The sequence below is a fragment of the Thermococcus kodakarensis KOD1 genome (assembly GCF_000009965.1).
Lineage (GTDB): Archaea > Methanobacteriota_B > Thermococci > Thermococcales > Thermococcaceae > Thermococcus > Thermococcus kodakarensis.
The window spans coordinates 1,547,360-1,605,030 of sequence record NC_006624.1; the positions used below are offsets into that span (position 1 = coordinate 1,547,360).

A 57,671-nucleotide genomic window follows, 5' to 3' on the forward strand; every position below is an offset into this window, starting at 1 on the left:
GCAGGCAGAGGTACTGGGGAATCCCGCTCCCGATATGGGAGAGCGAGGACGGAGAATACTACGTCGTTGGAAGCTTTGAGGAGCTCGTTAAGCTCGCTGTCGCGATAGAGGTCAACGGCGAGAGGATAGATCTCCCGGAGGGCTATGAGGAGAAGCTGAAGATAATAGAGGAGAAGCTCGGCCCAGAAGACCTTCACAGGCCCTACGTTGATGCCTTCATCATAAAGGTGAACGGCAAGGAGATGAAGCGCGTTAAAGACGTCGTTGATGTCTGGTTCGACAGCGGAATAGCGAGCTGGGCTTCCCTGGATTATCCAAGGAACAAGGAGCTATTCGAGAAGCTCTGGCCGGCGGACTTCATAGTTGAGGGCGAAGATCAAGTTACCAAGTGGTTCTACTCCCAGCAGGCGGCTTCAGTCATAGCCTTCGACACCGTCCCGTACAGGGCCGTTGCAATGCACGGCTACGTCCTCGATGAGAAGGGCGACAAGATGAGCAAGAGCCTCGGCAACATCATAAGGCCGGAAGAGGTTGTCCAGAAGGAAGGAAGGGACCCGTTCAGGTTCTATATGCTCTGGGCAACGAACCCGTGGGAGAACCTCCGCTTCAGCTGGAAGGGCCTTGAGCAGGTCAAGAGGATGCTCAACATCCTCTGGAACGTCTACGTGCTTTCAGCCACCTACATGAGCCTAGATAACTTCAACCCAACCAAGGTCAATCCAGAGGAACTTCCCTTCAGGGAGGAGGACAGGTGGATACTCAGCAGGGTCAACAGCCTCATCGGAGAGGTCACCGACGGAATAGAGACCTTCAGGCTGACAAGAGCTACAAGGGGCATCTACAACTTCGTTGTCGAAGACCTGAGCAGGTGGTACATAAGGCTCATCAGGAAGAGAATGTGGGTTGAGGGCGACGACCCGGACAAGCTGGCGGCCTACTACACCGTCTGGAAGGTCTTTGACGTCCTTCTAAGGCTCATGGCGCCGTTCACGCCATACATAGCCGAGGAGATATACCAGAACCTCATAAGGCCCTTCGTCGGTGTGGAGAGCGTCCACATGCTCGACTGGCCGGAGGCGGACGAGAAGGCCATTGACGAGGAGCTTGAAAAAGAGATGGAGTACGCCAGGAAGATAGTCGAGGCAGGCTCAAGCGCCAGACAGAAGGCCAGGATAAAGCTCCGCTACCCTGTCAGAAGGATAATCATCGAGACCGAGGACGAGACAGTTAAGAAGGCCGTCGAGAGGATCAACAGGATACTCAGGGATCAGCTCAACGCCAAAGAAGTCGTCGTTGGAAAGGTCGAGCGCGAGCTTATCATAAAGCCGAACTTCGCGAAGGTTGGGCCCGAGTTCAAGGGCGACGCCAAGAAGGTAATAGCCTGGATAAGCGAGCACGGCAGGGAGCTATACGAGAAGGGCGAGATGGACGTCGAAATAGAGGGCAAGACCTTCCACATCACGAGGGAGCACGTAACCATCGAGGAGAAGCTCCCGGACTTCTTCGTTGCTGAGGAGTTCGATGGAGGAAGGGTCTTCGTGGACAAGACCCTCACCAGGGAGCTCCTGGCTGAGGGACTGGCGAGGGAGTTCGTGAGAAGGATACAGGAGATGCGCAAGAGGCTCGACCTCGACGTGAACGACAGAATAGTTGTAACAATCGAGACGACCGACGAGAACCGCGAGCTCCTCCAGGAGAACCTCGACTACATAATGCGCGAAACGAGGGCTGTGGAGGTTCGCTTCGAGGAGGCCAAGGGCTACGTCGTCGAGTGGCCAGAGGTGCAGGCGAAGATAGGGATTGAGAAGGTTTAACCTCTCCCTATCCTTTTTTAGCAGCAGGATTCGCGTAGGGCGCTACAACGTTCTTCGCTCCAGCTACTACCAGTATTCTGGCCAGTCCAAGGTCATCTATTTTTCCGCATTCAACGTATATGTACTCGCCGTTTTTGGTGTAAAGCTTCGAAAACACCACCTTTATGGGGCCGTTTTGCCATTTCCCCAAATCTTCAACGACGGTAAAGTTAAGCAGTCTTATATTTTCGTTAATTTTCTCAATGATGTCCTCAATGGAACACGAACAACCGGCCTCAATTAAGCGGGGTTCAGTCTCTCCACCAAAAAGGGGTTCTGGCCAGAAGGCCCATCGTCCCTTGACGAGGGGAATGAAATAGTAGGCAATCTTAACCTCTCCACTGGATGAACTGGTACTGCCCATCTCTACCTTCTCAAGTTTGGAGTTCTCACCTGAACAGCTTCCGCGTTCATACTGGAAATAATGCCTCAAACGGGCAGTATCTCCGGGCAGGATCATCTTCACTTCCCCTCCCCATACGGAGCATTGTGGTGTGATACCCAGTTTTCTGGTCCAGCTGCTTTTCTCACCGTTGAGAAACGGTGGGATTATCTCACTGTCCTCGGTTTCATACACGTATCCCTCGGAGAAAAAAACGAATCCCCCTCCAGAAATCCGTACTGCCGTCGTGGGCCAATTGGAAGAGTAAGGGATTGAGGAGAGGCAATCGGTGGAGAAGTTGCTTACCGAGAGCTTACAATCGGGATTCCTTTCTGGAAGAATATGCACAAAAAAGAGCAAAGAGAAAAGAAAAACCGCAGCACCGAAAACAAACCCCCTCTTCAATTTAAATCACCCTCCAGAAGTTACTGCCACGTAGGGGCATATTCCATTCCAGCACATCTTTATGGGTTTTACAGTTGTTATCATTGCGTCCACCCAGTTGCCGACCTTTATCCATCCCGCAGGTAGATCCTTCCATGTTGTGTGTACGTATATTGCTGGGACGCTTGAATCGTACCCAACAAAGGTCATTGAGTGTCCAACAATACTGCCATTTCTAAGTCTCCAGTGAACATTCAAAAGACCCGGATGGTTCTTATCAACTTCTCCTTTAATCGCTAAGAACAGTTGATAGTCCGAAGAGTATTCACGATTCGTGGCATCGTAGCTGTAGGTTGGATGAACACTAAGATGTCCGTCGTTATAGAGTTTCATGACCTCCCAGTAAAAGTCCTCAATTCCCTTCGTTATGCCGTTTGCCTCTGTTCTACCACTACTGTCTGTTCCCATTGTAAAGTGAAGAATATCAATTATTGCTTCCCTCATATAGGCGCTTCTAAATTGGGAGTCATAATATGCAACCACCATTGATGCCGCTATTGGGGAACAGCCATCCCAGTCACCCCACGGATCTGGCGCAGGACCCACGTTGTTAGGGTATCCAATGTTGGCGTTTCCAGTGTCAGTGGATGTCCAAGTTGGCACCCCTTCAATGATCTTTCTTGGGGAACTTTTGAGGGCATCCTTTTCCAACTTGACCCAGAGCACCTCGTTTTTCTTGGATTCTATTGAGAATCTGAATGATGCACTCGGATCGATCCTGTACTCCCTACCGGCCAAATCAACGACCGTGCCATCCTCGGTCTGAATTCCAAACATTGCCGCCCCAAGAACAACGTAGCGATAGTGCTTAATTCCTATTGTTTCCGCAATTTTGTCCAGTTGCTGGCTGACAAGCTTCCTGGCCTCGAACACCTGCATCCATCCGGGAGGCATTGTTTTTAACGCAGGTATGAACATGACGCCAACAACTTTTCCATCCTTGAGGAGGGGAACCTCATAGTAGGCGGGTCTCCCATCGGGGAAGTAAAACAGAACCAGCTTCTTCCCGATTTCTGCCCCTTTGAAGTCCATAAAGGGAAAGCTGTTAAGCTCGTTTTTTGCTAGATACAACGCCACGTTTCTGGAAACCTGCGGTAGAACTTTAGTAGAACTTTTGGCCACTTCAAGGGCAGGGTCACCGAAAACGTAGCTTTCCGTGTTAAGTAATGTCATCCCCAAAATCAAAAACATCAGCAGTATTCCCAGGCTCCTGTTCTTCAACTTCATAGAGCATCATCTAACCGAGTGGTCACTAATAATGATGTATGATGCTATATAAATTTTTCTATTTTTGCAGTTATTAGTTGAACCAACTAACGTTTTTTGTTATAACCAACTTGTAATAATTAAAATTCAAGCCGATCAAACGAAAAAAGCAAAGCAAAAAAGCAACAAAAGAGCACGGAAGTTCATTTTTCCAAAATTTTCACCTTCAGTCCGTACTCCTTAAAGCGCTCGAAGCCCTTATCGCAGGTGAAAAGGACTGAATTGTGGGCTATTGCAGTTGCGGCGATGAGTAAGTCTTTAAATGGCGGCCGCTGACCTTTCTTCGTCAGATCTCTGAAGATTGCACCCGCGATCTTTGCGGCCTCTTCGTTGAATTCGACTTTCGGTATCATTTCAAGCATTAACTCTTCCCTCTCCTTCAAGCTTCCACAGTAGAGTTCAAAGAGGACTATAGCGGGGAGCGCGTAAGTTTCACCTGGGGAAAGACCCTCTATGACTTTTCTGTTTCCCCCGAAGAGCTCTATAACGACGCTGGTGTCCAGGAGTCCATCCATTCTTCGACCTCCTTGAGCTCTTTTTTAAGCTCCTCAACCTCTTCAGGTGTTCTCGTTCCAAAGGCGATCATGAGCACATCCAGGTTTCCCTTCTTTTTTTTGCCGATCAGCTCCCTTAGAAGTTCCGAGAAGCTCTTCTTTCCCTTCATCTTTACCAGCTCGTAGTAGACGTCGTCCGCTATGGTTATCGTCTTTCCCAAGGGCACCACCTATAAGTGCATGCATGCACGAAACATATAAATCTTGTGGACTCCTAGTGGCTTTAATGGAGAGGAAGGAAAATTTTTTAAGACAATGTGTCATAATTAGTATCGTGAGAGCATGGTGGAATTCACACTAAAACTCGACATTGAGATATTCAAGCTAGCCATCGTTACGTTAGCCCTTTTCATACTGTACAAATATCACCGGATTTTTGAGACGGCTCTGCCCCCAAACCTCCTGAGAAGGGGCACATACGTCACGGTGATTTTCTGGCTCGGCTTTCTTGCCGATGTTATGAACGACATGTACCCAACACCCTTCACTAAGATCCTCGACGACATAATAATCTCCTTCGCCCTCGTTCTCGGGAGTTACTACCTGATTGACTACATGCGAAAGGTAAGGGTTAACGTTACCCCGTCAAAGGCTCTAAGCGGAGACTCAAATCTGCCAAATGGGGCACACATTATCACAGACCCAAACATCCCAGCAGTCCCCGAGCTTATAAGGGGCAAGAAGGCCATCGCACTCTCCAGAAATCCAGACCCCTTCAAGAAAATGGGTGTTCCTTACCTCTGGCTCAGCAAGGTGCCCGGTGAAAACACCATAGACCCCCTCCGCCTTCCTGCGATACTCCACAAGCTCGTTGAAAGCGCCGATAGGGACACGGTCGTCATAGTGGATGGGCTCGAATACCTGATTCTGGAAAACGGTTTCAACAGCGTGATAAAGTTTCTGACCACCCTGAAGGACAACCTCCTGCTGAAAGGTGCAACCCTCATCGTGGTTGCAGATCCAAAGGCACTGGAACCATCCCAAATGGCAATATTGAGAAGGGAGTTCAGGGAGATTCCAAAAGAAGGCCAAAAAAGTTAGAAGAGCAGAACAGAGATGGTTAAAGAAGCTCAACCTCAAAGTACTCTCCAGGGTGCTCTATCACTATCCTAAGTACTTCTCCATCGCTTCCGTCAACTATTTTGCCCCCACTGACCTTGACGGATTCAACCCCCTTCAGGGCAATTTCACTGTGGCCTGAAAGATGGTTCCTGAACGTCAGCACATCACCTTCCCACATGACCAAAGTGGCCGTGGCGTAGGCAACCTCCACGTCCCCTTTTCTAACGCCGAACGGCAGGTAGAGGGTGCCCCTCCTCTTCAATTCAATGCCATCGAGGAGGACTGGGACTTCCAGCCCCCTGTAGCTTATCCTGCCCTTTATAGGGTGCCCCCGCGGGTTTGTAACCGCAAGGTAGGCGTAGCCCTTACCCTCCATGGGAAGGACTATCATGTCCGGGTTCGTGACCTCGAAGTCCTCCCTTACCCCCTGGAGCTCCTTGAGCTTCCAGACGAACTTTCTGTGGAGGTCGTGGTGGCTCGTGTAGTACTGGAGCCTGAAGCCGAGGACTACGGCGCTCCCCCCGCCCTTCCTGACGAACGCCCCGACGGGCTTCTCCCCCAGGAAAGCTATGGGTTCTCCGCCCCTCACACCGCGCACCGTGTTCCTGACGAGCATTCTGTCTATTCCCTCCGCTGAAACGCTGAGGAACTGGATGAGGCGCGGGTTCCTCCTGGCTTTCTCCCTCTCAACTTCAACGCCGAGGAAGTCTTTAAGAGAGCTGTAGGGCTCCAGATTCTCGTCGTAGCGCGGGAGCATCGGGAGTATAACGAGGTTTCCACCCCTCGCGACGAACTCGACGAGCTTGTCCTGAACTTCCCTGGACATGAAGTCGAGGCTGTAGACCCAGAGCTGATCGTAGCTCAGGAGCTCGTCGAGAGTGACATCTTCGAGGTCAACGGCATCGAAGGGAGTATTGCTCATGGCCAAAAGCGTGAAAAGGCCCCTCTCTCCAAGGAGGTACTCGTTCAGGTCTGTGCTCTCCTCAAGGCCCTCATAGCCCCAGAGATTCAAAGCTTCGTAGGGCTCGTAGAGACCGACCGCAACTTTTGGCCTAAGCTCGGCATCGGCGAGTCCCTCGGCGGAGGTCATGGTCTCTGAGAGAGCCTTTATGACCCCGAAGTGAGGCCTCTCGGATCCATCAAGGCCAACCGGTGAGTAAACGTCCCAGGTTATCCCGTTGTGTGATTCATATCCCTCTGGATTTTCCCCGCCAACGAAGAGGTAGTAGTTGATGTTCGGTATGCCCAGAGGGGGCAGTATTGAGTACAGGAGCTCGGCCTCAGTCGGGTCTATGGTGTGCGCCAGCGAGCTCTGGGTCTCGATGCTTAGCGGTGGCGTTCCAGCTTTCCTGACGTGGTAGCGGTAGATTCCCGTCTTATAGTAGATGTGGCCGAGCTTGTCCTCCTTAAAGTCGGAGGAGCGGTAGAAGGAGTACCAGAACTCTGTCCAGACATGAATTTTGAGGTTGTGCTCCCTCATGTAGGTGAAGAAGTGCCTCCAGGCGACTTGGAGAAGGTAGGGGTCGAGAATGCTGATGGGGACGTCGAACTCCCTCGCCATCCTCTCGTATATCCAGCGGACGTACTCGTTGATCATCCAGAGCTTGAAGTGGTGCCAGTCAATAAGCTTTGGTAGGGGCTCGGAGAAACTCGTCGGAACCTTTATCTCGGAGTAGTCCTTGAAATCACCCTTGTAGCGCCTCCTGAGGTCTTCAAGGGTGTAGTTCTGCTCAAGCCACTTCTCCCACAGTCCCCCTGGCTTTGTTATTATCTCGTTGTAGTCTGTAAGGAAAGGCTGGAAGATTGTTTCCCAATATGATGGCTCATCATCGATTGAGACGCTTATTATTGGCCCCCCGTTAGTGTATAGGTACTTCCTGATCACTGGAAAGACGGCGTTGTACCACTCCCCCACGGCCTCCAGATAAGTAGGGTGGAGATACGTTATCGGCGGGTAGTAGATGTCCCTAGGAAGCGGCCCGTTCGGCCCCTTGGCCAGTATCTCCGGATGTTCGTCTATCAGCCAGTCTGGAATGCCGCCGTTCCGCCACTCGCCGCAGATATAGGGGCCCGGGCGGATTATAACGTAAAAACCAAGCTCGTCTGCCAGTTCCAGGAACCCGACTAGATTTCTCTGTGGGTGAGTTTCACCCTTGAAATCAAAGCTTCCCTTCTCAGGTTCGTGCCAGTTCCAGGCTACGTAGGTATCAACCGTGTTGAGGCCCGCTTCCCTCATCTTGAGGAGCCTGTCTTTCCACGCATCGGCGGGGACCCTGAAGAACTGGAGTGTGCCCCCAGCTATCGTAACGGGTTCACCGTCGATGACGTACCTTTTGCCGCTAAACTCAACCTTTCCCATTCCCATCACCACTTTACGACCTTACTGAGAAAGCGGGGCTGATCAGGGTTCAGGCCCCTCTTGATGGCTTTATAGTATGAGAGAAGCTGAATAATCGGAAGATGGAGGATTGGAGTGAGCAGTTCATCGACTTTGGGAAGATCGATGAAGTAGTCCGCTCCAGTATCTCCGTTGCCTATCGTCAGAACCCTAGCTCCCTGCCCCTGGAATTCCTTCGTAAGCTTCTCGTGCCAGTCGAAGGGTTCGTTAACCAGAAGGACAACTAGGGTTCCCTCGTCGGCAACCGACTTGAAGCCGTGCCTGACCTCGAAGGTCTGGTAAGCCTCGCTCCAGAAGAGTGCCATCTCCTTCATCTTAAGCATCGCTTCGAGGGCTATTGGGTAAAGGATACCCGATCCGAGGAATATGACGTTCCTGAAGTCAAACTCCCCAGTTATCTCCCGTATATAGCCCTCGTTCTTTAGGGCTTCCCTCGTCAGTTCTGAAGTCATTTCAGCATCGTAGGTTTCCAGGCCGAAGGAGGCGTTGAGAAGCTGGAGGAAGGCGAAGTAGAAGGCCGTAAAAGAGTGGGTCATGACGACGCTCTCCTCGTGGGTGGGGACTATGAGGGCGTAGTCCGCTTTCCTCGACAGCGTGCTCTCGTAGGCTGTCAGGGCAAATTTCGGAACGTCCAAGGATTCAAGGGCCTTTACGGCCTCGGTCGTCTCTCCTGAGCGCGATATTGAAACCAAAAGCTCGGGCTTCCCAACAGGGTAGTACTCCCTCGAATAAAGAAGTTCGGAGCAGGGGAGGGCCACTCCCCTGCCCCCAAGGCGGGTGGTTGCCATGGCCAGCGGCTGCGACAGGAAGTGGGAACTGCCACAACCAGTGTAGACCACTTCTCTCGGTAACAGGAAGTCGCTATTGGTTACGAACTCCTCAAAGGCCCTCTGGGCTGTTTTTATCCCCTCGGGAGTTCTCTTAATTTCTCTAAGCGTTGCGTGCATTCACTCACCCCCGTGAAGGTGGCAGGCAACCCAGTGGTTCTTCTCAACTTCAACGACCTGGGGCCTAACTTTCCAGCACTTCTCGGTTGCAAAAGGGCAGCGGGGAGCGTAGTTACATCCCCCTATCTCGTAAACGCTCCTTTCCTCCGCCTCAGGCCGAATTTCACCCTTGAATTCCCATTTTACGTTGAGGTCGGGAACGCTTTCCAGAAGCATTCTGGTGTACGGGTGAAGCGGATTCTTGAAGACCCTCTCAGTGTCCCCAAACTCCACTAAACGCCCCCTATACATTATCAGGGTCGTATCGCTAATGTAGTAACCGAGGGCCAAATCATGAGTAACGAAAAGAACCGAAGTCCCAAGTCTGTCCCTGACATCCCCCAGGAGGTTCAGAACGTCTATTCTCGTGCTCGCGTCGAGCATTGAAACGGCTTCATCCGCGACCAGAAGGGAAGGCTCGACTAGAAGGGCGCGGGCTATTAAAATGCGTTGGAGCTGACCGCCGCTGAACTGGTGGGGATATTTGCCGAGAACCTCATCGGGGTTGAGACCAACGTCCTCCAGAGCCTTTGCGATCAGCTCCTCCCTCTCCCCGTGACTTAGGTCCGGAAAGAACGAGTCAAAAATCATGTCAAAGGCTCTGTCAACTGGATAGACCGGGTTGAAACTTGCAAAGGGATCTTGGAATACAGCTTGTACCTGCTTGTAGTAGGACTTAAGCTGTTTCTTGTTAAATTTCATGATGTCCTCTCCTTTGAACAGAATCCTTCCAGATGTCGGAGGAAGGAGGCGAAGTATTATTCTTCCGATCGTGGTTTTTCCGCTGCCGCTTTCCCCCACGAGGGATATTATTTCACCCTCCCGGATGTTGAAGCTAACATCGTCAACGGCCTTGATCTGAAAACCACTGATGAATCCCGATGTAAACACCCGAGTTAAGTGTTCAACCCTGACGAGAGGCTCACTCATTTTTCTCACCTCCATAGAGATGGCAGGCCACTATGTGGTCATCACCAACACTGAATACCCCCGGTTCGACCCTTTGGCAGACCTCCATGGCGTAGGGGCACCTTGGATAGAAGCGGCAACCCTTTGGCGGGTTGAGGAGGCTGATTGGCGTACCTGGAATGCCCTTCAGCTTTGCCCGCTTGTAGTGCACGCCTATCTTAGGCAAGGACTCAATGAGAAGGGAGGTGTATGGATGTGCTGGAGAGTCTATTATTTCCTCTGTAGGCCCGATCTCTGCAACCTTACCGGCGTAGAGGACCATCACCCTGTCCGCTATCTTATCCAGCAGTGCCAGGTCGTGGGTGACGAAGATGATGGACTTGACGATGCCCTCCTTCATGAAGTAGTGGAGGAGTTCGAGAACGACCCTCTGAGTTGTAACGTCAAGCGCTGAAGTAATCTCGTCGGCGATGAGCAAGTCGGGATTCATGAGGGTTGAGACTACCATAGTTGCCCTTTGCCTCATTCCACCGGACAGCTCCACTGGGTACATGTCCGCAACCTTATCACTGAGTTTGACCATCCTAAGCCTCTCCCTGAGGAGTTTCTCGACCTCCTCCCTGTCCTCTGCCCCGTGTTCCCTCGCCAAATCCCAGACTATGTCCTTGATCTTCTTAGTTGGATTCAGAGCGTTCATGGCATACTGGGGAATTATCGAGAGCTCAGTGTACTTTATTTTACGTTCTTCTTCCTTGCTCAGCTTCATGAGGTCTCTTCCCTTGAAGATCGCCTCTCCTCCCATATGGATCATGGGGGGTTTTCTGAGGATAAGGGAGTGAACGAGGGTGGATTTGCCGCACCCACTCTCTCCTGCTATTCCGAAAACCTCACCCTTCCTAACGTCAAAGGAAACCCCATCAACGGCCTTGACGAAGCCCATTGGAGTCCTGTAGTAGACTTTAAGGTTCCTAACGTCAAGAATTGCCGTCATTCGCCACCCCTCCTGAGCCTCGGATTGAACACTTCCTCCATACCGAGGTTGATGAAGAACAGCGCCGTTATGATCAAGGTTATGATGAGCCCCGGCGGTATGAACCACCACCACTGCCCGAACTGGAGGGCGTTGTAGGCTATCGCCTTCTGGAGTATCGTTCCGAGGGATACCGTTGTCGTCGGTCCGAGGCCGATGAAGTCGAGGGTCGCACTGGCCAGTATGGCACCGCTGAACTGCAGTATCCCGGCCATGAAGACGTAGGATACCATGTTGGGCATTATCTCGCCGAAGATTATCCTGAGATCACCCTGGGCGCTCAGCTTCGCGAGGCTGACGAACTCCCTCTCCTTGAGCGAGAGGGTCTGCGCCCTAACGGCCCTGGCAACCCACGGCCATCCCGTTATTCCTATTATCAAGGCCTGGACCTCTGGACTTCTGGCGGAGAGGTAGGCGGCGATTAGGACGAGCAGGACTATAGAGGGTATAACGAGCATTATGTTGGTGAACATCATGAGCGTCTCATCGACCCAGCCACCCTTGTATCCCGCTATGAACCCGATGGTTATCCCAAGGATCGTTCCTATTATAGCCGCCAGGAAGGCCACCCAGAGGCTCGTTCTAAGGCCCGTGACCAGCTGGGCGTAAACGTCCTTCCCAAGGGCATCCGTACCTAGGAGGTGAGTGACTTCTACCCTGTTGCCGAGGTAGGTGATCAGCGTCTCGTTGCTCATGGGCGGGAGGACCTTGGTGGAGTACGTTGCCACTTTGATGCTCGTGTTCGGTACCCTTTCGTAGTACAGACCGTCGCCGCTGAAGGGCGTGAACAGACCCCCGATCAGCGAGAAAACGATGAAGAACATCAACACGCTGAAGCCGAACACGAACTTCTTGTTCCTGAACGCTATTTTAACCGTGTCAAGCCTGCCCCTTCTCGCCATTTTCAACCCTCCGTGTAGCTGGCCCTGACGCGCGGATCTATGAAGGCGTAGATTATGTCTATCAGAAAGTTAGCCAGGAGAACCGCTATGACCACCATTAGAAACGCCCCTTGGAGGAGGAAGTAGTCCTGGCTCAGGGCCGCGTTCATTATGAGAACGCCTATCCCAGGGTAGTTGAAGACTATCTCTGTCGCTATAGCTCCAGCAACCATGAGGCCCAGCTGGAGGGCCAGTCCTGTCACCTGGGGGAGTATTGCGTTCCTGTATGCGTGCTTAGTTAGGAGTCTCTCACTGCCGCCGAGGGCCTCAAGATAGCGGACGTAGTCGGCCTCAAGCTCGTAGATTATCATGTTCCTCATTCCTATGGCCCAGCTTCCGATCATGACCGTGAAGAGGCTGAGGAACGGCAGTATCCAGTGCTTCAGAAAGTCGCCAACAAAGCTCAGGGAAATCGAGGGTACGAGGCTTGGATCGTAGGCCCCCTGGTAGGGAAGCCATCCAAGCTCAACCCCCACAACGTACACCAGCAGCATGGCAAACCAGAAGTAGGGCATGCTCGCGAGGAAATAGAAAACGGGCATGGCGTACCTGTCATACATCTTATTTTTACCCGCAAGCGCACCAAGCCAGTTTCCGACCAGCCAGCTCAAAACGATCGCGGGCAGGAGGATTACAATATCATAGGGGAGGGCGTGCTTTATTATATCCGCGACTGGGGCACGGTAGAGTATGCTATAGCCCAGATCCCCGTGGAAGAGGCTCGACCAGAAGTTTAGGAACTGCTTCCAGAGAGGCTGATCGAGCCCGTAAAGCCTCTCATAGAACCGCACCAGAGCATCGTTAACACTGCCCCCTGTGCCCGCCTGGGCCATCATGCCCTCTATCGGGTTGCCGGGCATTAACCTTGGGAGCAACCAGTTAAGCGTGACCGCGAACAGGAAGGTTATCAGGTACACGAAGGTTTTGCGCATGAGGTACTTTCTGAATCCACCAGAGGCCATGCAACTCCCCTCCATCGGTCGAGAGACAATAAAAATGAGGAAAGACTCAGCGGCGTCTCCTCAGCAGCAACGGAATCACGGCCAGTCCCACCACGACCGCTGGGCCGCAGATGCCGCCGCCGTTGCTTGAGGATGTGGTGGAGCCCGAACCGGTGTTGGTCTTTTCGGATGTTGGGGTTTTGCTGGTGGTTGTCTCACTGGTCGTGGTTGTAGTTGTCGAAACCTCCTGAGCATTGGCGGGCTTGACGCCGAGGAGCGCAAGGGCGGTACCCCATGTGCCGTAGTTAGTCCAGAAGATCGGAACGCCGTAGGGGTTCTTCTCGTTCGGCCAGTTGATCCAGTACTCGGTGTTGGCCTCGTAGAAGAGCGTTGCCATGTAAACGGGAACCGCAGGAACGTCCTGGAGCCATATCTGGCAGAGCTGCTTTATGTACTGGGCCTCCTTGTTCTCATCCACGGTCTTTCCGAACTCCGCTAGAATCTGATCGACCTGTGGGTTCTCGTACTTTCCGTAGTTTGCACCGCCGTCCTTTGAGAGGAGCATGTTGAACACGGCGTAGGCGCTCGGCTGGAAGGTGCCTGACCAGTGGAGCGCAAGGTCGAAGTCACCGTTCTGGAGGCTCTTAACGAAGAAGTTAGTCCAGTCTCCCTTCTCTATCTCGACTTCAATCCCCACGGCCTTGAGCTGGTTGGCTATTATCTCACCCGCCTGGAGCCAGTCGTTACAACCTGCACAGGTGACAAATTTGAGCTTGAGCGGCTTGCCGTTGTACTCCCTTATTCCATCGCCGTCGGTGTCCTTGACACCAGCCTCATCGAGGAGCTTTATCGCCCCGGCAACATCACCGTACTTCCATCCGTACTGACTGATGAGACCGTCGATACCAACCTTATCGCCCCATTTCTTGAGGAGACCGGGGCCGAAGGGAACCTCCTTCGGAAGGTCGCTTATCGGACCCTGGTTGACGATCTGATATGGGTTGATGGCCATCGCTATTGCCCTTCTAACCTTCGGGTTGTCGAGCGGAGCGTGCTTGGTGTTGAAGTACAGGAGAACGGGGGCAACGGGCGGGAAGTAGGGGTACTTGTCGAGCCAGCTCACGAGCTTGGGGTTCTTCTGCTTGGCCGAGACTATGTCGATGTAGTATGTACCGACGTCGAGGTCACCCTTGATGAACATGTTCGCTGCCTGGTTGTTGTCGGTGACGTAGAGCTGGACGATGTACTTCGGTCCGGGCTTTCCAAATACCTTAACACCCCACCAGTCGTCGTTCCTCTCGAGGATGGCCTTCTCCTGGCCGACTACCTCCTTGAGCTTGTAGGCACCAGAACCGACGAGGTACTTCATCTCATCGCCGGTGAAGGTCATCTTGGGTATGTCCTCGGGGTTAATGTTCTCGAAAACGTGCTTCGGGACTATGAGTGCACCCTGTCCCCAGCCGAAGAACATCTGAAGCTGCCAGAGCTGGTAGTTAGGGGTTCCGTCGAAGATGAACTGAACCGTCCTGTCATCAACGACCTTTATCTCCTTGAGGCCAAGGTCGCCCCAGTTCCTAAGGCCGATCTTCTCATAGTATTCATAGGAGAACTTGACGTCTTCAGCAGTTAGGGGTTCGCCGTCCTGCCACTTCAGACCCGACCTAAGTTTAACCTCAAAGACGTTGTCGCCAACCCACTTGCCGCTTTCGGCAAGCCACGGCTTGAGCTCGCCCGTCATGAAGTTGAACATGAAAAGTGGCTCGAAGACGAGGCCGTCTATTCCAAGAACCGAACCTCCAGTGAAGGGGTTGGCGTTCGTTGGGGGTGCACTGTTGGCAGTGTAGAGGGTCTCGTTCCTCGGCAGGCTCTCTGCGGCCAGACCGTACCCAGCCTCGAAGAGGCCGAGAATGAAAATCGCCACAAGGGCAACCGCGGTAGCTTTCTTCATGGACACCACCACTTATAAGGTTGGTCAATTTTATATTTTTGGACATCTATATAAACTTATCTATTTTTGGGCATCTTAGCAATTATGTGGACAAAGCGCCAAGAAGTGGAGGGACGCCCACTATGAGCATTGCAATACTGATCCGTCCAGAAATACCAAGAGCTGTCAGATCCTACATATTGCGGTTACGAAAATTATAAAAGATGCCATGATTATAACCATTCAGGTGGAAGTATGAGGGAGTTTGCATGGGGCGTTGTCCAGTCGGCGTTTCAGTTTGAGATGGGAGATCCATTGAGGAGGTTTATAGACACTCGGACGGACTGGTGGCACTGGGTCCGCGATCCGCTCAACATAAAGAACGACCTCGTGAGCGGGCACCTGCCCGAGGACGGCATAAACAACTACGGCCTCTATGAGATAGACCATCAGCTTGCAAAGGATATGGGACTGAACGCCTATCAGATAACGGTTGAGTGGAGCAGAATCTTTCCGTGTCCGACTTATGGAGTTGAAGTGGACTTCGAGAGGGACTCATACGGACTCATAAAAAGAGTGAAGATCACAAAGGAAACCCTCCACGAGCTTGAGGAAATCGCGAACGCAAAGGAAGTCGAGCACTACAGAGAGGTTCTCAAAAACCTAAAGGAACTCGGCTTTTCAACTTTCGTAACCCTAAACCACCAGACGCAGCCGATATGGCTCCACGATCCAATCCATGTGAGGGAAAACTTTGAAAAAGCAAGGGCTAAGGGATGGGTCGACGAGAGGGCCATCCTTGAGTTCGCCAAGTTCGCCGCTTTTGTTGCCTGGAAGCTTGGGGATCTAGTCGACTTCTGGGCAACCTTCGACGAGCCAATGGTTACGGTTGAGCTTGGCTACCTCGCTCCCTACGTCGGATGGCCGCCGGGGATACTTAACCCGAAGGCAGCTAAAGCAGTTATCATCAACCAGCTCGTTGGACACGCAAGGGCCTACGAGGCAGTTAAAACCTTCTCAGACAAGCCCGTCGGAATAATACTCAACATAATCCCCGCTTACCCCCGCGACCCCAACGACCCTAAGGACGTTAAGGCAACGGAGAACTACGATCTCTTCCACAACAGGATATTCCTCGATGGAGTCAACGAAGGGAAGGTTGATCTTGATTTCGATGGGAACTATGTCAAAATCGATCACTTGAAGAGAAACGACTGGATCGGCAACAACTACTACACCAGGGAGGTCATTAGGTACACGGAACCCAAATACGAGGAGCTCCCGATAATAAACTTCGTGGGGACCGAAGGGTACGGTTACTCCTCGGAGCCTAACAGCGTCTCGAAGGACAACAACCCCACGAGCGACTTTGGCTGGGAGTGCTTCCCGCAAGGAATGTACGATTCGATAATGATAGGAAACGAATACAGGAAGCCGATATACATAACGGAGAACGGCATAGCCGATTCGAGAGATCTCCTAAGGCCGAGATATATAAAGGAGCATGTGGAGAAGATGTTCGAAGCAATTCAGGCTGGGGCCGATGTGAGGGGATACTTCCACTGGGCCCTGACCGACAACTACGAGTGGGCAATGGGTTTTAAAATCAAGTTCGGCCTCTATGAGGTTGATCCAATAAGCAAGCAGAGAATACCCCGCCCCAGAAGCGTGGAAACATACAAAAAGATAGTGCGGGAGGGATTACCTTGAAGACCATCGCCGTTGACGAGAACACCTGGAAGAAGATAAAGCTCCTGAAGGACAAGCTCGACGCCAAGTCCTACGACGAGGTTCTCCAAAGGCTCATAGAGACCTGGCATCTAGTTGAGCTCGACAAAAAGGTCGAGAAGATCATAGTTGAAGACGACGAGGCAGATGTACTCCTGAGGGTCATCAAGGAGAGGGATAAGAAATGACCCTGCCCGACAGCATACTCTTCGATGCGACGGCACTGATAAAAATGCATACAGCTAGCAGGAGGCGGCTTTTGGAGGTCACGCTGGCAAAGTTCAACGTCTTCGTTCCGATAATCTCAGTTTACAAGTACTTAGTCTCCAAAGCCTACATAAACCGCAACGTTGAGGACGAGTTCAGAATCCTCAACGAAATATACACAATCCTCCCCCTCACGGAGGAGATAGTACTCCACGGGGCAAAGATCGAGGCAAAGCTCCTCAAAAAGGGCCTAAGGCTGGACGTTGACGACATCCTCACAGGGACGTTTGCCATAAAGCACAGGATGCTGTTAGTGACGGCGGATCCAGAGAGGTACAGGGCGTTGACCGAGTTTGGACTGGACGTTATGGAGCTCGACCACTTCCTAAGAGAGGTGGAGAGGATAGTGGCCTCCAGCCTGTCTTAGGACCGAAGGCCGCCAGAAACATCAGATAACGTGCGCGAACGGACATATGTGCAGGAAGATGCCAGGAACGAACCTTATTCCTTCTGCATACCTGTGTCCACTCATTTTTCCATAGTACAAAGCTATCGTTCTCAAGTAGGGCTCCCAAAGCTCCCACACATCCTCCGGGAACTGGCTCTCGTGTGTCCTAACGGCCCTGAGCTTAACCTCCATGACATCACTTATATCAACGAAGTAGTTGGGTTTGTGGGTGTAGTAGAAGCCAACGGCCTGTATGCTGTGGGGGTCAAGACCCGCGATTAAGTCGGAGCGGTTGAAGTTCGGAAGGCCCGCGAAGCTGACAGCTTCAATTCCGAGAAAACCTGCATGCCTGTGATCAGGGTGGCCCTCGTAGGGAAGCCACGGGTCTGGCATCAAAACGATCCCGGGCCTTTCCTTTCTTATCACGGTAACTATCTCCTTTCTGACCTCCCGCGTGTAGGGAAGCTCCGTGTCGCCAAAGTCAAGGGCATGTATCTTCTTAACTCCAAGGATCTCGGCGCTTCTCTTCTCTTCCTCAAGTCTCCTAAGGGCCAGCTCGTGCCCGGAGACTTCTCCATCGGTTGTTCCCATTGAGCCGTCTGTGAGGAGGAGATAGACGACATCTATTCCCGAATCGGTGAGCTTCTTTATCGTGCCGCCGAGTCCGATGGCACAGTCGTCCGGATGCGGCTCTATGCAGAGGACTTTTTTCACGTCATTAAAGGGCTCGTTGATCTTGAAGTCGAGTTTGCTCAGCAGAGCAGAGAAAGCTTCGTCAAAATTGTTGAACTCCTCAAACACCATAACCGACACCCCACACTCCAGAGCCTCGGGTTTTATATAATTTCATGATTTTATAACCTTTTTGGAGTGTTAAATATGCCGCTGTTTGGCCCCAATTCTGACGCCATAAAGGCTATCTAAGCCGGGATATCGATAATATATAAAATGCCATAAATGTAATTTTGAAAACATTTATAAGCATGGAAGTTCATGTAAAATATGCAACATCTCCCAAAACATTCAAAGCTCAAGGGGTGTTGTGTGTGAAGAAGATTTGGACTTCAATAGTTTTGACCGCAGTGCTCCTGCTGTCCCTGGTCCAGGTGGGCACTTTCCCCTGGGCTTCAGCGGCGGAGAGCGTAAGCCTGAGCGGGAGCGCTATAGCATGGGACGTTGTGAACCTGACTTGGAGCCCGTACAGCAGCGCCAAGGCGTACGAGGTGTACAGGAGCACGGATCCCTCCAACCTGTTCTCACCGAACAACCTGCTGGTGGTCGTTAACTGGAGCAGCTATCCGAAATATGAGCCAGGGAAGACATACAACCAGGGCGATGTCGTTGAGTACAACGGGAAGATATGGCGCGTTAAGTACTGGACCCAGAGCGTTCCAGGAAGCGACGACTCCTGGGAGCTCGTAGGGGATGTTGTCCCAACCACAAGCTACCTCGACCAGTATCACCTGAAGGCAAACACAACCTACTACTACGGGGTCGTCCCGGTTCTCGCCGATGGAAGCAGGGGAAGTCCCTCGAACGTCCTCGCCATAACGACTCCCCTCGAACCTTACAGGGTCATAGTCTACTACATCTCCTGGGGAAGGTACGCGAGGAAGTTCTACGTGAGCGACATCCCCTGGGAGAAGGTTACCCACGTCAACTACGCCTTCCTCGACCTCAAGGAGGATGGAACCGTTGCCTTCTACGATACCTACGCTGATCCTCTCAACCTCGAGGCCATGAAGGAGTACAAAAGGAAGTATCCAGCCGTCAAGGTTCTCATCTCAGTCGGCGGATGGACTCTCAGCAAGTACTTCTCGGTGGTCGCCGCAGACCCGGCCAAGAGACAGCGCTTCGCCGAGACTGCCATAGAGATCCTCAGAAAGTACAACCTCGACGGAATTGATATCGACTGGGAGTACCCGGGCGGCGGAGGTATGGCGGGCAACTACGAGAGTCCCGACGACGGTAAGAACTTCGTTCTTCTCCTCAAGGATTTGAGGGAGGCCCTCGACAAGGCCGCAAAAGAGGACCACAAGGACTACCTCCTAACGGCCGCAACGCCGGCCGATCCGGTTAAGGCTGGCAGGATAGATTGGGTGGAGGCGAGCAAGTACCTCGATTCAATCAACATCATGACCTACGACTACCACGGCGCCTGGGAGACCATAACCGGCCACCTTGCCCCGCTCTACTGCGATCCAAACGCGCCATACACCGATGAGAACGTCAAGTACCACTTCTGCGTCAACTACACCGTCCAGTGGTACATCCAGCACGTTCCCGATAAGACCAAGATAACCGTCGGCCTGCCCTTCTACAGCAGGAGCTTTGCCAACGTCCCGCCCGAGAACAACGGCCTCTACCAGCCCTTCAGCGGCACCCCAGCTGGAACCTGGGGACCGGCCTACGAGACCTACGGAGTTATGGACTACTGGGACGTTGCCGAGAAGAACCAGAGCAGCGAGTACGAGTACCACTGGGATCCGATAGCCCAGGTGGCCTGGCTCTACTCCCCGAGCAAGAGGATATTCATAACCTTCGACGATCCCAGGGCGATCGGGATAAAGGTTGACTACATGCTGAAGAACGGCCTCGGCGGAGTGATGATATGGGAGATCACAGCTGACAGGAAGCCCGGGACCAACGACCACCCGCTTCTCGATACTGTTCTCCAGCACCTCGGCGAGAAGCCGCCGGCGTGGATTCCGGACACCTACTACATCGGCTCGAACATCCCGAGCAACATAACCGTTCCAGAGCCGACGCCACTGCCGCCGAGCAACGAGACAACCCCTGAGGACAATCAGACCAATCCAAACCCATCACAGGGAAATGAAACCAATCCAAACCCGTCACCTGGAAACGAGACCACACCCTCGGACAACCAGACGACTCCATCCACCGGGGATTTTGTCAAGCCGGGTTCTTTGAGCGTCAAGGTAACCGACTGGGGCAACACTGAATACGATGTCACCCTCAACCTCGGTGGAACCTATGACTGGGTCGTCAAGGTCAAACTCAAGGACGGTTCAAGCGTATCGAGCTTCTGGAGCGCGAACAAGGCCGAGGAAGGCGGTTACGTCGTCTTCACGCCGGTGAGCTGGAACAGGGGGCCGACGGCAACGTTCGGATTCATCGCCACTGGAAGCGAGTCCGTTGAAGCGATTTACCTCTACGTAGACGGCCAGCTCTGGGATGCCTGGCCCTCAAACACCCAACAACCGGAGGAAAACCAGACAGTCCCAAGCCCGTCACCTGGCAACGAGACGACTCCCACACCCTCCCCCGGAAACGAGACCGCACCCTCAGAGAACCAGACAACTCCGTCCACGGGAGATCTAGTCAAGCCGGATGCATTCAGCGTTAAAATCCAGGACTGGGGAAGCACGGAGTACGATGTAACCCTGAACCTCGGTGGAACTTACGACTGGGTCGTTAAAGTCAAGCTCAAGGACGGATCAGCCGTCTCAAGCGTCTGGAGCGCTAACAAGGCCGAGGAAGGTGGTTACGTAGTCTTCACTCCCGTAAGCTGGAACAAGGGACCGACGGCAACCTTCGGCTTCATCGCCACTGGCAGCGAGCCCGTTGAGGCCATGTACCTCTACGTAAACGATCAGCTCTGGGACGTCTGGCCAGAAACCGCATCAGCCCCGGGCAACGAGAGTACTCCATCCGACAACCAGACCAATCCGAATCCATCACCGGGCAACGAAACCAATCCAAATCCCAGCCCAGGAAACGAGACGGGCCCGTACGTTCCAGCAGGCCCAGGTCTTCCCGAGCACTTCTTCGCCCCATACATCGACATGAGCCTCGGCATACACAAGCCGCTCGTTGAGTACTACAACCTCACGGGAACACCGTACTTCACACTCGCCTTCGTCCTCTACAGTTCAGTCTACAACGGGCCGGCCTGGGCTGGAAGCATTCCCTTGGATGCCTTCGTTGATGAGGTAAAAGGGCTCAGGGAAGCTGGGGGAGACGTTATTATAGCCTTCGGGGGCGCAGTTGGCCCCTACCTCTGCCAGCAGGCAAAAACTCCAGAACAGCTCGCCCAGTGGTACATTCAGGTCATAGACACCTACAACGCCACATACCTCGATTTTGACATCGAATCTGGTGTAGACGCCGACAAACTTGCGGATGCTCTCCTGATCGTCCAGAGGGAGAGGCCGAACGTCAGGTTCAGCTTCACACTCCCGAGCGACCCGGGAATAGGTCTCGCGGGCGGATACGGAATAATAGAGACCATGGCAAAGAAGGGGGTCATTGTCGACAGGGTCAATCCGATGACGATGGACTACTACTGGACGCCAGCAAACGCCGACAACGCCATAAGCGTGGCCGAACACGTCTTTAACCAGCTCAAGCAGATCTATCCTGACAAGAGCGACGACGAAATATGGGGCATGATCGGCCTGACTCCGATGATAGGAACCAACGACGACAAGAGCGTCTTCTCGCTCCAGGATGCCGAAAAGCTCGTCGACTGGGCAATTCAGCACAAGATACGCTCCCTTGCCTTCTGGAGCGTTGACAGAGATCACCCAGGGCCGACAGGAGAGGTCTCACCAATCCACAGGGGAACCAGCGACCCCGATTGGGCCTTCAGCCACGCCTTCCTGAGGTTCATGAAGGCATTCCAGCCGGTTGCCAGCACGGCTCAGGTGGCAGTTGCAGTTCCAGTTTGACCCCTCTCTTCTCCTCTTTTGTCCATAATGAAATTGGAGAAACAGCTAAGGAAGCGGAATCCTTTCCACCTCAAGTCTGTCCCACGTCGGGTATTCTTCCACGATGAAGAACTTCACATCGCCTTCTACCGCATCGGCAAGCTCAACGGCGACCTCTTCAGGCATCTCTATCCTGCCCTTCTCGCGGTTGATGTGGAGCCACTCACTTGGAACCTCCGCTTCCTCAACGAGGAACTCGTAGAGCTCGTCAAGGTCGTCGTATTCCGCTATGCCGAAGCGGAGCGTTCCCTCTTCCGTTACCTCCATGTAGGGCCTTGCCACGTTCCTCGCCATCCTCCTCAGCCTGTTCTTCAGCTGGACTGCATCCTTCAGCTTCGCCGTGCAGAGGTGGTAGCTCAGGGAGGTGTTCTCCTCACCCCACTCCAGGAATTCAAGGCCAAGCTCGAGCGAGCCCTTTATGGCGGAGCTCTCGTCGCTGACTGGCTGGAAGCCCATGTCAAGGAGCGTTTTAAGCGTCATCTCGCTGAACTCGAGCTCGTTCACGTTCAGGAACTTAGCGCCGTGCTTGTCTAAAAACTCCGCGTACCACTTCATTCTGTCAAGCTGTCCTGGAATCGAGGGAATCTCCCCTCCAACGTCCCAGTCAAAGTCGAAGGCCTTCCGTATGTTCTCTATCTCGACCTTGAAGAGCTTTGAGTTTGGGTTGAATAAATCTGGGTGGAACCTTATTTCGTCCAGTCCGGCATCGTAGAGCTTCGAGAGGGCCTTTTCGGTTGCGAGCGCTCCAGTGGTGTAGAGGTGGATGTGGAAGTCCTTCCCAAAGTTCTCCTTCAGCGTTCTTATGTACTCGACCGTCCTCTCAAGCCTCGCCAGAGGGTCTCCTCCCGTAATTCCAGCACCTTTGGCTTCCTGAATTCTCGCTTCCTCAATGACGTCATCAACATTCTTAACAGGTCTCTCGTTGGCGTAGACAACGTCCCCCCTTCTCCAGGGGCTCAGAGGGCAGTAGAAGCAGTCCCTCGGACAGACACCTGTGGTGAAGAGGACGAGCTTCTCACCCCTAACGCAGAGCTGACAGCCCTTGGGGAGCTCTCTCACAGCGTATGAAAAGTAAGGCGTCTCCCAGACCAACCATCTCACCTCGCAAGCCCAGGTAGGAGGAGGGCTTAAAAAGGTTGGTGGACAAATCCGTGAAGGTGTTGGGATGAGGGAGAAGCCGAAGTACCTGCCGCCGACGCTCAGGGACAAGAACAGATACATAGCGTTCCAGGTTATTGGGGAGAGGCCCTTCAAGAAGGACGAAATAAAGAAAGCGGTCTGGGAGGCCAGCCTCTCCGCCCTGGGGTACCTCGGCTCGGCGAGGGCAAAGCCATGGTTCATCAAGTTCGACGAGAAAAGCCAGACTGGAATAGTTAGGGTTGACAGGAAGCACGTTGAAGAGCTCCGCTTTGCACTGACCATGCTCACAGAGATAAACGGCTCAAAGGTCATCTTCAGAACTTTAGGCGTTTCGGGGACGATAAAAAGATTAAAGAGGAAGTTCTTAGCCGAGTACGGGTGGCGCTAGCGGAGGAAGGGAATAGCCTTGTCCACAGCGTTCTGATATACCCTCAAGTACCTCCTGCAGGCCTTCTCCCACGTGAAGTCCTCTCTTGCCCTCCTCTTCCCGTTCTCCCTGAGCCTCTTCAGGGTTTCCTCATCGAGTTCAGATGCACGGATTATCGTCCTCGCGAGGGCAAATGCATCCCTCGGCGGAACGAGAAGCCCCGTCGCCCTCTCTGGGTCGGCGTCGAGGTCAATGACTGTGTCTTTGATGCCCCCCACTGCACTGCCTATCGGAATTGCACCCAGGCACATCGCCTCGAGCTGGACGAGACCAAAGGGCTCAAAGTAGGACGGGATTACCACGAAGTCAACCGAACCGTAGAGCTCCCTAACAGTCTCCCTCGACAGGAGCTCGGTTATCACTTTCACGTTCTCCGGGAAGCGCCGCTCGGTTTCTCTGGCCCAGCTTTCAAGCCCTGGATCGCCTTTGCCCACTATCAAGAAGCGAAGGCTTTTAAATGCTGGGTCGGTTGATAGAAGCTCGATTGCCCGAAGGAGAGTGTCAACTCCCTTCTGGGCCCTGTCGAAGCGCCCTATGAACATGAACGCCTTTCCATCAGAGAGTCCGAAGCGCTGGAGGATTCTCTTCCTTCTCTCCTCCCTCGGCAAATCCTTGCCCTCAAGGAACTCCTCGTTCCAGTAGGAGCAGTCAATACCGTTGAAGACGTGGGTTACCTTGCCGTCGAAGTTTTTAAAAAAGCTCCACTCCTCCCACAGGTAGCTCCTGCTGACGGTAGTTACCGCATCCGCTATGTAGCCAGCTGTGTGTTCGGGGTCGAGGTCGGGGAACGGCGCCAGCTCGCCGAGGTTGGCCTCGTGGAAGTAGCTTGCGGGGACTTTTGCCCTGTTGAGCCTGTGGACTGTGAAAACCGCCCTAACCCCGAAGTACTTCTTCAGAAGGCCCAGGGCAAAGACGGTGTGCCAGTCGTGGGCATGGACTACATCGGGCTTGAACTCGCCGATGAGGATGTTCATGAGCCCTGCGCTGGCCTTCCCGAAGAGGACGGCCTTCTTGAGCAAATCTTCCCAGCCCGGATAAACATCCAAATCCAGGTAACTCCCACCGAGGGAATAAACGATTACGCCGTTCTGTTCCCGCTTTCTGACTTTCACTTCAACTTCCCTACCCTCAAGGAGAACCCTGAAAGAAGCAAGCTCTTCGCCGAGCTTCCTTCCGTGGTCTGGCGTGAAGACCACGACCTCGTTTCCAAGCCCAGCGAGGCCCTCCCCAATGCTCGTTAGGGCCTCAGCGAGACCACCGACCTTTACTGGAAGATACTCGAAACCGAGCATTAGAATTCTCATTTTTCTTCACCAGCCATAGGTTGAAGTTTAGAAATTAAAAATGATGGGTCACTCAAGGAGGATGAACTTCTCCCCCTCGACGTCCTCAAAGTAGCTGCCTATGCCGCCGACCTTCAGCTGCTTGCCGTTGTACTTGAAGGTAACGTTTGCCGTAAGGGGCGTGTACTCGTAGTCAACGATTTCCCCATCCAGGGTCACGGGCTCCTTGGTGTCTATGAGCTTCCCGACTATCTCGGCTTTTCTCGGGAGGCCTGCAAACTTGAGAACGGTTATCAGGGTTCTGATGTTTACCAGCGAGACCGGCTTCTGGAGCCTCTCGTAGGCGAGGGGCTTTATTACCTCGCTGTTGTCGAAGTATATCGTGTAGAACCAGTGCATATAGTTCTGGATTATCCTCGGGCTTTTTGCCCAGAAGGAGTAGAACTTCTCCCTCCTCCTGTCCTTGGGCAGGGCACCGAAGAAGAGGGCGTAGTCGATGTCGCCGATTATCCAGCTCGCCATGAGCCAGGGTGCTCCGCCGCTTCTGGCGAGGATTATGTTGTCGCCCTTGAGCCAGTTCGGTATCTCGTCTCCGAAGTTGCTTATGATTACGAAGATTACGTCCTTGCGGTTCTTTATCTCGCCCTGGAGGAGCTTCAGAAACTCGAAGGGCGTGTTTATCAGAACCTCGTGCTTTGCAGTCCTTATGACGTGCTCGGCCCTCTCAAGCGTGTTGTCAAAGCCCTGTATCGTCCAAATCTCCGGGAGTTCCTCACCGTGAGCCTCACGGTAGAGGTCGAGGAAAGCCTTTTTGAGGGCCTCAATGTCCTCGATGAGTTCCTCCTTAATCCTTTCAAGCACGACTTCAGGGTTCACTGGCTTATAGAGCCTCGGAGTGCCCTGCATGACATCAACGAAGCCCTTCCTGTGGAGGGAGCTTAGAACGTCATAAACTCTCGTGTGCGGAATCCCGCTCTCCTTCGTTATGTCGGTTGCCTTGCTTGGCCCGAGCTTGAGGAGAGTTATGTAGGCAAGGCTCTCGTACTTGGTGAGGCCGAGCCTCTGGAGCTTTTCAATTATCTCGTCTTCCCTCATGGCTTAACCCCCAAAGACATTTAAGTTCACTGGCATCAGTTTAATCATCACCAGTGATACAAGGTGGTATGAGTGTATAAGGTTTTCGGGTTTGAAGAAAACTTCATCCACGGCAGAGTGGCGAGGGTCGAGTTCTCCCTTCCAGACGCCGGAAGGTGGGACTACGCATACCTTCTGGGTAACTTTAACGCCTTCAACGAGGGCTCCTTCAGGATGAAGCACGAGGATAAGAGGTGGATAATCGAAATCAAGCTCCCGGAGGGCCTCTGGAGGTACGCCTTCTCCGCTGGCGGGGAGTTCCTTCTTGACCCCGAGAATCCAGAGAAGGAGCTCTATCGGAGGCCTTCATACAAGTTCGAGAGGGAAGTGAGCTTGGCTAAAATAGCGGGCAATGATATGGTTTTTCACAGGCCCGCCCTTCTCTATCTCTATTCCTTTGGGGACAGGACTCACGTCCTCTTGAGGAGTAAAAAGGGCAAAGTGGATGCAGCTTATTTGGTGACAGACGATACGCACGTTAAAATGCGGAAGAAGGCAGATGGGGAAGTTTTTGAGTACTACGAGGCGGTTTTACAGGAAACCGAAAAACTGAGATACTCCTTCGAGGTCTTCCTCAAAGAGGGAAAAAGCCTAACCCTCGGCCCATTTGAGGCGGCACCATTCAGGCTTGACGCTCCCTCGTGGATTCTCGATAGAGTCTTTTACCAGATAATGCCCGACAGGTTTGCCAAAGGCAGGGATCATGAACCCCCTTTTCTCAGCTGGGAATACTACGGTGGCGATCTCTGGGGCATCGTTGAAAAGATCGACCACCTTGAGGAACTCGGCGTCAACGCCCTCTATTTAACGCCAATCTTCGAATCCATGACGTACCACGGCTATGACATAACCGACTACCTCAGAGTCGCGGAGAGGCTTGGTGGGGAAGAAGCGTTTCGGGAGCTCGTGAAGGCCCTTAAAAGCAGGGACATCAAGCTTGTACTCGACGGCGTTTTCCACCACACCAGCTTTTTCCACCCCTTCTTCAGGGACGTTGTGGAGAGAGGAGAAGAAAGCGAATACGCCGACTTCTACCGCGTTAAGGGGTTCCCTGTCGTTTCAGAGGAGTTCATAAGAGTTCTCAAATCGGACCTTCCGCCGATGGAAAAGTATCAGACGCTCAAGAAGATGGGCTGGAACTACGAGTCCTTCTTTTCCGTCTGGGTAATGCCGAGGCTCAACCACGACAGCCCGAAAGTCAGGGAGTTCGTTGCAAGGGTTATGAACTACTGGCTTGAGAAGGGGGCGGACGGCTGGAGGCTCGACGTTGCCCACGGCGTTCCACCAGGGTTCTGGAGGGAAGTTCGAGAAGGGCTTCCGGACGATGCATACCTGTTCGGTGAAGTTATGGACGACCCGAGGCTCTACCTCTTCGGTGTCTTCCACGGTGTCATGAACTATCCCCTATACGACCTCCTTCTAAGGTTCTTTGCCTTTGGAGAAATCGGCGCTACCGAGTTCATCAACGGGATTGAGCTACTGAGTGCGCACCTCGGCCCGGCGGAGTACTTCACCTACAACTTCCTCGACAACCACGACACGGAGAGGTTCATAGACCTGGCCGGCAAGGAGAGGTATCTCTGTGCCCTCACGTTTTTGATGACGTACAAGGGCATTCCGGCTATCTTTTACGGCGACGAAATCGGCCTAAGGGGTTCAGGCGAAGGTATGTCGGCAGGGAGGACACCGATGTCCTGGGATGAGGAAAAGTGGGATTTCCAGATACTCCGGCAGACCATGAAGCTGATAGAACTGAGGCGCTCTCTGAAGTCGCTTCAGGTGGGGAGCTTCAGGGTCATCGGGGCTGGAGAGAAATGGTTCGTGTATGAAAGAAAAGCTGGATCTGAGCGGGTTTTGGTCGGAATAAACTGTTCCTGGAACGATGTAGAGACCCCAGTGCCTTCTAACGGGAGCAACGAACAGATAAAAATCCCCGCTTTCTCTTCAATCATCAGAGTGAAAGACAGCATGAATGTACACATCGGTTCAGACCTGCAGGAATGAGCCAGGAAGCGCAAGGTATATATATCACCCACGATGATACTCAAATGCAACGAGATAACTAGGTGATAAACAATGAGAAAAGGCATCTTTGCCCTCCTCCTTGTGGGGGTTCTGTTCCTGGGTGTCGTGGCCAGCGGCTGCATAGGCGGTGGGGAAACGACGACTACCCCAAGCACCAGCCAGAGTCAGACGACCTCGTCTCCAACAGAGACCACTTCCCCGACCGAGACCACTACTACCTCACCCACCGAGACCACCACCGCTCCTACTGTTGAGTGCGGAAGCGGCAAGGTTGTTATCTGGCACAATATGCAGCCGAACGAGCTTGAGGTCTTCCAGAGCATAGCAGAAGAGTACATGGCCGAATGCCCGAACGTTGAAATAACCTTCGAGCAGAAGCCTAACCTCGAAGACGCCCTCAAGGCAGCCATCCCGAGCGGACAAGGCCCAGACCTCTTCATCTGGGCCCATGACTGGATTGGAAAGTTCGCCGACGCAGGCCTTCTCGAGCCAATCGACGATTACATTACCGACGACATCCTGAAGGACTTCGCCCCGATGGCCGTTGACGCTATGCAGTACAAGGGGCACTACTACGCAATGCCCTTCGCGGCTGAGACCGTAGCAATAATCTACAACAAGGCCATGGTCAGCGAGCCGCCAAAGACCTTCGACGAAATGAAAGCCATCATGGAGAAGTACTACGACCCAGACAACGAAAAATACGGAATCGCCTGGCCAATCAACGCCTACTTCATCTCAGGCATCGCCCAAGCCTTCGGAGGATACTACTTCGACGATGCCACAGAGCAGCCTGGCCTTGACAAGCCCGAGACCATAGAGGGTTTCAAGTTCTTCTTCACCCAGATATGGCCGTACATGGCCCCGACTGCCGACTACAACACCCAGCAGAGCATCTTCCTTGAGGGCAGGGCGCCGATGATGGTTAACGGCCCGTGGAGCATTAACGACGTTAAAAAGGCTGGCATTGACTTCGGTGTTGTTCCACTCCCGCCGATCACCAAGGACGGCAAGGAGTACTGGCCGAGGCCCTACGGTGGTGTGAAGGACATCTACTTTGCGGCAGGCCTGAAGAACAAGGACGCCGCCTGGAAGTTCGTCAAGTGGTTCACAACAACTCCAGAGGTCATCAAGGAGCTCTCACTCCAGCTCGGTTACATTCCAGTCCTCAAGCCAGTGCTTGAGGATCCAGACATCAAGGCTGACCCGGTCATTTACGGCTTCGGTCAGGCGGTTCAGCACGCTTACCTGATGCCCAAGAGCCCGAAGATGGGCGCGGTCTGGGGCGGCGTTGACGGTGCAATAACCGAGATACTCCAGGATCCGGCCCACGCCGACTTTGAGGCCATCCTCAAGAAGTACCAGGAGAAAATACTCCAGGACATGGGCTCAAGCTGAGCCGCTTTCTCTTTTTATTACCTTATGGAGGTGCTGAAATGAAGAAGACGACCGCTGCTGCACTGATGCTCATACTGCCCGGAATGGCCGCGTTCCTGTTCTTCAATCTCTGGCCGATAGTCTACTCGATTTATTTAGCGTTCACGAACGCCCAGCTTGGAAACTTCCCCATCTACAACCCCCAGAGCGCAGTTGAACCCATGCATTTCGTAGGCCTAGAAAACTTCAAGTGGGCACTCTCTGACGACAAGTTCATCAACGCCTTCAAGTGGACGTGGATATTCGTATTCACGAGCGTCACACTGAAGGCCCTCGCAGGCCTATTCCTCAGCCTGCTCTACAACAGCAAGTACGTCAAGGGCAAGGCCATCTACAGGTCGCTCCTCATAATCCCCTGGGCGCTGCCGCTCCTCTTCTCGGTAACCGTGTGGAAGTTCATGTTTGATCCCGTTTTTGGCCCGATTAACCTTGTGCTCAAATCAATCGGCATTACCGGGCCCGACTGGGTGAACAACCCAACCTGGGGCTTCGTGGCCCTCAACATAATCGAGGTCTGGCTGGCCTATCCGTTTATGATGACCGTAATAACCGCCGCACTCCAGTCAGTTCCGGACACGTTAATCGAGGCGGCCATCATAGACGGAGCAAACTACTGGCAGAGAATTTGGAACGTCGTCGTCCCAATAGTTGGAAAGCCGATAGCCTTCGCGACCATACTCACGAGCGCCGCGAGCTTCCAGTACTTCATGGTGCCGTACATCTACAACGCGGGCCTCTTCGAGGACAGGTTCCTTCTGCTCTACGGCTTCAGGAAGGCATTCGGCGCCAGTCCGCACTACGGCAGGGCCGCGGCGATAATGGTGATAGCCACGCTCATCCTGGCGGTCTACATGTACGTGAACGTTAGGATAACCAGACTCCAGGAGGGTGCCAGGGGATGATGGGCCGTAAGAGATCCGAGATGCTCAAGAGCTTCGTCCTGACGTTGCTGGCTATCTTCATAATGTTCATAATCCTCTTCCCAGTGTACTACATCTTCACAGTCTCGATAAGCCCAAAATCAACGCTCGCAACGACCGAGCTGGAGCTCATACCAAAGCAGGTCACCCTGGATTCGTACAGAGAAGTCCTCTTTGGATTCTCCGGCGACAGGTTGATGGAGGACTTTGAAGGAAGGATAACCGGAAAGGGAACAATTCAGAACGGCAAGCTCTACGTAACAGACGGCACCTTAATCGGAACTGTAAAATACGGGCCTTTCACGGGCTTGAAGTTTGAGATTCCAGTTTCCAGGGCAACTTTCACCGTCAACGGCGGCTCCGGCAGTGGGGACTTCAGTGGAAATGTTAAAGGCACGATAATCCTGACGAGGATCAACGACGACGGAACTATAGGCTTTGGAATAGTCAGGAACGTCACACTCACAGAGGGGACGATTAACGGAGTAAAGGTCAGCGGACAGATGGACGGGTACATTAGAGCGAGGGACACCGGAAAAGCAGAATTCACTGCCCTGGGCAAGTTCGTGAACTCCAACTTCTTCAAGTACCTGAAGAACAGCCTCATCCTGGCGACCCTTACGGTAGTACTGGCACTGATCTTCGTCGTCCCGGCGGCCTACGCCTTTTCAAGGCTCCAGTTCTTCGGCAGGGAGCACATACTCTACTTCTACCTGATGTTCACGCAGGTCTCGGGCGGTCTCGGGATAGCGGGACTTATAGCCCTCTACGGAATGCTCGTCAAGCTCGGCCTCTACGGCAAGCTTCCGGTGCTGGCCTTCATCTACGCCGCAGGAAGCGTGCCCTTCAATACGTGGCTCCTCAAGGGATACATAGACTCGATAAGCCCCGACTTCGACGAAGCAGCACTCGTTGACGGTGCAAACTACTTCCAGATAATCAGGCACGTGCTCCTTCCAATGGCACTCCCGGGAATAGCGACGGTGGCAGTCTTTGCGTTCATCGGCGGATGGACGGAGTTCATCCTGGCAAGCCTCCTCCTGGGTCAGGAAAGCCAGCCGCTGGCGGTGTGGATATACTCACTCCTGGGTGGAATCGGCAGGGGAATTGACTGGAGCTACTTCGCTGCTGCGGCGCTGCTGTTCGCCCTGCCCGTGTTCGTGATGTTTATCCTCGCCCAGAACTACATAAGGAGCGGCCTCACTGTTGGAGGCCTTAAAGAGTGAGGTGATAAGATGAAGAAGCTGGTTTCCCTTTTCCTTACCATTTTGGTGCTTGGAAGTATAATAGGAGCGAACGCCAAGTTCGCGCTGGCGGAAGAACCAAAGCCGCTGAACGTCATAATAGTCTGGCACCAGCACCAGCCCTACTACTACGACCCGATCCAAGATGTCTACACGAGGCCATGGGTCAGGCTCCACGCTGCCAACAACTACTGGAAGATGGCCCACTACCTAAGCGAATATCCCGATGTGCACGTTGCAATCGACCTTTCGGGTTCACTCATAGCCCAGCTCGCTGATTATATGAACGGGAAGAAAGACACACACCAGATAATCACCGAGAAAATAGCCAACGGGGAGCCCCTGACCGTCGAAGACAAGTGGTTCATGCTCCAGGCTCCTGGAGGGTTCTTCGACCACACTATACCCTGGAACGGTGAACCCGTAACTGACCAGAACGGGAACCCGATAAGGGACTTCTGGGACAGGTACACAGAGCTTAAGAACAAGATGATGAACGCTAAGGCCAAGTACGCCAACCTTCCGCTGGAGGAGCAGAAGGTTGCTGTAACAAACGAGTTCACCGAGCAGGACTACATCGACCTGGCCGTCCTCTTCAACCTCGCCTGGATAGACTACGACTACATAATGAACACCCCCGAGCTCAAGGCCCTCTACGAGAAGGTTGACGAAGGTGGCTACACGAGGGACGACGTTAAGACCGTCCTCAACGCTCAGCTCTGGCTTCTCAACCACACATTCGAGGAGCACGAGAAGATCAACTACCTCCTCGGCAACGGGAACGTTGAGGTCACCGTCGTCCCCTACGCCCACCCGATAGGGCCGATACTCAACGACTTCGGATGGGAGAGCGACTTTGACGCTCACGTCAAGAAGTCCCATGAGCTCTACAAGAAGTACCTCGGAGACGGAAGGGTTACTCCCCAGGGAGGCTGGGCGGCCGAGTCAGCCCTCAACGACAAGACCCTTGAAATCCTAGCGGAGAACGGCTGGCAGTGGGTTATGACCGACCAGCTCGTCCTCGACAGGCTCGGCGTAGAGAAGACGATCGAGAACTACCACAAGCCCTGGGTGGCCGAGTTCAACGGAAAGAAGATCTACCTGTTCCCCCGTGACCACGCCCTCAGCGACCGCGTTGGCTTTACCTACAGTGGAATGAACCAGTACCAGGCGGTTCAGGACTTCGTGAACGAGCTGCTAAAGCTCCAGAAGCAGAACTACGACGGCTCTCTCGTCTACGTTGTCACTCTCGACGGTGAGAACCCCTGGGAGCACTATCCGTACGACGGCAAGCTATTCCTCGAGGAGCTCTACAAGAAGCTCACCGAGCTCCAGAACGCTGGACTGATAAAGACGCTCACCCCAAGCGAGTACATCAAGCTCTACGGCGACAAGGCGAAGGAGCTCACTCCGAAGATGATGGAGCGCCTCGACTTCACTACTGAGGACAAGGTGAATGCACTTCTCAAGGCCAAGAGCCTCGGAGAGCTCTACGACATGGTTGGAGTCCAGGAAGAGATGCAGTGGCCCGAGTCAAGCTGGATTGACGGAACGCTCTCCACCTGGATAGGCGAGCCCCAGGAGAACTACGGCTGGTACTGGCTCTATCAGGCAAGAAAGGCCCTCATGGAAAACAAAGATAAGATGAGCCAGGACGCCTGGAACAAGGCCTACGAGTACCTCCTCAGGGCAGAGGCGAGCGACTGGTTCTGGTGGTACGGCAACGACCAGGACAGCGGCCAGGACTACACCTTCGACCGCTACCTGAAGACCTACCTCTACGAGATCTACAAGCTGGCGGGAGTCGAGCCCCCGAGCTACCTCTACGGAAACTACTTCCCTGACGGCCAGCCATACATTACGAGGGCGCTCGACGGCCTTGGAGAGGGAGATAAGAAGGAGTACTCAAGCGAGTCAGCCCTCGCTAAGGGAGTTGAGGTCTACTTCGAGGGCGACGGCATCCACTTCCTTGTTAAAGGCGATCTGAACGAGTTCGAGGTCAGCCTCTCCAGCCCGGACGAGAGGATCGGCAACACGTTCACAATCCTCCAGAAGAGGCCGACCGAGCTGAGGTACTCGCTCTTCCCACTCTCAAAGGACAGCGTTGGCATGCTGATAACGACCCACGTGGTCTATAAGGACGGGAAGGCCGAAGTTTACAAGGCCAAGGACTACGAGACAAGCGAGAAAGTTGGAGACGTTACGGCCAAAAAGACCGACGCCGGAGTTGAAGTCGTCGTTCCATTCGACTACCTCTCCAATCCGAGCGACTTCTACTTCGCGGTATCAACCGTAAACGAGAACGGTGAGCTGGAGGTAATAAGCTCACCGGTCGAGCTCAAGCTCCCCGTCCAGGTCAAGGGTGCAGTCATTGCTGACATCGCTGACCCTGAAGGAGATGACCACGGGCCTGGAACCTACACCTACCCAACTGACTCGGTCTTCAAGCCAGGTGTCTTCGACCTCCTCCGCTTCAGGATGCTCGAACAGGCCGACAGCTACGTCATGGAGTTCTACTTCAAGGATCTCGGCGGCAACCCGTGGAACGGTCCAAACGGCTTCAGCCTCCAGATAATCGAGGTTTACCTTGACTTCAAGGAGGGAGGAAACAGCAGCGCAATAAAGATGTTCCCGGATGGGCCAGGAAGCAACGTGAATCTCGACCCGTTCCACCCCTGGGATGTAGCCCTCAGGATCGCTGGCTGGGACTACGGCAACTTGATCGTCCTCCCGAACGGCACTGCCATACAGGGCGAGATGCAGATTTCAGCCGATCCAACCAAGAACTCAATAGTTGTGAAGCTCCCGAAGAAGTACTTCCCAGGAGTCTCTGACTACGGACTCTACGCCAGCGTCCTCGTAGGTTCGCAGGACGGCTATGGTCCGGACAAGTGGAGACCAGTTGCCGTTGAGGCGGAGCAGTGGAAGGGCGGTGGCGCCGACCCACAGGCAGTCATTGCCGGTGTCGCGCCGAGAGTTTACGACATGCTCGTCCCAGAGGGCTTCAAGCCAACCCAAGAAGAGCAGCTCAAAAGCTACGACACAGAAAACGGAAAACTAGCGACCGTAGTTATGATACCTCTCGTCGAGGGCACCGGCGGAGAGAAGCCCACCGAGACCGAGACCCCCACAAAGACGACCACAACGACGACGAGCAGCACCGAGACCACCACTACAAGCACCACCGAGACAGCCACAAACCACCACGACTACTACAACCACATCCCCAGGAGGAGGCGGAAGTGGCAGCGGATCCACCACTACCAGCACCTCCCCAGGCACCGGCGGTGGTGAAGAGGGTGGCGGAATCTGCGGCCCGGCGTTCCTCGTCGGTCTCGCAGTAGTACCGCTCCTCCTCAGGAGGAGGCGCTGATCCCTTTCCAATTTTATTTGGGGGTGATAAAATGGCGGAAGTAAAGCTCATCAACGTCTGGAAGCAGTTTGGCGACTTCACGGCCGTTAAGGATATGAACCTCCACATAAAGGACGGCGAGTTCATGATACTCCTCGGTCCGAGCGGCTGTGGAAAAACCACTACTCTGAGAATGATAGCTGGCTTGGAAGAGCCGACGAAGGGCCAGATATACATAGGAGACAAGCTCGTCGCCGACCCCGAGAAAGGTATCTTTGTCCCGCCCAAGGACAGGGACATTGCCATGGTCTTCCAGAGCTACGCTCTCTATCCGCACATGACCGTCTACGACAACATAGCATTCCCACTCAAGCTGAGGAAGGTTCCAAAGGACGAGATCGACAGACGCGTCAGGGAAGTCGCTGAGATGCTCGGCCTCACGGAGCTCCTCAACAGAAAGCCAAGGGAGCTTTCAGGTGGACAGAGACAGCGTGTCGCCCTTGGAAGGGCCATCGTGAGAAAGCCGCAGGTCTTCCTCATGGACGAGCCGCTCTCGAACCTCGACGCCAAGCTGAGGGTGAAGATGCGTGCCGAACTCAAGAGGCTCCAGAGGCAACTCGGCGTCACCACCATCTACGTCACACACGACCAGGTCGAGGCAATGACGATGGGAGACAGGGTCGCCGTCATCAACCAGGGCCAGCTCCAGCAGGTAGGAACGCCTGAGGAGGTCTACGACAGGCCTGCGAACACATTCGTTGCAGGCTTCATTGGAAGCCCGCCGATGAACTTCATGGACGCCACCGTTACAGAGGACGGCTTTGCAGACTTCGGCGAGTTCAGGCTGAAATTCCTCCCAGATCAGTTCGAAGTGCTCCGGGAGAAGAACCTCGTCGGCAGGGAGGTCATCTTCGGCATAAGGCCCGAGGACATCTACGACGCCCTCTTCGCCCAGGTCAAGATCCCAGGGGAAAACATGGCCAGAGCACTCGTGGAGATCATTGAGAACCTCGGTGGAGAGAAGATAGTACACCTGAGCATTGGTGACGTTACCTTCCTCGGCAAGTTCCCTGCCGAGTCAAGGGTTCAGGAAGGCCAGGAAGTTGACGTCGTCTTCGACATGAGGAAGGCCCACGTCTTCGAGAAGGGAAGCGGGAAGGCCGTCTTCTGAAGGTTTTTAAACCTCTTCTCCCATTTTTCTCCATGCCAATCGAGGACTTCGCGGATTTTATAGCATCCAGGGTTCCGAAGGGAAAAGTCGTAGAGCTCGGAATAGGCTTTCAGTTCAAAGTGGCTCTAAGGTTAAAGGAGCTTGGCTACGACGTTCTTGCCGTTGACTGGAATCCCGCCTCGGTTGAGAAGGCCGGGGAGCTCGGGATCAACGCCGTTCGGGACGACCTCTTCAGCCCGAACCTAGAACTCTACCGCGGGGTTAAAGCCCTATACTCAGTCCGACCCACTCCTGAGATAGTGAGGTCCATCCTGGAACTTGGAAAAAAGCTGGGTGTTCCCGTCTATATTCTCCCGCTCGCCGGGGACGTCATGCCGAAAACCATGCGGCTCATCAACTACCGAGGCCTGGCCATATACGTGAAAGATATTTAAGGTTCGTCTCAACTCCCTACGGTGGTGGTATGAGGCTCTTTGGAACAGCGGGGATACGTGGAACCCTCTGGGAGAAAGTTACGCCAGAGCTCGCCATGAAGGTTGGAATGGCAGTCGGGACCTACAAGAGCGGGAAGGCCCTCGTCGGGAGGGACGGAAGGACTTCTAGTGTAATGCTGAAAAACGCCATGATCTCTGGTCTTCTGAGCACTGGGATGGAAGTCCTCGACGCGGACTTGATTCCCACTCCCGCACTAGCGTGGGGAACGAGGAAGCTCGCGGATGCTGGGGTTATGATAACGGCCAGCCACAACCCTCCCACGGACAACGGGGTAAAGGTCTTCAACGGCGATGGGACGGAGTTCTACGTCGAGCAGGAGAGGGGGCTTGAGGAGATAATCTTCTCCGGGAACTTCAGAAAGGCAAGGTGGGACGAGATAAAGCCCGTTAGGAATGTGGAGGTTATCCCTGACTACATAAACGCGGTTCTGGACTTTGTTGGCCATGAAACGAACCTTAAAGTCCTCTACGACGGTGCCAATGGCGCCGGAAGCCTCGTCGCCCCCTACCTCCTGCGAGAGATGGGGGCGAAGGTCCTCAGCGTCAACGCCCACGTGGATGGCCACTTCCCGGGCAGGAAGCCGGAGCCGAGATATGAGAACATAGCCTACCTCGGAAAGCTGGTGAGGGAGCTGGGCGTTGACCTCGCGATAGCCCAGGACGGGGACGCTGATAGAATAGCCGTCTTCGACGAGAAGGGGAACTACGTTGACGAGGACACCGTTATAGCGCTCTTCGCCAAGCTCTACGTTGAGGAGCACGGCGGCGGGACTGTAGTTGTGTCAATAGACACGGGCTCAAGGATAGACGCGGTAGTTGAAAGGGCAGGCGGAAGGGTCGTGAGGATTCCGCTCGGACAGCCCCACGACGGCATAAAGCGATATAAAGCCATCTTCGCCGCTGAGCCCTGGAAGCTCGTCCACCCGAAGTTCGGACCATGGATAGACCCGTTCGTAACGATGGGTCTCCTCATAAAGCTCATAGACGAGAACGGCCCGCTGAGCGAGCTCGTCAAGGAGATTCCAACCTACTACCTGAAAAAGGCTAACGTCCTCTGTCCCGACGAATACAAGGCCGAGGTCGTTAGAAGGGCCGCCGAAGAGGTCGAGAGAAAGCTCTCCAGCGAGATAAAGGAAGTGCTAACTATCTCGGGCTTCAGGATTGCCCTGAACGACGGCTCGTGGATACTGATAAGGCCGAGCGGAACCGAGCCCAAGATAAGGGTCGTGGCTGAGGCTCCAACCGAGAAGAGAAGGGACGAGCTGTTCGAGATGGCTTATTCAACAGTTTCTAGGATTGTAAAGGAAGCCGAAAAGAAATAAAGACTCAGACGAACCTCGCCGGCCTCAGGGTCCTTACCGCTATTTCCTTTTTGTTAACAGTTATCCTGAAGCCTTCCTTGGCGACGTACGTCTTTACGCCGGTTACGTTCTCGATGTACTTTGCCTCCTTGTAGGGGTTGGCGAAGTGCATCTTCATCCCGATGTGGCTCATCACGAGGACTTCCGGCTTTTTCTCCATGCTCTTGAGCATCTCAACGGCGTCGTCAGTGCTCAGGTGGTAAGGAATGCCCATGTCCCTAGGTCTCGTTATTGCCGCTATCAGAACCCTAGCCCCATCATGCCAGCGGACGAGGTCGTCGAAGTACGCCGTGTCTGGAATGTAGGAGATATCACCGAGGGACGTCCTCATCCTGAAGCCTATTGTTGTTGGGTCGGAGTGCTTGCTCGGGGTTATCAGTAACTCCTCGTCTCCGATTGAAATCTTGCTTCCCGGCTCTGGGATGTGCACGCTCTCAAGGACGTTTATGTGATACTGGCTTATCGCCGGCGTGTGTTCCTCGTCGCCATAGACAACGCTCTTCGATGCTATCAAAACACCCCTCTTCTTCAGCGCTCCGCCGGTCATTGCCTCGACCATGACCTCAAGGTCGTTGCAGTGGTCGACGTGCCTGTGGGAGACGAAGATTGCATCCAGCTTCCTGGGGTCGAGCTTGTAGCGCCAGCTCCTGACCAGTGCTCCTGGCCCTGGGTCAACGTAGATGTTCCTGCTGGCCGCTATGTGGAATCCTCCCGTGGAGCGGAACTGGGTTATGGTGATGAACCTCCCCCCTCCGCTCCCGAGGAACGTAATCTCTATCAAAGGGACACCTCCCAGTTCTTTTGCAGACGTAAGAGTATCGCCTAGGGGGTATATAAGACATTGCCTACAGTCACGTCCATCAGCCCGCAATGGGGGAACCCGCCACTGCAACACAAGTTCGACGTCAAACCAGAAAACATCTGACAATACAAAACGTTTTTATAAACCGGAGTACAAAGTGATATGCCATTTACTACAGGGGGTGCAACCCATGGAGTTCAAACCATATATTCCCCCAGAGAAATCCCTGCCTGAATATACCGTAAAGGCGTTTGTTCTGGGCGTCCTTCTATCGATAGTGATGGGTGCTGCCAACGCCTACCTCGGAATGTACGCAGGAATGACCGTCAGTGCAAGCATTCCCGCAGCGGTTATCTCAATGGCGATACTCTTGGCTTTCAAGGACAGGAACATCCTTGAGAACAACATGGTTCAGACGGCGGCCTCCGCAGGCGAATCGCTCGCTGCTGGAGTCATATTCACCTTCCCTGCCCTAGTAGTTCTCGAGTACTACACCACGTTCCCATACTACATCGTGACAATCATAGCAGCGCTCGGTGGCTCCCTCGGTGCACTCTTCACGGTCGTACTGAGAAGGGCTTTTATAGTCGAGGAGAAGCTCCCCTATCCAGAAGGTACCGCCTGTGCCGAAGTTCTTATAGCTGGCGATAAGGGTGGAAGCCACGCCAAACCGATATTCTACGGTGGAATCTTCGGCGGCATCTACAAGCTCCTGGGCCAGACGGGCCTGTGGAGCGGAACAGTTGAGACCGCCAAGATGATAGGTTCCCGCGTCTACTACTTCGGAAGCGACCTCTCCGCGGCCCTCGTTGCCGTCGGTTACATTGTTGGTCTCAACATAGCGTTCCTGGTATTCCTCGGTGGTGCAATAGCATGGTTCATAGCGATACCCCTCTATGCAGGCCAGATGGGCTCAACCGACATGAGTGCCCTCGACCTTGCCTGGACGATATGGAGTACCAAGATCCGCTACATGGGTGTCGGTGCGATGGTCGTCGGCGGCCTGTGGAGCCTCATCAAGCTCAGGGGGCCGATAACCAGGGGCATCAAGGCGGGTCTTGAGGCTGCAAAGAGAAGGCAGGCTGGAGAGGCAGTTCTTAGAACTGAAGAAGACCTTCCGCTCAACTACGTCCTTATCCTTATAGCAGCCTTTGCAATACCGCTGTTCCTGCTCTACTACCACATCATAGGCTCAATCGGAATTGCCGCAGTTATGGCCGTGATACTCCTTATCGTCGGCTTCCTTGGAAGCGCGATAGCTGGCTACCTCGCGGGTGTCGTCGGGTCATCAAACAATCCAGTTTCAGGAATCACCATAATGAGCCTTCTCTTCACGGCCCTTGTGCTAAAAGCCCTTGGCCTCTCCGGAACTGAGGGCATGGTGGCCACGATCCTCGTCGCGGCGGTTATCTGTACCGCAGCTGCCATAGCAGGCGACACGATGCAGGATCTCGCAACAGGTTACCTCGTTGGAGCGACGCCGAAGAGACAGCAGGTCTTTGAAATCATTGGAACGTTTGCCGCGGCCCTCGTTATGGCTCCCGTGCTCAACCTCCTCATAGAGGCCTACGGAATAGCCGGAACACCAACAGCCAAAGAAAACGCCCTCGCGGCACCCCAAGCCTTCCTCATGGCCAAGGTCACCGAGGGTGTCTTCACCGGAAACCTGGAGTGGAAGATGGTCTACATAGGTGCAGGCATTGCAATAGCCCTCATAATCGTTGATGAGATACTCGCAATGAAGAAGGCAAAGTTCAGGACTCCCGTCATGCCCGTTGCGGTCGGTATCTACCTGCCGCTCAGCCTTGGTGTCCCAATATTCATAGGCGGTCTGATAAGGCACTTCGCCAGCAAAGCCAAGGGCAACGGTGGAGAGGACATGACCGACGCTGGAGTCCTCGGTGCGGCAGGACTAATAGCCGGTGAGGCCCTAATGGGCATTATCTTCGCGGCCCTCATCGTTGCCAACGTAGCGCCGAGCGTCGGGTTCACCAGCAACGTCCTTGGAGTCCTCCTCCTAGCCGGAATTGTTATCTGGCTCTACATGATGGGCAAGAAGAAGTGATTTCTCTTTTCCACTTCTTTGATTTAATTTTGCACCCGGAGGAATAACCATGGAGGAGTACCTGAATTTAATTCCAGTAAGAAACGAGAAGATCAAGCTGAGGAAGATTGACGGAAAATATTACCTCCTCATCCCCATGGACTCGATGCTTGACTTTCTCGCGAGAAAACTCCATGGGGATTACCGAAGAATAGAACTCGACGAAGTGGGTGCGTACATATGGGAGCTCTGCGACGGGCGGAGAACGGTCAGGGAAATCGGAAAGGCCCTCAAGACCCGCTTTGGGGACGAAGTCGAACCCCTCTACGAGCGTCTCCTTGTTTTCCTGCTCAACCTCCACAAAAGGTATCTGATTACGTTTATTAAGCCCAATGAAGAAATCGAAAATGGTGATTACCATGAGCGAAGTTCTTGAAAAAGTCTCTCTGGAGATCGACAGGCTCCGGGATGAGATGGTAAACACCCTTATAGAACTCATCAAAATCCCGGCCATAAGCCCCGACTACGGTGGCGAGGGAGAGTACGACAAGGCCCAGAAGCTCCTCGAGATAATAAAGGACTGGCCCTTTGACAGGGTCGAGGTTTACGAGGCCCCCGATGAGAGGGCAAAGAACGGCGTTAGGCCGAGCATTCTAGCTTACTACTACGGAGAAGAGGGCGAAAAAAGCCCGCGCCTCTGGATTCTGACTCACCTCGACGTTGTCCCACCCGGAGACCTGAGCAAGTGGACGGTGACCGAGCCGTTCAAGCCCGTCGTCAAGGACGGAAAGGTCTACGGAAGAGGATCAGAGGACAACGGACAGAGCCTCGTCGCTTCCCTCTACGCGGTCAGAGCCATGATGAACCTTGGAATCAGGCCGAAGAGGACTGTAATCCTCGCCTTCGTCAGCGATGAAGAGACTGGAAGCCACTACGGCGTTGAGTGGCTGATAAAGAACCATCCAGAGCTTTTCAGAAAGGACGACCTAGTCTTAGTCCCGGACGGTGGAAACGAGGACGGAACATTCATTGAGGTAGCTGAGAAGAGTATCCTCTGGTTCAAGCTGAAGGTTAGGGGAAAGCAGGTTCACGCAAGTATGCCTGACAAAGGCCTTAACGCCCACCGCGTCGCCCTTGACTTAGCTTACCACCTCGACAAGCTCCTCCACGAGAAGTACAACAAAAAAGACGAGCTGTTTGAGCCTCCGGAGAGCACCTTTGAGCCAACGATGGTCCAGAATCCAGCCGATTCTCCAAACATAGCTCCAGGAGAACACGAGGTCGTCTTCGACTGCAGGGTTCTGCCGGATTACAGCCTCGATGACATTCTCAACGACGTTAAGGCCCTCGCCGACGAGGTTAAAGAAAGGCACAAGAGGGAGATAGAAGGCAAAGTTCTGCCCGAGATAGACGTTGAAATCCTCCAGAGGCTCGACGCTCCAGCTCCAACGGATCCGAACAGCGAGATAGTTGTTCTCCTGAAGGAAGCCATCAAAAAGCTCCGCGGAAAGGAGGCCAAGGTTGGAGGAATCGGCGGTGGAACCTTTGCGGCCTTCTTCAGGAAGCTTGGGGTTCCTGCGGTGGTCTGGGCTACGCTCGACGAGACCGCCCACCAGCCCAACGAGTACGCCAAAATAGACAACATGGTGGAAGACGCGAAAGTCATGGCAGCGCTGGCGCTTCTCTGATGTTCTTTTCCTTCAACTTTAACCGCGGTTGAAACAATCGAGATGTATTTATACTCCCAACCCATAGTAATCTTGGTGATCGCATGAGGCGTACAGTTCTGCTTGTTACAGTTCTTCTCGTTTTCATTGGGGGATGCCTCGGTCAGATGGAGAATCCCAGGCCCACAAATAACCCATCAACATCACATCCATCGGACTCTTACTCCACCTTACCCACAACAAAGTACGACGTCCTGAAAGAGGGGCAGGAAAAGCCTGTGGTTAACGCGATCAACTCCTTCACATTTGACCTATACAAAGAGCTGGCAGGGAACAATAACAACGTCTTCTTCTCGCCCTTCAGCATCGAGACGGCCCTTGCCATGGCATATGAGGGAGCAAGAGGAAAGACCGCAGAAGAAATGAAGAGGGTCCTACATCTTCCTGAAGACGATGATGCGAGGTGGACAGGTTTTAGGTATCTTCTACTTTCCCTGAAAAGTCCCGAAGGCTCGCCTTTCATCCTCAGGAGCGTCAATGCACTCTGGGTTCAGAGGGGATATTCCCTACGGGAGGAGTATCTGGGAATTGTGAAGGAGTTCTACCTCGGGGAGGCAAAGGAAGTAGACTTTCAGGGCAATCCCGCGGAAGCGGCGAGGGAAATAAATGAGTGGGTTGAGGAACAGACGAACGGCAGGATAAAGGACATCGTATCGGGCTTAAGTCCCCTGACAAGGCTCGTGATAACGAACGCGGTTTACTTTAAGGCAAACTGGTCGAGCAGATTCAGGGCAAGCGACACGAGAAACGAAACCTTCCACGCTCCCAACGGGACAGTTATCGTCCCTATGATGCACCAGACTGGAGAATTCCCTTATTTTGAAAACGACGATCTTCAGGCCCTCGAACTTCCCTACGAGGGTGAAAGGCTGGGCATGCTGATAATCCTGCCCAAAGAAGGGAAGTTCGAAAAGGTGGAAGGCAACCTGAGCGCTGGCTCCATAGAGAACATCCTGAAAAACATGCGCGAGGAAAAGGTGAAAGTTGCCCTCCCGAAGTTCAGGTTCGAGGCTTCGTACAAGCTCAGGGACGTTCTCATGGACATGGGAATGAAAAGAGCATTTCTGGTGCCGGATTTCTCTGGAATCTCCAACGGGGAAAACCTAGCGATAGAGGATGTCGTCCACAAGAGCTTCATCAGCGTGGCCGAAAACGGAACCGAGGCGGCCGCGGCGACGGCAGTTACGCTAACGATGAACGCCCCTATGCAGGAGAAAGAACCAAAAATCTTCAAGGCCGACCACCCGTTCATCTTCTTCATCTACGACAGAGAGACTGGAACAATACTCTTCATGGGGCGCATGATGAACCCAAAGGATGGATAGTCCACTACTTTCTTTTCCAAGCAAGCCACACGACGAGGACAAAGATAACGACCAGAGACCAAAACCAGCATAAATCGGACTGATCCATAGTTTTTAAATCCCCACAGGAGAATGTATTCCCATAAAATACAACTGGGGCTGCAAGGTTTGAATAGTGGAAACGCGGGGCAACTAGAACACGCGTCAGGTTACCATCATTAACGGTAGCAGTTGAATACTCAAGCTGAACTTTACCGGTTTCAAAAGCATGAAGAGTACCGTTGTAGAAAAATACGTAGATCTGTCTTTCGAGGAGGCTGAGGAGTCCAGCCTGATCGAGGACTTCACTTTTAATGGTCGAGCGCTTCCAAGTTGTCCCCGAGTTCCTGGTGTAATATGTAACGTTGTAGAGTTGTTTGAATCGAACGGACACCGCGCCCTCCCCCGGAATACAGTCCACGCACTTAACGTCAGCTCCAGTTATCTCTATGGTCACTGCGGGAAAGAACACCAAACTCCCGTTGAGGCGGTAGCCGGAGAGATAGTCAATCCAGCCCTCATCCCAGAGATACGGCAATATCTCAGAAAGGGATACTTTGTAGCTCTCATTTCCAAAATCGAAGCCGAGAAAGCCGTTTTCATGAAGCCCACTGACTAGTCTGCCCTTTGACTTAAAGCGTGCCAGGTTGTCTGAAACGTTCAAACTTAACCTGGGACACATAACGTACATTGGATTGTAGCACTCCGCCCCAAGAAAGTGCAGTCCGGAGGAGTTCAAATAATAGTACCAGTAAATTTCCGTGTCCGGGTGCACCAACACGTCGTTGTGAGCATCGATCTCCCCCGTTGAGATTAATATTATATTCGAGTTTGGGAGGGTTCCAATGGAAATGTGAATTCCCTCCGTTGGAAGAACTCCTTGAGTTATGACCTCAATGTCGGAGGATGCCGTAGGGGATGCAAAAACAAGGAGAGAAATAGACAAAGCTATTAATCTGAAAAGGGGAATTTTAGACATACCCTTTCACCTTTTCACCCCAATTTTCTGGCAAATCCAACATCTATCCAGGATGCATTCCCTTCTCAGTCCATCCCGCTTGACTATTACGCTTATCATCAGTACGTAATTGCTTGCATAATTTAAAACTTTTCTCAATAAATACAAGTGATAAACCACAAAGGTTGAAAACTCCCAATACTAACTTCCCCCATGCCCACTTGGAAGGACGGTAAGCTCGGACTGCCAGTTAAAGAGGCCCTCAAAGTCTTTCCCGAACTTGGGAAATATATCGACGAAAGTGGGAGACTCGACTTTTCAAACAGAGAAGCCAGAATACTCTACAACAGGGCAATTGCGAGGGCAATCTTCGGGCTGGATGTAGAGTATCATCCCAAAGGCCTCGTGACAACTCCAATCTCGCGCTACCTCTTCTTGAAGACTTTTCTTAGGGGAGGCGAAAAAGTCCTCGAAATAGGAACAGGACACACGGCTATGATGGCCCTCATGGCGGAAAGGCTTTTCAACTGCGACGTTACCGCGACTGAGCTTGACGAGGAATTCTTTGAATACGCAAAGAGAAACATAGAGAAGAACGGGGCAAATGTGAAGCCCATCAAGAGCAACGGCGGAATCATCAGAGGTGTCGTTCCCAAGGGAGAGAGGTTCGACGTCATCTTCTCTGCGCCACCCTACTATGAGGCCCCCACGAGAGGAGTATTAACGGAAAAAGAGGGTGTCGGTGGAGGAAGATACGGCGAGGCGTTTTCCGTAAGGCTCATCGAGGAGGCACTTGAATATCTCAACCCAGGGGGCAAAGTTGCCCTGTTCCTTCCAGACAAGGAGCCGCTGATAGAGGCTATCGCGGAAAAGGGAAAAGAGCTCGGCTACTCCGTTAGGGACGTTAAGTTCAAGGTCGGAACGAGATGGAGGCACAGCCTCCTGCTACATAAGTCCTAAGAAAGCCCATCATTTGGTCATTTGAATGACCAATATAGACGAATTTTGGTCAGCTAAATGACTATAATAAAGGGAAGGGACTCAGACCGTGGGCGTCTCAGCACTCACGCCGGTCTCAGAGGAGGTGCTTTCTCCTCATCGTCCCCAAAGCCATACATAGAGCCCCTCACTTCATGTCCTCAACGTAGAGGAAGAGAGCCTTTAAGTATTCGGTGTCCTTTGAAGCCATCAATATTGGGTGGTCTGGGGCCTGCGTCCTGTACGGTTCGAGCATCTTAAGGAACTTGCCTGCCTTTGCCGCAGCCGCTATGACCATGTCCTTGAAGGTCTGCAGGTCAACGTGCTGGGAGCAGGAGGCGGTAACCAGTATTCCGCCCTCCTTGACCAGCTGAAGTCCTGCATAGTTAACGTTGAAGTAGGCCCTGAGTCCGCGCTTTAGGTCTTTCTCGTGCTGGACGAAGGCAGGAGGATCGAGGATAACGATGTCGAACTTCTCACCCCTCTTTATCATCTCCTCCATGACAGGGAAGGCCGAGCCTACGATATACTTCATCTTATCCTCGACGCCGTTCAGCTTCGCGTTCTCCTTCACCATGTTGATAGCCCACGGTGATTTGTCAACTGCCACAACTTCATCAGCTCCCGCAACCGCTGCGTGGATGGCAAAGCCGCCCGTGTACGTGAAAACGTCTAAAACCCTCATGCCAGGCTTGACGTACTTCTCAAGGGCTATCCTGTTCTCCCTCTGGTCGAGGAAGAAACCCGTTTTCTGGCCGCGCATGTCGACTATGAACTTCGCCCTGCCCTCCTCTATTACCGTCCTGTACTTCTCCTTTCCGAGGAGGACGCGCTCTATTTCGGGGAGGCCCTCCCTTCTCCTGCTCCTGCCGGTGTTCTTCTCAAAGACGGTCTCGATTTCGGGCTCGGCCTCCATTATGGCCTCGGCAAGGTCGAGCTTAAACCTCTCCATTCCGACGCTTGAAATCTGGATCGAGGCTATTTCGTTGAAGCGGTCAACTATAAGACCAGGAAGGTAATCAGCCTCACCGTAGACCATGCGGTAGGCTTTGTCGTAGCCGAGGACATTCTTCCTGTACTCGTTGGCCTTCCTTATCCTCTCGCGGAACAGCTCCTTGTTTATCTCGGTGTCCTTATCCTTTGTGACGAGCCTGACCATAATGTTTGAGTTCGGGTTGGCAAAACCTTTCCCGAGGAACTTGCCGCCCCTCGTGTAAACCTCAACGATATCTCCAGGGTTTATCTCGCCCTCGGTTCTCACGACACCCTTCTTGAAGACTATCATCGCACCCTTTCCTATTGCCCTCGCTGCTTGAGCATCAACTATAACTCTCGCCATTCTCACCACCACCTGCGTTAAAAGGCAAGGGCTTTAAAAACTGTTGCTTTTCATTGCTGGATTTCTAAGCCCTTCAAAACCTTCCAACACGGCCGAGCGATAGGTATTTAACCATTGCCACCCTATAATCTCAAGGGTGATTCTATGCACTTCGAGGTAGTCAAGGAGTTTCTGGAGGACATCGGAGCCGACTGGATTGAGATTGAGGGGGAGATACACCTCGACCCCGAGGTCTTCTATGAGGTCTGGAAGTACGTCGGCCAGCCCGAGCTTAAGACGTACGTTATTGAAGACGAGGTCGTCGAGCCAGGTTCTTACGACCCTCCCGAGATGAAGTATACAGACGTTAAGAAGGTCAAGATTAAGAAAGTCTATTTCGAGACCCTTGACGGCAAGAAGATAGTTACCGACTACTCCGAATTCCAGAAACTCGTGAAGGAGAAGTCAGCCTGATTATCCTTTCACTTCTCTACTCTTTTTTCTTTGAATCTAACCCAAGAGCACTGGCACCATCAGAGCCCCCATGCAGTTGGTCCGCTTAACACCGAGCAGAACCGCCAGAATGCCAACGATGGAGGAGGCAGCGAGGGCTAGGATTCCCGAGGCTCCGTCAAAATACGCGGAGAGAATTATAAGAAACACAAGAACACCAAGGTTGAGGGCTCTGTACGGAATTTTAAAAACAATCGATGCCAGAATTTTTGAGATAACTTCACCGTAGAGCATTACCAAAATCCCAACGAAGAGTGAAGCGAGGATAAAGGTGTAAAGGGTCGAAAGACCCATTGGGGACATCCTCATCACGATACCGTTTCTGGCCCTCCCGGTTTCGAGAAAGTTAACCAGAGAAAAGAGGAAGTTTGCCGTGTTTGTGGAGTAGACAACCGCCAGAAAAGAGCGCTCGTCCTTTGAGAAAAACGACCCTATAAGCGCCGCCTGAGATGATGTGAACGCGGGAACCAAAGAAGCGATCATACCGAGAAGCGTTCCCATAAAAGAAAATAACACGAGAGATTTAGTGTCCATCTCCAGTTCAGCACTTCCGGGCGATACCTCGGACGTCTCGTAAAACAACGCAATGAGGATAACTGGAACTCCGAACAGACCCGTCAAAAGATGATAAAGCGGTTCGTTGAGGGAAATTCTGAGGATCATAAGTCCGACCAGTCCAGAAAGGATTACTATGGACGCCGCCCAGAGCTTTTTTGTGCCCTTTTCCGTTAGCACCAGCAGAATCATCAGGAGCAAAACGACCGCCTTGCCAATAGTGAAAGTGTACATGGGTGCTATCGCGAGATACAGTGGAACCAGAGGGGTGAAAAACAGCGTCCCCAGAAAGCTCGAATACAGCGCTATTCTTATGACTTCCATTCCCTTCCCAGCAAGGACGAGTCTGTGTGCAGGCAGAATGCTGAGGGCCGTTCCCTCATCCGGAATTCCAAGGAAAGTTGAGGGAAACGCGTCGAGGTATGTGTGGGTGAGTCCCATCGCAAACAGCGTGAGTGAAGGCAACAGTGCACCATTGAGCAGAACTGCTAGAGTGTTGACGTGGATTCCCGGCGTTAAACCAGTAAAAGTTCCAAAGAGCACTCCTAGCAGGAGATCCCTGAGCATAAATCCTCACCCGACTGAATTTCAAATGCTGGCTTTTCCCGGTAAGTCGTGAAAAAGCCGTAGGCAGTTACGTTCTCTCCAGAAGCCACAGATACCCCAAGGGACTTGGGGAGCTTGAGCAGAACCCAGCAGTTTCCGTCGGTAACGTTGGCCAGCCCAAAGCCGTTGCGATACCTCTTCACCCAGGTAACGGTTCCAGAAATCTTGGCGAAGTTCCCCGGCGAGTACTCACAGAGCTCATTTGGCAGCTTTTCTCTGGGATGAACAACCGAGCAGTTCAGACACAGGAGAGAAGACTTTCTCCTCAAAGCCCTGATGTGAACAACATCCCCCACTCTAGCTTTAAACCCGTAGAGTCTCAGGTCAGTGCAGTTGAGCTTTAGAGTGCTTCCCGAATCCAAAACGAGGCACTTCGCTTCAACGATATCGCCAATGGACGAATTCCAGAGAGGTTTAAGCTTCGAATACCCTAGAAGTGCTATATCCTTGGGTTCTGAAGGATAAAGGTAGATGTAATCTCTAACTTTGACAATACCAGCTACTCGAATCCTCTGGCCAGGAGAAACTTCCACGCCCCTTAACTTCAAAACTTTGAACTCCTCACTCTCGTTCCAGATTGATATGTATCGGCCAATAGACATGACCACACCCTCAACCACAAATGGAAACCCGTTCTTGGGAGATGCAGAAAATCCGCGCCTATGGACTTCAAGAGGATAGAACTTACTGCCATACCCTAGACCCCTCACTAAAACCAGCTCACCCTTGGATGCGTTGATTGGAGTTGCCAGATACACCCTATCAGGTGTCAAAAGGTAAGGACTTCCTTCTGTCCAGTACGCTCCCTCAATTGACTCCAGTGGAAAGTCGGGGAGTGAGGTTTCAAACGATGAAACGTCCATCCACAGGCCCCGGTTGGTCCTCCTTAAACGGCCGTGAACCGTGTAAACCCTCCCAACTTCCAGGGATTTACCAACGGCAACGGTTTGACTTCCGTTGTAGAGGATGGAGAAGCTGGGCGAAGAATATACACACAACCCGGTAAACGTATCCCCGCCGGGTGGAGAGAGCCGAATAAGCGCAAGAGAAACTATTGTTAATGATATCAACAAAACAATAACTAATTTAGACTTCATAACTCTTCAAAAAAGTAATCACTCGAAAGTTTAAAAAGTTTTTGAAAAAAGGGAGCACTAGCTAGAACAAAACACAGACTAACCGGCTAAAACGTTACGCGAAAGGGAAGCCGTTCACTAGAGACGGCTCAGTATATCTCACCGCTCGGGTACACAACGAGTCCGTCGCTCATTATTTCGAACGGGTACTTCTTCATTGAGTGCTTGGTCTCACGCATCTTCCTTATCAGGAGATACCTCTTCAGCTCAACCTCACGCTCTATGAAGTCAAGGAGAACAACACCCCTAGCAATGTACTCCTCAATTCCATACCTGCTGATTTTCCCCCTGGATGGTTCGGGGGCCTCAGTAGTCAGGATAGAAGTCACGCCCATCTCAAGAAGTATCGTGTTCAGCTGGAGCAGAACCTCCCTGATTTCTTCCTCTTTCTTTAACCTGAACGCGATGGATGGAATCGAATCTATTACAAGCCTTTTGGCATCTATGGCCTTAACAACGCGGTATATGTACCTGAGGAAGTCCTCGGTGTTAAGGTTGCCCTCAAGTACATACTGCTCCTCGGAGGGGAGGCCAACAACGGCGCTGACACCGTCTATGATTGCTATTTTACCCTCTTTTTCGTATTTCTCTATGTCCCATCCGAACGCGCGCATCTCCCTTCTGAGATCGACTGCACGCTCCTCAAGTGTCACAATGACACCAGGCTCGTCGTAGAGCTCAACACCCTTATAGACAAACTGGACTGCAAAGGTGGTCTTACCGCTACCCGTTGGACCAGTCACAAGAACAGTTGTACCCTTAGGGAACCCGCCGTTTACAAGCTCATCGAACCCAGGAATCCCGCTTTTTACTCTGGGAACAGTCCATTCACCGGTCATTCCAATCACCGCGATATTGCTATGATTACATTCTGATAAGTCCTCGCTAACTGCTAGGTATTAGAAACTATCACAATATAAAACTTTTGGATGTTCAGACACCATAGGGAATTTTATTGTCTTCACAGTACATTATTGTGCACCTCCCAAAAAGGAAACCGTTTTATTGTTGATTATGTCACCCATATTAGGTGGGAGTATGCTCGACCCCTTTGGAAAAAGAGCGGAGAGCCTCATAAGGGAAGAATTTGGGGACCTGCTGGCCCTTCTGGAGCGGGTACCCTCCGCCATTTCAGTTGAGGAACCGATAAGTCTAGTAAGCTGGATGCTTGAATCAGAAAATCCACCGCAAGAACTTGTTGAGGTAGACAACCTAGAGGAACTCCGTGATCTGTTCAAGTTTTATGCTCTCCTCGGAGCGGCTTCCATATCTCCCTACGGGCTTGAGGCCGAGGTCGTCAAGAGGGCTACCCTGCGGCTGTATTCCGAGAGAATAAAGGCCTCTAAAAATCTCAGTGAAACCATGTTGCCCGTTGTCCCCGTGGGAGAAAATGAAATTCCCCATAATGACCTGAACATCCTTGAAAGGAGAATGGACAGGAATTTATCCCCCGAGGAAAAGGAGAAGCTGAAAATAAAATACAAGATACCCATAAAGGACCTTCTAAACCTGTGGGGGAGCTCTCTGAAGGAGGTGTATATAAGAAACGGATACGCCTACCTCAGATGGGAAACCGCCCTGAAGATGTGGGAAAAAGCCTTTGAGAAAAGGTTCGAGAGGGCCGTTAACATCCTCTACGAGTACAGGGATGAACTCCCAGAATTCTACCACAGGCTCAGGGAGAAACTCGAAGAAATAGCTGAGGAGTACTTCAAAGAGAGGGGAGAGATGTTCAAGGGGACTGCATCACCGCTAAGGTTCGACCTCTTCCCCCCGTGCGTTAAGGAAGCGCTCAAGGGAGTGCCCGCGGGCATGAGAAACTACGCCATAACCGTGCTTCTGACGAGTTTCCTCAGCTACGCAAGAATCTGTCCTAATCCACCCAAAAAAGACGTCAGGATAAAAGACTGCATTAACGACCTCAAGATCATCGAAGAGGAGATACTGCCGGTCATAATAGAGGCCGGAAACCGCTGTAAACCGCCGCTCTTCGAAGACCAGCCTCATGAGATAAAGAACATCTGGTACCACCTCGGCTTTGGTCTGACCGACAGCCCAACAATGGAGGACAGCGGAAACTCAACGTGGTACTTTCCCCCAAACTGCGACAAGATCCGGGCAAACGCACCCCAGCTGTGCAAACCGGACAAGTACTGCCGCGGAATAAAGAACCCGTTGAGCTACTACCTCAAGAGGCTCTACCTTGAGGGAAAAAAGAAGGAAGGTGAGACCAGTGAGTAAGCTGTTGAGGGAAGTAACGCCCGAAGAAAGGAGGCTCTACTACTCAGGGGAATGGGACGCCAAGAAGCTGCCAGAGTTCATAGTGGAGAGCATTGAACGGAGAGAATTCGGCTTTGACCACACGGGTGAGGGTCCAAGTGACAGAAAGAACGCATTCTCAGACGTCAGAGACCTCGAGGATTACATAAGGGCGACCGCTCCATATGCCGCGTATTCCAGCGTTGCCTTTTACAGGAATCCACAGGAAATGGAAGGCTGGCTCGGCGCTGAACTCGTCTTTGACATAGATGCCAAAGACCTTCCGCTCAGACGCTGCCAGAACGAGCATCCCTCCGGCCAGGTGTGCCCAATCTGCCTCGAAGATGCAAAGGAGCTCGCCAGAGATACACTGATCATTCTAAAGGAGGACTTCGGGTTTGAGAATATCCACGTGGTATACTCCGGCAGGGGATACCACATCAGGGTGATCGATGAGTGGGCGCTCAAGCTCGACTCCAAAGCCCGCGAGAGGATACTCTCCTACGTCAGCGCGGCAGAGGAGGTAACTTTTGACGACATCCAGAAGAGGTACATAATGCTGTCAAGCGGCTATTTCAGGGTTTTCAGGCTGAGGTTCGGGTACTTTATCCAGAGAATAAACGAAAACCACCTCAAAAACATTGGGCTTAAGAGATCAACGGCCGAAAAGCTCCTTGATGAAAAGACCAGACAGGATATCGTTGAAAAGTTCGTCAACAAAGGCTTGCTTGCCGCATTTCCAGAGGGCGTTGGATACAGGACGTTGCTGAGACTGTTCGGGCTCTCAACGACGTTTTCAAAGGCTTATTTCGATGGTAGGGTCACAGTTGACCTGAAGAGAATACTCCGCCTTCCCTCAACTCTCCACTCCAAAGTTGGGCTGGTCGCGACTTACATCGGAAGCGATGAAAAGAGACTTGAAAAGTTCGACCCCTTTAAGGATGCAGTGCCAGAGTTCAGAAAAGAGGAAGTGCAAAAAGCTTATCAAGAATGGAAGGAGCTACATGAGGGATGAACGGAAGGGCAAAAGTAGTAGTTTCCATGCTCATATGGGGCAGTGTTGGAATATTCGGAAGATTATCCGGCCTAAGTGGTCTTGGAGTCGCTTTTGCCAGGGTTTTCCTGGGTGCTTTGGTTCTGTTTATGGTTATTGGGTTAACCAGAATGGAGTTGCTAAGGGAGCTCCCCATGATTTTCCGAAGCAACTGGAAACCGCTGCTTGGCCTTGGTACAGCCCTGGCTCTCAACTGGGCGTTCCTGTTCACGGCCTTCAACTACACAACCATAGCAAATGCCGTAATGGTATATTACATCGCACCCATTCTTGCCACTCTCATGTCCTGGCGTTTTCTTGGGGAAACTATAGACAGGAAAACGCTGAGCCTTATCATTCTAGCATTTTTAGGCCTCATCCTGATAATGAGCGGTCAGGAGATAAGTTTCGAAAACAGGGACTTCGTTGGAATCCTGCTCGCGTTCACGGCGGCGTTCTTCTACGCTATGATACCCAATCTCGGGAGGTTCTTGAAGGAAGTTGACGGAAAAATCTTAACGCTCAGCCAGCTGGGAATTGCTTCTTTCGTCCTCCTCCCCTTTGTCCTCCTCCAAGACGTTGGAAAGCCAGTCTGGTGGACGGTTCTTGTACTCGTGCTCATCCATACGGTTTTCGCGCTGTTTCTTTACATGGAGGGCCTCAAGGAAGTGGAAGTGAAGGACGCGGCTCTTTTGAGCTATCTTGACCCGGCGAGTGCTGTAGTTTATGCCTTCCTCGTCTTTGGTGAAGTGCCTGGAACGAGAACGGTAATCGGTGGAGTGCTTATACTTCTTGCCTCGGCTTTGGATGCTCTGAGAAGATGAGGCGAGGGGGCCGTAGCCCGCCTTCTGTATCAAGGGGGCATTCGACTGAGCGGCCTACCACGGGGCTCACACCGGGAACTCATCGCCCCTCCCTCGGCCTTGCACCCCGCGGGACGGCCGTTTCACCGCATCCCCCCGGGTCGTCTGCGGGTTAGCTCGGGCACCGTCGCCGGGCCCTTCACCGCTTTCATCCCCATATCCGGGGGGCCGTGTCGTTTCTGCGCCGTTGCCCGGCCTCTCGGCCGGTGCCTTGCGGCACCGCGGCCCCGGTGCGGTGGGCGGAACTTCCTCGGGAGTACCCCGAGAGCCCCCGACCCCCTCGCCTGAAGAACGTTAAAAGGGTGGAAATAAAAAGGTTTGGTCACCTTTTCTTCGGAAGCGATTTAAAGCTCTTGAATTTTGGCGGTTTGGGCCTCTTGAACCTTCCTAGGGGAGAACGGCGCTTTGGATTTGGTCTCTTTTTCCTTTTGCTCTTCGAGCTGAACTCCCGTTGCCACACGACCCAGATAAATGAGGCAACAAGAATAATAACCAAAAGAACTGCCGCCCAAAACGCGCTGCCGCGGGTAGAGGAGGTTTCTTCAACAGATGAACTCGATTCTGGAGTTGGAGTAGTGCTGGTGATGGGTTTGGATGACGTTGTGGTAGTGGGAGTGTTTGTTTCTTCAGGCGCAGGAAAGACCCAAACCCCAGAATATGAAGAGGTGTACTCAAGAACCTTCAGTGTGAAATTGTATGCAACGTACCCAGCGGTATCTAGCGGAATGGTAAGAACTACCAACCCGCTTCCTGGCGGTATATCAACAATAGTAGAACCTGAGTAAGAAACTGTTCCATCAATTGTTACATTGTAGAGAAGAACTCCCGATTTTTTTGAATCTGAATTATACGTCCGAATGTTGAACACTATTCCCTTCTCATCTCTGACAACACTGACGTTCGCAATGCTTGGAGGACTCAGAACAGTGTAATGAACTTCGCCACCCCCAATACCGACACCAAAGAGGTACACCTGGTATCTAAGTGTATAGTTCCCCGGAATCTCAGTCAGCAACGGAACTCTAACGACCTGGGTACCTTCCGCCGCAGTTACTGGGATAGTCGTATTTTTCACAAACCGATTCTCATTATAATAACTTGCAACGAGGGTTAGATTTGCATTTCTCACGGACATCAGAGTTATGTACAGATGTCCAATGTCATTTAAATAGAGATGATCTTTTTCAAGGGAGACGGAAACTACCGAAACACCAAGAAGAACCTTAAACTTCCTTAGCCGTGAGACTGAAGTAGTGGAGCACCTGACAGCAAGCTCAACCGTGTACTCCCCCTCGGAATACTTTGAGTCAATAGGAATCTCAAAAACCAGCGATGAATAGCCTGGAGCAACGACCATGCTTTTGGACACGGAATAGAGCTCTTTAACACCCTTAACTGAAAGACTGACATTGATGCTTACATTTTTGTGACCCAGATTGGATATTGGGGAATAGACTACTAAAGAATCCCCTATGAAGACTGTCCCGTCTTCAGGCTGAATACTCAATTGTCCAACGCTTATTGGGACCGAAAGAACTTCCAGGGGAACTGCTACAACGAACGTCCTCAAACTGCCGGAAGGGAGAGTCGCAAGAAAACGAAGCTTCAAACTGTAGTTTCCAGCGGGAACCTGCTCGGAGCAATTTATATAGTATGAAAATTCAACGACCTCATCTCTGTTCCAGCCCCCAAGAATTAATGGGGTAACCGTTACGTTGATACCCTCAACCTGACTGCCGTTCTGAGACTCAACCCAGAGAGCACGAAGGTATGTCCGCCCATAGGCCACCCCGGTTGGATTCATAATCGGTATTACACCCTTAGAATAGTCACCGGAAACAACGATTATACGCACGTCGGAAGAAGACTCGGAGAGCACAGGGGAAACATAAGGGATAATGAGTATAGCAATGACCACCAGTGAAATTATAGACGCCTTAATGGTCATGACAATCACCTGGGATTATTAGAGGCTTTTTAATATAAAACATTAGCGCACGTTTAACAAAATTAAAACGCCTCCGCCAACGAGGAATAGTGTTATACTGAGAAAAATCTTGTAGAGGGGAGATTTTGAGAAATGGTCTTTAACTACTGCCGCTAAGATCATCAAAATAGTACCATACACAAGAGAGAATATCCCAGCGGCTACCTCTGGTCTCACTTTAAGCACCAGCAGGACTCCCAGCAATGCCCCAGCGAGGACAGTGGCGTGCGGCACGGTGAACATAAGGTACCTGAGAAAAACCTTCTCCTCTTCGTCCATGGCCATCACTCCATTATGAACGCGTAGGTGGTCGTCGTTGGGAGGATTCTCCTTATCCTAGGAAGGAGATACCTGGGATACCTGCCCTCCGATTTCTCTTCTAACGGATCGAACTGCCCAAGGATGGTTTCTATTACCTTCACTTCAATCTTTCCCCTAACCCTGAAGTAACCCCTATCCACAGTGCTAATCTCCAGGATTATCGGTAGTTTGAGCTTCTCTCGTTCATCATCCTCAAGGATGTCGGATAGGTATTCAAGCTCAGACGACCTAAAATAGTGCATGCTTCCGTCCCGTAGGATGACGTACCCGTCCCCATTTCTAAGGGCTTCGTTAAGGCTTACCCTCTGCCTCGGCAGATGAAGGTTGACTCTCATTATTTCTTTGTTCAGCAGGTCTTCGGCCGTGGGCATGTTTGAGGATAAGGGCGACATCCTCAAAAACGTTGGTTAACATTTAAATGTTAAACACTTGGCATTTTTTCAATTGTTATTGACATCCCAACGTAAAAAGTGGAGCCGCGGGAGTTCATTTTGTCATCGTGACAAGCAATCATCAGAAAAAGTTAAATTTGAAAGAACAACCATTAAACTGTGTTAATATTGGACTAATGTTCACAAAATAGGTGATAAAAATGAACGAAATTAAGGGAATTGAGAGGGCGGTACAAGTCGAAGTCCCAAGGCCGAGGTTCCTTCTGCTGGCATTCACGGATATCAACGGGTCGCTAAAGGGCATGGAAATACCAATGGAGCGCTATGAGGAGGCAGTTGAGGATGGGGTATCCTTCGACGGTTCCTCGATACCTGGATTCGAAGGAATAGAAGACAGCGACCTTATATTCAAGGCGGATCCCAGCACCTACGCCGAAATACCGTGGGAGGGCATTGGAAGAGTCTACGGTTACATCTATAAAGGAGATGAACCCTACCAAGCCGATCCCAGGGGGATTCTGAAGAGAGTCCTTGAAAGGCTGGAGAAGGAAGGACTAAAAGCTCACATCGGCCCCGAGCCAGAGTTCTACATCTTCAAGAAGAACGGCACATGGGAACTTCATATCCCCGACAGCGGCGGATATTTTGACCTGGTTGGCTTGGACAAAGCCAGGGAGATAAGAAGGGAGATTGCACTCTACATGCCGTATCTCGGCCTAAAGCCCGAGGTTCTGCACCATGAGGTCGGGAAGGCCCAGCACGAAATAGATTTCCGCTACGACGAAGCCCTTAGAACCGCCGACAACATAGTAAGCTTCAAGCACGTCGTTAAAGCGGTGGCAGAGCTCCACGGCTACTACGCCACATTCATGCCCAAACCCATCTACGGCTTTCCCGGTAACGGAATGCACCTCCACATAAGCCTGTGGAAAGACGGTGAGAACGTTTTCATTGGAGAAGACGGCCTGAGCGACACGGCGCTACACTTCATCGGGGGAATCCTTAAGCATGCTAAGGCCCTTGCAGCCCTTACCAACCC

General features: G+C 52.5%; 48 protein-coding genes, 1 other RNA gene and 1 pseudogene (2 of these 50 running past the window's edge). 25 read left to right on the plus strand and 25 right to left on the minus strand.

The genetic code is table 11. The features are described 5' to 3' along the window. Positions 1-1,814, plus strand: partial view of an isoleucine--tRNA ligase gene (gene ileS, locus TK_RS08740; RefSeq protein ID WP_011250699.1) — the 3' portion only. It extends 1,384 nt beyond the left edge of the window; the window shows 1,814 of its 3,198 coding nt (coding positions 1,385-3,198); the start codon falls outside the window, past its left edge; it ends in the stop codon at positions 1,812-1,814. A 7-nt stretch (positions 1,815-1,821) separates the two neighbouring features. On the opposite strand, the gene TK_RS08745 is transcribed toward ileS, so the two are convergent. The 4 genes from TK_RS08745 to TK_RS08760 all read right to left on the minus strand — a co-directional run bounded on the left by TK_RS08745 (position 1,822) and on the right by TK_RS08760 (position 4,660). Continuing rightward, positions 1,822-2,640, minus strand: a complete 819-nt coding sequence (locus tag TK_RS08745) for a hypothetical protein (RefSeq protein ID WP_048053748.1) — start codon at positions 2,638-2,640, stop codon at positions 1,822-1,824. Positions 2,641-2,646: 6 nt separating this feature from the next. Beyond that, complete coding sequence (locus tag TK_RS08750; protein WP_011250701.1) at positions 2,647-3,906, minus strand: hypothetical protein; 1,260 nt, start codon at positions 3,904-3,906, stop codon at positions 2,647-2,649. 182 nt (positions 3,907-4,088) lie between these two features. Further along, on the minus strand, positions 4,089-4,460 hold the full coding sequence (locus tag TK_RS08755; protein ID WP_011250702.1) for a type II toxin-antitoxin system VapC family toxin: 372 nt from the start codon (positions 4,458-4,460) through the stop codon (positions 4,089-4,091). Then, positions 4,427-4,660, minus strand: a complete 234-nt coding sequence (locus TK_RS08760) for an antitoxin VapB family protein (RefSeq protein ID WP_011250703.1) — start codon at positions 4,658-4,660, stop codon at positions 4,427-4,429. Before TK_RS08760 ends, TK_RS08755 begins: the two co-directional genes overlap by 34 nt. 121 nt (positions 4,661-4,781) lie before the next feature. Here TK_RS08760 and TK_RS08765 point away from each other — a divergent pair, with 121 nt between their 5' ends. Next, complete coding sequence (locus tag TK_RS08765; protein ID WP_011250704.1) at positions 4,782-5,540, plus strand: DUF835 domain-containing protein; 759 nt, start codon at positions 4,782-4,784, stop codon at positions 5,538-5,540. Between the two features lie 19 nt (positions 5,541-5,559). Here TK_RS08765 and glmA read toward each other — a convergent pair whose 3' ends face one another. Genes glmA through TK_RS08800 form a run of 7 tightly spaced genes read right to left on the minus strand, consistent with a single transcriptional unit; the run spans position 5,560 to position 14,714 of the window. Continuing rightward, a complete protein-coding gene (gene glmA, locus TK_RS08770) occupies positions 5,560-7,920 on the minus strand; it encodes an exo-beta-D-glucosaminidase (RefSeq protein ID WP_011250705.1) in 2,361 nt (786 codons plus the stop codon). A 5-nt stretch (positions 7,921-7,925) separates the two neighbouring features. Beyond that, positions 7,926-8,906 carry a glucosamine-6-phosphate deaminase gene (glmD, locus tag TK_RS08775; RefSeq protein ID WP_011250706.1) on the minus strand — a complete coding sequence of 327 codons (981 nt, stop codon included), beginning with the start codon at positions 8,904-8,906 and terminating at the stop codon, positions 7,926-7,928. Then, a complete protein-coding gene (locus tag TK_RS08780; RefSeq protein WP_011250707.1) occupies positions 8,907-9,875 on the minus strand; it encodes an ABC transporter ATP-binding protein in 969 nt (322 codons plus the stop codon). Beyond that, entirely contained in the window at positions 9,868-10,845 is a 978-nt protein-coding gene (locus tag TK_RS08785) for an ABC transporter ATP-binding protein (RefSeq protein ID WP_011250708.1), read from the minus strand. The genes TK_RS08780 and TK_RS08785 overlap by 8 nt, the downstream gene beginning before the upstream one ends. After that, entirely contained in the window at positions 10,842-11,786 is a 945-nt protein-coding gene (locus TK_RS08790; RefSeq protein ID WP_011250709.1) for an ABC transporter permease, read from the minus strand. The genes TK_RS08785 and TK_RS08790 overlap by 4 nt, the downstream gene beginning before the upstream one ends. 2 nt (positions 11,787-11,788) lie before the next feature. Further along, the gene (locus TK_RS08795; protein ID WP_011250710.1) at positions 11,789-12,787 is read right to left on the minus strand and encodes an ABC transporter permease; all 999 of its coding nucleotides are present in this window, start codon (positions 12,785-12,787) and stop codon (positions 11,789-11,791) included. A gap of 46 nt (positions 12,788-12,833) precedes the next feature. Beyond that, positions 12,834-14,714: an ABC transporter substrate-binding protein gene (locus tag TK_RS08800; protein ID WP_011250711.1), complete on the minus strand. Its 1,881-nt coding sequence runs from the start codon at positions 14,712-14,714 to the stop codon at positions 12,834-12,836. 234 nt (positions 14,715-14,948) lie between these two features. On the opposite strand from TK_RS08800, the gene bgaS reads away from it, so the two are divergent. From bgaS to TK_RS08815, 3 genes are read left to right on the plus strand one after another with little or no spacing between them, the layout of a single operon-like run. Next, a complete protein-coding gene (bgaS, locus tag TK_RS08805; RefSeq protein ID WP_011250712.1) occupies positions 14,949-16,403 on the plus strand; it encodes a beta-galactosidase BgaS in 1,455 nt (484 codons plus the stop codon). Next, positions 16,400-16,609, plus strand: coding sequence for a hypothetical protein (locus TK_RS08810; protein WP_011250713.1), 210 nt, complete (start codon positions 16,400-16,402; stop codon positions 16,607-16,609). Before bgaS ends, TK_RS08810 begins: the two co-directional genes overlap by 4 nt. Further along, positions 16,606-17,055: a type II toxin-antitoxin system VapC family toxin gene (locus TK_RS08815; protein ID WP_011250714.1), complete on the plus strand. Its 450-nt coding sequence runs from the start codon at positions 16,606-16,608 to the stop codon at positions 17,053-17,055. The genes TK_RS08810 and TK_RS08815 overlap by 4 nt, the downstream gene beginning before the upstream one ends. Positions 17,056-17,076: 21 nt before the next feature. On the opposite strand, the gene TK_RS08820 is transcribed toward TK_RS08815, so the two are convergent. Continuing rightward, positions 17,077-17,880 (minus strand): PIG-L deacetylase family protein, encoded by an 804-nt coding sequence (locus TK_RS08820; protein WP_011250715.1) that lies wholly within the window; start codon positions 17,878-17,880, stop codon positions 17,077-17,079. Positions 17,881-18,122: 242 nt separating this feature from the next. On the opposite strand from TK_RS08820, the gene TK_RS11940 reads away from it, so the two are divergent. After that, positions 18,123-21,770, plus strand: coding sequence for a glycosyl hydrolase family 18 protein (locus TK_RS11940; RefSeq protein ID WP_011250716.1), 3,648 nt, complete (start codon positions 18,123-18,125; stop codon positions 21,768-21,770). 45 nt (positions 21,771-21,815) lie between these two features. Here the strand turns inward: TK_RS11940 and TK_RS08840 are convergent, their stop codons facing one another. Beyond that, positions 21,816-22,901, minus strand: coding sequence for a radical SAM protein (locus tag TK_RS08840; protein WP_011250717.1), 1,086 nt, complete (start codon positions 22,899-22,901; stop codon positions 21,816-21,818). 73 nt (positions 22,902-22,974) lie between these two features. Between TK_RS08840 and TK_RS08845 the strand changes: the two genes are divergently transcribed. Further along, entirely contained in the window at positions 22,975-23,337 is a 363-nt protein-coding gene (locus TK_RS08845) for a ribonuclease P protein component 2 (protein ID WP_011250718.1), read from the plus strand. On the opposite strand, the gene TK_RS08850 is transcribed toward TK_RS08845, so the two are convergent. Then, positions 23,334-24,680, minus strand: a complete 1,347-nt coding sequence (locus tag TK_RS08850) for a glycogen synthase (protein ID WP_011250719.1) — start codon at positions 24,678-24,680, stop codon at positions 23,334-23,336. The genes TK_RS08845 and TK_RS08850 overlap by 4 nt on opposite strands. Before the next feature lie 48 nt (positions 24,681-24,728). Further along, positions 24,729-25,754, minus strand: coding sequence for an HTH-type sugar sensing transcriptional regulator TrmBL1 (gene trmBL1, locus TK_RS08855; RefSeq protein WP_011250720.1), 1,026 nt, complete (start codon positions 25,752-25,754; stop codon positions 24,729-24,731). Between the two features lie 72 nt (positions 25,755-25,826). On the opposite strand from trmBL1, the gene TK_RS08860 reads away from it, so the two are divergent. The 8 genes and pseudogenes from TK_RS08860 to glmM all read left to right on the plus strand — a co-directional run bounded on the left by TK_RS08860 (position 25,827) and on the right by glmM (position 37,758). After that, a complete protein-coding gene (locus TK_RS08860) occupies positions 25,827-27,797 on the plus strand; it encodes an alpha amylase N-terminal ig-like domain-containing protein (protein ID WP_011250721.1) in 1,971 nt (656 codons plus the stop codon). Between the two features lie 72 nt (positions 27,798-27,869). Beyond that, the gene (locus tag TK_RS08865) at positions 27,870-29,216 is read left to right on the plus strand and encodes an extracellular solute-binding protein (protein ID WP_011250722.1); all 1,347 of its coding nucleotides are present in this window, start codon (positions 27,870-27,872) and stop codon (positions 29,214-29,216) included. A gap of 38 nt (positions 29,217-29,254) precedes the next feature. Next, complete coding sequence (locus TK_RS08870; protein ID WP_011250723.1) at positions 29,255-30,157, plus strand: carbohydrate ABC transporter permease; 903 nt, start codon at positions 29,255-29,257, stop codon at positions 30,155-30,157. Next, the gene (locus tag TK_RS08875; RefSeq protein ID WP_048053749.1) at positions 30,154-31,401 is read left to right on the plus strand and encodes an ABC transporter permease subunit; all 1,248 of its coding nucleotides are present in this window, start codon (positions 30,154-30,156) and stop codon (positions 31,399-31,401) included. Before TK_RS08870 ends, TK_RS08875 begins: the two co-directional genes overlap by 4 nt. A gap of 9 nt (positions 31,402-31,410) precedes the next feature. After that, positions 31,411-34,792, plus strand: a pseudogene (locus tag TK_RS08880) (glucodextranase DOMON-like domain-containing protein). A gap of 31 nt (positions 34,793-34,823) precedes the next feature. Then, entirely contained in the window at positions 34,824-35,942 is a 1,119-nt protein-coding gene (locus tag TK_RS08885) for an ABC transporter ATP-binding protein (protein WP_011250726.1), read from the plus strand. 32 nt (positions 35,943-35,974) lie between these two features. Next, positions 35,975-36,376 (plus strand): UPF0146 family protein, encoded by a 402-nt coding sequence (locus TK_RS08890; RefSeq protein WP_011250727.1) that lies wholly within the window; start codon positions 35,975-35,977, stop codon positions 36,374-36,376. Between the two features lie 29 nt (positions 36,377-36,405). After that, the gene (gene glmM / locus TK_RS08895; RefSeq protein ID WP_011250728.1) at positions 36,406-37,758 is read left to right on the plus strand and encodes a phosphoglucosamine mutase; all 1,353 of its coding nucleotides are present in this window, start codon (positions 36,406-36,408) and stop codon (positions 37,756-37,758) included. A 4-nt stretch (positions 37,759-37,762) separates the two neighbouring features. Here glmM and TK_RS08900 read toward each other — a convergent pair whose 3' ends face one another. Further along, positions 37,763-38,578: an MBL fold metallo-hydrolase gene (locus TK_RS08900; RefSeq protein ID WP_011250729.1), complete on the minus strand. Its 816-nt coding sequence runs from the start codon at positions 38,576-38,578 to the stop codon at positions 37,763-37,765. Between the two features lie 211 nt (positions 38,579-38,789). Here TK_RS08900 and TK_RS08905 point away from each other — a divergent pair, with 211 nt between their 5' ends. From TK_RS08905 to TK_RS08920, 4 genes are all read left to right on the plus strand, one after another. After that, positions 38,790-40,664: an OPT family oligopeptide transporter gene (locus tag TK_RS08905; RefSeq protein WP_011250730.1), complete on the plus strand. Its 1,875-nt coding sequence runs from the start codon at positions 38,790-38,792 to the stop codon at positions 40,662-40,664. 49 nt (positions 40,665-40,713) lie between these two features. Then, on the plus strand, positions 40,714-41,079 hold the full coding sequence (locus TK_RS08910; protein WP_011250731.1) for a PqqD family protein: 366 nt from the start codon (positions 40,714-40,716) through the stop codon (positions 41,077-41,079). Then, the gene (locus TK_RS08915) at positions 41,063-42,331 is read left to right on the plus strand and encodes a M20 family metallo-hydrolase (protein ID WP_011250732.1); all 1,269 of its coding nucleotides are present in this window, start codon (positions 41,063-41,065) and stop codon (positions 42,329-42,331) included. The genes TK_RS08910 and TK_RS08915 overlap by 17 nt, the downstream gene beginning before the upstream one ends. An 83-nt stretch (positions 42,332-42,414) precedes the next feature. Continuing rightward, positions 42,415-43,695 carry a serpin family protein gene (locus TK_RS08920; RefSeq protein ID WP_011250733.1) on the plus strand — a complete coding sequence of 427 codons (1,281 nt, stop codon included), beginning with the start codon at positions 42,415-42,417 and terminating at the stop codon, positions 43,693-43,695. Positions 43,696-43,699: 4 nt separating this feature from the next. Here TK_RS08920 and TK_RS08925 read toward each other — a convergent pair whose 3' ends face one another. Then, complete coding sequence (locus TK_RS08925) at positions 43,700-44,692, minus strand: hypothetical protein (RefSeq protein ID WP_011250734.1); 993 nt, start codon at positions 44,690-44,692, stop codon at positions 43,700-43,702. 192 nt (positions 44,693-44,884) lie between these two features. Between TK_RS08925 and TK_RS08930 the strand changes: the two genes are divergently transcribed. Beyond that, positions 44,885-45,631 carry a methyltransferase domain-containing protein gene (locus TK_RS08930; RefSeq protein WP_011250735.1) on the plus strand — a complete coding sequence of 249 codons (747 nt, stop codon included), beginning with the start codon at positions 44,885-44,887 and terminating at the stop codon, positions 45,629-45,631. 166 nt (positions 45,632-45,797) lie between these two features. On the opposite strand, the gene TK_RS08935 is transcribed toward TK_RS08930, so the two are convergent. Next, positions 45,798-46,988: a class I SAM-dependent rRNA methyltransferase gene (locus TK_RS08935; RefSeq protein ID WP_011250736.1), complete on the minus strand. Its 1,191-nt coding sequence runs from the start codon at positions 46,986-46,988 to the stop codon at positions 45,798-45,800. A 144-nt stretch (positions 46,989-47,132) separates the two neighbouring features. On the opposite strand from TK_RS08935, the gene TK_RS08940 reads away from it, so the two are divergent. Further along, complete coding sequence (locus tag TK_RS08940; RefSeq protein ID WP_011250737.1) at positions 47,133-47,441, plus strand: DUF5748 family protein; 309 nt, start codon at positions 47,133-47,135, stop codon at positions 47,439-47,441. 36 nt (positions 47,442-47,477) lie between these two features. Here the strand turns inward: TK_RS08940 and TK_RS08945 are convergent, their stop codons facing one another. The 3 genes from TK_RS08945 to TK_RS08955 form a co-directional block, all read right to left on the minus strand. Then, the gene (locus TK_RS08945) at positions 47,478-48,602 is read right to left on the minus strand and encodes a tripartite tricarboxylate transporter permease (RefSeq protein ID WP_011250738.1); all 1,125 of its coding nucleotides are present in this window, start codon (positions 48,600-48,602) and stop codon (positions 47,478-47,480) included. After that, positions 48,581-49,711 carry a hypothetical protein gene (locus TK_RS08950; protein WP_232500575.1) on the minus strand — a complete coding sequence of 377 codons (1,131 nt, stop codon included), beginning with the start codon at positions 49,709-49,711 and terminating at the stop codon, positions 48,581-48,583. Before TK_RS08950 ends, TK_RS08945 begins: the two co-directional genes overlap by 22 nt. 155 nt (positions 49,712-49,866) lie before the next feature. After that, positions 49,867-50,616 carry an ATPase domain-containing protein gene (locus TK_RS08955; protein WP_011250740.1) on the minus strand — a complete coding sequence of 250 codons (750 nt, stop codon included), beginning with the start codon at positions 50,614-50,616 and terminating at the stop codon, positions 49,867-49,869. A gap of 199 nt (positions 50,617-50,815) precedes the next feature. Between TK_RS08955 and priL the strand changes: the two genes are divergently transcribed. From priL to TK_RS08970, 3 genes are read left to right on the plus strand one after another with little or no spacing between them, the layout of a single operon-like run. After that, entirely contained in the window at positions 50,816-52,018 is a 1,203-nt protein-coding gene (gene priL / locus TK_RS08960) for a DNA primase large subunit PriL (protein WP_011250741.1), read from the plus strand. After that, the gene (gene priS / locus TK_RS08965; protein ID WP_011250742.1) at positions 52,011-53,051 is read left to right on the plus strand and encodes a DNA primase catalytic subunit PriS; all 1,041 of its coding nucleotides are present in this window, start codon (positions 52,011-52,013) and stop codon (positions 53,049-53,051) included. The genes priL and priS overlap by 8 nt, the downstream gene beginning before the upstream one ends. Then, positions 53,048-53,893, plus strand: a complete 846-nt coding sequence (locus TK_RS08970) for a DMT family transporter (protein ID WP_011250743.1) — start codon at positions 53,048-53,050, stop codon at positions 53,891-53,893. Before priS ends, TK_RS08970 begins: the two co-directional genes overlap by 4 nt. A gap of 1 nt (position 53,894) precedes the next feature. Here TK_RS08970 and rnpB read toward each other — a convergent pair. From rnpB to TK_RS08985, 4 genes are all read right to left on the minus strand, one after another. After that, positions 53,895-54,216: RNase P RNA component (gene rnpB / locus TK_RS11710), an RNA gene on the minus strand. Positions 54,217-54,254: 38 nt separating this feature from the next. After that, positions 54,255-55,889 carry a hypothetical protein gene (locus TK_RS08975; RefSeq protein ID WP_143598712.1) on the minus strand — a complete coding sequence of 545 codons (1,635 nt, stop codon included), beginning with the start codon at positions 55,887-55,889 and terminating at the stop codon, positions 54,255-54,257. A 33-nt stretch (positions 55,890-55,922) separates the two neighbouring features. Then, positions 55,923-56,204: a hypothetical protein gene (locus tag TK_RS08980; protein ID WP_232500576.1), complete on the minus strand. Its 282-nt coding sequence runs from the start codon at positions 56,202-56,204 to the stop codon at positions 55,923-55,925. Next, positions 56,204-56,611, minus strand: coding sequence for a DUF61 family protein (locus tag TK_RS08985; protein ID WP_011250746.1), 408 nt, complete (start codon positions 56,609-56,611; stop codon positions 56,204-56,206). The genes TK_RS08980 and TK_RS08985 overlap by 1 nt, the downstream gene beginning before the upstream one ends. A 221-nt stretch (positions 56,612-56,832) precedes the next feature. On the opposite strand from TK_RS08985, the gene glnA reads away from it, so the two are divergent. After that, positions 56,833-57,671: the 5' portion of a type I glutamate--ammonia ligase gene (glnA, locus tag TK_RS08990; RefSeq protein WP_011250747.1), read on the plus strand. Its footprint extends 493 nt past the window's final position; only the first 839 of its 1,332 coding nucleotides appear in the window; its start codon is at positions 56,833-56,835; its stop codon lies beyond the right edge, outside the window.

Excerpts from the sequence above, each read along its gene's own strand:
- TK_RS08785 (WP_011250708.1), bottom strand. The coding sequence starts at position 10,845 with ATGACGGCAATTCTTGACGTTAGGAACCTTAAAGTCTACTACAGGACT.
- TK_RS08980 (WP_232500576.1), bottom strand. The coding sequence starts at position 56,204 with ATGGCCATGGACGAAGAGGAGAAGGTTTTTCTCAGGTACCTTATGTTC.
- TK_RS08820 (WP_011250715.1), bottom strand. The coding sequence starts at position 17,880 with ATGGTGTTTGAGGAGTTCAACAATTTTGACGAAGCTTTCTCTGCTCTG.
- TK_RS08885 (WP_011250726.1), top strand. The coding sequence starts at position 34,824 with ATGGCGGAAGTAAAGCTCATCAACGTCTGGAAGCAGTTTGGCGACTTC.
- glmM (WP_011250728.1), top strand. The coding sequence starts at position 36,406 with ATGAGGCTCTTTGGAACAGCGGGGATACGTGGAACCCTCTGGGAGAAA.
- TK_RS08865 (WP_011250722.1), top strand. The coding sequence starts at position 27,870 with ATGAGAAAAGGCATCTTTGCCCTCCTCCTTGTGGGGGTTCTGTTCCTG.
- glmA (WP_011250705.1), bottom strand. The coding sequence starts at position 7,920 with ATGGGAAAGGTTGAGTTTAGCGGCAAAAGGTACGTCATCGACGGTGAA.
- TK_RS08915 (WP_011250732.1), top strand. The coding sequence starts at position 41,063 with ATGAGCGAAGTTCTTGAAAAAGTCTCTCTGGAGATCGACAGGCTCCGG.
- TK_RS08750 (WP_011250701.1), bottom strand. The coding sequence starts at position 3,906 with ATGAAGTTGAAGAACAGGAGCCTGGGAATACTGCTGATGTTTTTGATT.
- TK_RS08765 (WP_011250704.1), top strand. The coding sequence starts at position 4,782 with ATGGTGGAATTCACACTAAAACTCGACATTGAGATATTCAAGCTAGCC.
- TK_RS08940 (WP_011250737.1), top strand. The coding sequence starts at position 47,133 with ATGCACTTCGAGGTAGTCAAGGAGTTTCTGGAGGACATCGGAGCCGAC.
- TK_RS08870 (WP_011250723.1), top strand. The coding sequence starts at position 29,255 with ATGAAGAAGACGACCGCTGCTGCACTGATGCTCATACTGCCCGGAATG.
- TK_RS08875 (WP_048053749.1), top strand. The coding sequence starts at position 30,154 with ATGATGGGCCGTAAGAGATCCGAGATGCTCAAGAGCTTCGTCCTGACG.
- glmD (WP_011250706.1), bottom strand. The coding sequence starts at position 8,906 with ATGCACGCAACGCTTAGAGAAATTAAGAGAACTCCCGAGGGGATAAAA.
- TK_RS08955 (WP_011250740.1), bottom strand. The coding sequence starts at position 50,616 with ATGACCGGTGAATGGACTGTTCCCAGAGTAAAAAGCGGGATTCCTGGG.
- TK_RS08845 (WP_011250718.1), top strand. The coding sequence starts at position 22,975 with ATGAGGGAGAAGCCGAAGTACCTGCCGCCGACGCTCAGGGACAAGAAC.
- TK_RS08970 (WP_011250743.1), top strand. The coding sequence starts at position 53,048 with ATGAACGGAAGGGCAAAAGTAGTAGTTTCCATGCTCATATGGGGCAGT.
- trmBL1 (WP_011250720.1), bottom strand. The coding sequence starts at position 25,754 with ATGAGGGAAGACGAGATAATTGAAAAGCTCCAGAGGCTCGGCCTCACC.
- TK_RS08795 (WP_011250710.1), bottom strand. The coding sequence starts at position 12,787 with ATGGCCTCTGGTGGATTCAGAAAGTACCTCATGCGCAAAACCTTCGTG.
- TK_RS08925 (WP_011250734.1), bottom strand. The coding sequence starts at position 44,692 with ATGTCTAAAATTCCCCTTTTCAGATTAATAGCTTTGTCTATTTCTCTC.
- TK_RS08800 (WP_011250711.1), bottom strand. The coding sequence starts at position 14,714 with ATGAAGAAAGCTACCGCGGTTGCCCTTGTGGCGATTTTCATTCTCGGC.
- TK_RS08935 (WP_011250736.1), bottom strand. The coding sequence starts at position 46,988 with ATGGCGAGAGTTATAGTTGATGCTCAAGCAGCGAGGGCAATAGGAAAG.
- TK_RS08920 (WP_011250733.1), top strand. The coding sequence starts at position 42,415 with ATGAGGCGTACAGTTCTGCTTGTTACAGTTCTTCTCGTTTTCATTGGG.
- TK_RS08790 (WP_011250709.1), bottom strand. The coding sequence starts at position 11,786 with ATGGCGAGAAGGGGCAGGCTTGACACGGTTAAAATAGCGTTCAGGAAC.
- TK_RS08815 (WP_011250714.1), top strand. The coding sequence starts at position 16,606 with ATGACCCTGCCCGACAGCATACTCTTCGATGCGACGGCACTGATAAAA.
- TK_RS08985 (WP_011250746.1), bottom strand. The coding sequence starts at position 56,611 with ATGCCCACGGCCGAAGACCTGCTGAACAAAGAAATAATGAGAGTCAAC.
- bgaS (WP_011250712.1), top strand. The coding sequence starts at position 14,949 with ATGAGGGAGTTTGCATGGGGCGTTGTCCAGTCGGCGTTTCAGTTTGAG.
- TK_RS08910 (WP_011250731.1), top strand. The coding sequence starts at position 40,714 with ATGGAGGAGTACCTGAATTTAATTCCAGTAAGAAACGAGAAGATCAAG.
- TK_RS08780 (WP_011250707.1), bottom strand. The coding sequence starts at position 9,875 with ATGAGTGAGCCTCTCGTCAGGGTTGAACACTTAACTCGGGTGTTTACA.
- TK_RS08755 (WP_011250702.1), bottom strand. The coding sequence starts at position 4,460 with ATGGATGGACTCCTGGACACCAGCGTCGTTATAGAGCTCTTCGGGGGA.
- TK_RS08945 (WP_011250738.1), bottom strand. The coding sequence starts at position 48,602 with ATGCTCAGGGATCTCCTGCTAGGAGTGCTCTTTGGAACTTTTACTGGT.
- TK_RS08930 (WP_011250735.1), top strand. The coding sequence starts at position 44,885 with ATGCCCACTTGGAAGGACGGTAAGCTCGGACTGCCAGTTAAAGAGGCC.
- priL (WP_011250741.1), top strand. The coding sequence starts at position 50,816 with ATGCTCGACCCCTTTGGAAAAAGAGCGGAGAGCCTCATAAGGGAAGAA.
- TK_RS08850 (WP_011250719.1), bottom strand. The coding sequence starts at position 24,680 with ATGAGAATTCTAATGCTCGGTTTCGAGTATCTTCCAGTAAAGGTCGGT.
- TK_RS08890 (WP_011250727.1), top strand. The coding sequence starts at position 35,975 with ATGCCAATCGAGGACTTCGCGGATTTTATAGCATCCAGGGTTCCGAAG.
- TK_RS08905 (WP_011250730.1), top strand. The coding sequence starts at position 38,790 with ATGGAGTTCAAACCATATATTCCCCCAGAGAAATCCCTGCCTGAATAT.